General features: G+C 69.2%; 56 protein-coding genes and 2 tRNA genes (1 of these 58 cut by a window edge). 30 read left to right on the top strand and 28 right to left on the bottom strand.

Annotation, left to right across the window (positions count from 1 at the left end; genetic code table 11):
- Window positions 1-139: 139 nt before the first annotated feature.
- Window positions 140-553, bottom strand: a complete 414-nt coding sequence (locus B2742_RS04370; protein ID WP_292063410.1) for a hypothetical protein — start codon at window positions 551-553, stop codon at window positions 140-142.
- A gap of 257 nt (window positions 554-810) precedes the next feature.
- Here B2742_RS04370 and rpoN point away from each other — a divergent pair, with 257 nt between their 5' ends.
- The 3 genes from rpoN to B2742_RS04385 all read left to right on the top strand — a co-directional run bounded on the left by rpoN (window position 811) and on the right by B2742_RS04385 (window position 3,698).
- Window positions 811-2,328 carry an RNA polymerase factor sigma-54 gene (rpoN, locus tag B2742_RS04375; RefSeq protein ID WP_292063412.1) on the top strand — a complete coding sequence of 506 codons (1,518 nt, stop codon included), beginning with the start codon at window positions 811-813 and terminating at the stop codon, window positions 2,326-2,328.
- A gap of 165 nt (window positions 2,329-2,493) precedes the next feature.
- Complete coding sequence (hpf, locus tag B2742_RS04380) at window positions 2,494-3,156, top strand: ribosome hibernation-promoting factor, HPF/YfiA family (protein WP_292063415.1); 663 nt, start codon at window positions 2,494-2,496, stop codon at window positions 3,154-3,156.
- Window positions 3,157-3,230: 74 nt separating this feature from the next.
- Window positions 3,231-3,698, top strand: coding sequence for a PTS sugar transporter subunit IIA (locus B2742_RS04385; RefSeq protein WP_292063417.1), 468 nt, complete (start codon window positions 3,231-3,233; stop codon window positions 3,696-3,698).
- A gap of 47 nt (window positions 3,699-3,745) precedes the next feature.
- On the opposite strand, the gene B2742_RS04390 is transcribed toward B2742_RS04385, so the two are convergent.
- The 4 genes from B2742_RS04390 to B2742_RS04405 all read right to left on the bottom strand — a co-directional run bounded on the left by B2742_RS04390 (window position 3,746) and on the right by B2742_RS04405 (window position 5,368).
- Complete coding sequence (locus B2742_RS04390) at window positions 3,746-4,003, bottom strand: DUF1150 family protein (RefSeq protein WP_292063419.1); 258 nt, start codon at window positions 4,001-4,003, stop codon at window positions 3,746-3,748.
- An 85-nt stretch (window positions 4,004-4,088) separates the two neighbouring features.
- Window positions 4,089-4,511 carry an Hsp20 family protein gene (locus B2742_RS04395; protein WP_292063421.1) on the bottom strand — a complete coding sequence of 141 codons (423 nt, stop codon included), beginning with the start codon at window positions 4,509-4,511 and terminating at the stop codon, window positions 4,089-4,091.
- Between the two features lie 150 nt (window positions 4,512-4,661).
- Window positions 4,662-4,737: transfer RNA gene (locus tag B2742_RS04400), tRNA-Ala, on the bottom strand.
- Window positions 4,738-4,906: 169 nt separating this feature from the next.
- Entirely contained in the window at window positions 4,907-5,368 is a 462-nt protein-coding gene (locus B2742_RS04405; RefSeq protein ID WP_292063423.1) for a TIGR02300 family protein, read from the bottom strand.
- Window positions 5,369-5,504: 136 nt separating this feature from the next.
- Between B2742_RS04405 and aroA the strand changes: the two genes are divergently transcribed.
- From aroA to mscL, 5 genes are all read left to right on the top strand, one after another.
- Window positions 5,505-6,821: a 3-phosphoshikimate 1-carboxyvinyltransferase gene (gene aroA / locus B2742_RS04410; protein ID WP_292063531.1), complete on the top strand. Its 1,317-nt coding sequence runs from the start codon at window positions 5,505-5,507 to the stop codon at window positions 6,819-6,821.
- Window positions 6,818-7,468 (top strand): (d)CMP kinase, encoded by a 651-nt coding sequence (gene cmk / locus B2742_RS04415; RefSeq protein ID WP_292063425.1) that lies wholly within the window; start codon window positions 6,818-6,820, stop codon window positions 7,466-7,468. Before aroA ends, cmk begins: the two co-directional genes overlap by 4 nt.
- Before the next feature lie 153 nt (window positions 7,469-7,621).
- Entirely contained in the window at window positions 7,622-9,331 is a 1,710-nt protein-coding gene (rpsA, locus tag B2742_RS04420) for a 30S ribosomal protein S1 (protein ID WP_292063427.1), read from the top strand.
- A gap of 247 nt (window positions 9,332-9,578) precedes the next feature.
- Complete coding sequence (locus B2742_RS04425; RefSeq protein ID WP_292063430.1) at window positions 9,579-9,866, top strand: integration host factor subunit beta; 288 nt, start codon at window positions 9,579-9,581, stop codon at window positions 9,864-9,866.
- Between the two features lie 8 nt (window positions 9,867-9,874).
- Window positions 9,875-10,297, top strand: a complete 423-nt coding sequence (gene mscL, locus B2742_RS04430; RefSeq protein WP_292063432.1) for a large-conductance mechanosensitive channel protein MscL — start codon at window positions 9,875-9,877, stop codon at window positions 10,295-10,297.
- A gap of 3 nt (window positions 10,298-10,300) precedes the next feature.
- Here the strand turns inward: mscL and B2742_RS04435 are convergent, their stop codons facing one another.
- Window positions 10,301-11,446, bottom strand: coding sequence for an N-acetyltransferase (locus B2742_RS04435; RefSeq protein ID WP_292063434.1), 1,146 nt, complete (start codon window positions 11,444-11,446; stop codon window positions 10,301-10,303).
- Between the two features lie 265 nt (window positions 11,447-11,711).
- On the opposite strand from B2742_RS04435, the gene B2742_RS04440 reads away from it, so the two are divergent.
- Genes B2742_RS04440 through B2742_RS04450 form a run of 3 tightly spaced genes read left to right on the top strand, consistent with a single transcriptional unit; the run spans window position 11,712 to window position 17,171 of the window.
- Window positions 11,712-12,278: a hypothetical protein gene (locus tag B2742_RS04440; protein WP_292063436.1), complete on the top strand. Its 567-nt coding sequence runs from the start codon at window positions 11,712-11,714 to the stop codon at window positions 12,276-12,278.
- The gene (locus B2742_RS04445; protein ID WP_292063438.1) at window positions 12,184-13,794 is read left to right on the top strand and encodes a Y-family DNA polymerase; all 1,611 of its coding nucleotides are present in this window, start codon (window positions 12,184-12,186) and stop codon (window positions 13,792-13,794) included. The genes B2742_RS04440 and B2742_RS04445 overlap by 95 nt, the downstream gene beginning before the upstream one ends.
- A complete protein-coding gene (locus tag B2742_RS04450; RefSeq protein ID WP_292063440.1) occupies window positions 13,791-17,171 on the top strand; it encodes an error-prone DNA polymerase in 3,381 nt (1,126 codons plus the stop codon). The genes B2742_RS04445 and B2742_RS04450 overlap by 4 nt, the downstream gene beginning before the upstream one ends.
- A 7-nt stretch (window positions 17,172-17,178) precedes the next feature.
- Here the strand turns inward: B2742_RS04450 and B2742_RS04455 are convergent, their stop codons facing one another.
- From B2742_RS04455 to arsH, 5 genes are all read right to left on the bottom strand, one after another.
- Window positions 17,179-17,364: a hypothetical protein gene (locus tag B2742_RS04455; protein WP_292063442.1), complete on the bottom strand. Its 186-nt coding sequence runs from the start codon at window positions 17,362-17,364 to the stop codon at window positions 17,179-17,181.
- The gene (gene hppD, locus B2742_RS04460; RefSeq protein ID WP_292063444.1) at window positions 17,357-18,460 is read right to left on the bottom strand and encodes a 4-hydroxyphenylpyruvate dioxygenase; all 1,104 of its coding nucleotides are present in this window, start codon (window positions 18,458-18,460) and stop codon (window positions 17,357-17,359) included. Before hppD ends, B2742_RS04455 begins: the two co-directional genes overlap by 8 nt.
- Before the next feature lie 110 nt (window positions 18,461-18,570).
- On the bottom strand, window positions 18,571-20,523 hold the full coding sequence (locus B2742_RS04465) for a M1 family metallopeptidase (protein WP_292063446.1): 1,953 nt from the start codon (window positions 20,521-20,523) through the stop codon (window positions 18,571-18,573).
- A gap of 94 nt (window positions 20,524-20,617) precedes the next feature.
- On the bottom strand, window positions 20,618-21,877 hold the full coding sequence (locus B2742_RS04470; protein ID WP_292063448.1) for a multidrug effflux MFS transporter: 1,260 nt from the start codon (window positions 21,875-21,877) through the stop codon (window positions 20,618-20,620).
- A gap of 78 nt (window positions 21,878-21,955) precedes the next feature.
- Window positions 21,956-22,681, bottom strand: a complete 726-nt coding sequence (gene arsH / locus B2742_RS04475; protein ID WP_292063450.1) for an arsenical resistance protein ArsH — start codon at window positions 22,679-22,681, stop codon at window positions 21,956-21,958.
- A 22-nt stretch (window positions 22,682-22,703) separates the two neighbouring features.
- Here arsH and B2742_RS04480 point away from each other — a divergent pair, with 22 nt between their 5' ends.
- The 3 genes from B2742_RS04480 to arsC are packed head-to-tail and all read left to right on the top strand — an operon-like array spanning window position 22,704 to window position 24,549.
- Window positions 22,704-23,054: an ArsR/SmtB family transcription factor gene (locus B2742_RS04480; RefSeq protein WP_292063453.1), complete on the top strand. Its 351-nt coding sequence runs from the start codon at window positions 22,704-22,706 to the stop codon at window positions 23,052-23,054.
- Window positions 23,055-23,057: 3 nt separating this feature from the next.
- Entirely contained in the window at window positions 23,058-24,113 is a 1,056-nt protein-coding gene (gene arsB, locus B2742_RS04485) for an ACR3 family arsenite efflux transporter (RefSeq protein WP_292063456.1), read from the top strand.
- Window position 24,114: 1 nt separating this feature from the next.
- Window positions 24,115-24,549, top strand: a complete 435-nt coding sequence (gene arsC / locus B2742_RS04490) for an arsenate reductase (glutaredoxin) (protein WP_292063458.1) — start codon at window positions 24,115-24,117, stop codon at window positions 24,547-24,549.
- Between the two features lie 11 nt (window positions 24,550-24,560).
- Here the strand turns inward: arsC and B2742_RS04495 are convergent.
- From B2742_RS04495 to B2742_RS04525, 7 genes are all read right to left on the bottom strand, one after another.
- Window positions 24,561-24,645: transfer RNA gene (locus tag B2742_RS04495), tRNA-Leu, on the bottom strand.
- A gap of 111 nt (window positions 24,646-24,756) precedes the next feature.
- Window positions 24,757-25,275 (bottom strand): CcdC protein domain-containing protein, encoded by a 519-nt coding sequence (locus tag B2742_RS04500; protein WP_292063461.1) that lies wholly within the window; start codon window positions 25,273-25,275, stop codon window positions 24,757-24,759.
- Window positions 25,276-25,487: 212 nt separating this feature from the next.
- On the bottom strand, window positions 25,488-26,495 hold the full coding sequence (locus tag B2742_RS04505; RefSeq protein ID WP_292063462.1) for a fumarylacetoacetate hydrolase family protein: 1,008 nt from the start codon (window positions 26,493-26,495) through the stop codon (window positions 25,488-25,490).
- Window positions 26,496-26,539: 44 nt separating this feature from the next.
- Window positions 26,540-27,283, bottom strand: coding sequence for a hypothetical protein (locus B2742_RS04510; RefSeq protein ID WP_292063464.1), 744 nt, complete (start codon window positions 27,281-27,283; stop codon window positions 26,540-26,542).
- Between the two features lie 112 nt (window positions 27,284-27,395).
- The gene (locus B2742_RS04515) at window positions 27,396-27,662 is read right to left on the bottom strand and encodes a hypothetical protein (RefSeq protein ID WP_292063466.1); all 267 of its coding nucleotides are present in this window, start codon (window positions 27,660-27,662) and stop codon (window positions 27,396-27,398) included.
- Window positions 27,653-28,159: a methyltransferase family protein gene (locus B2742_RS04520; RefSeq protein WP_292063468.1), complete on the bottom strand. Its 507-nt coding sequence runs from the start codon at window positions 28,157-28,159 to the stop codon at window positions 27,653-27,655. The genes B2742_RS04515 and B2742_RS04520 overlap by 10 nt, the downstream gene beginning before the upstream one ends.
- Window positions 28,156-29,214 (bottom strand): isoaspartyl peptidase/L-asparaginase family protein, encoded by a 1,059-nt coding sequence (locus B2742_RS04525; protein WP_292063469.1) that lies wholly within the window; start codon window positions 29,212-29,214, stop codon window positions 28,156-28,158. Before B2742_RS04525 ends, B2742_RS04520 begins: the two co-directional genes overlap by 4 nt.
- A 43-nt stretch (window positions 29,215-29,257) precedes the next feature.
- Between B2742_RS04525 and B2742_RS04530 the strand changes: the two genes are divergently transcribed.
- Window positions 29,258-29,470 (top strand): hypothetical protein, encoded by a 213-nt coding sequence (locus B2742_RS04530; RefSeq protein WP_292063471.1) that lies wholly within the window; start codon window positions 29,258-29,260, stop codon window positions 29,468-29,470.
- Between the two features lie 16 nt (window positions 29,471-29,486).
- On the opposite strand, the gene B2742_RS04535 is transcribed toward B2742_RS04530, so the two are convergent.
- The 3 genes from B2742_RS04535 to B2742_RS04545 are packed head-to-tail and all read right to left on the bottom strand — an operon-like array spanning window position 29,487 to window position 32,130.
- Window positions 29,487-30,206: an ABC transporter ATP-binding protein gene (locus tag B2742_RS04535; protein WP_292063473.1), complete on the bottom strand. Its 720-nt coding sequence runs from the start codon at window positions 30,204-30,206 to the stop codon at window positions 29,487-29,489.
- Entirely contained in the window at window positions 30,203-31,192 is a 990-nt protein-coding gene (locus tag B2742_RS04540; protein WP_292063475.1) for a FecCD family ABC transporter permease, read from the bottom strand. The genes B2742_RS04535 and B2742_RS04540 overlap by 4 nt, the downstream gene beginning before the upstream one ends.
- Window positions 31,189-32,130, bottom strand: coding sequence for a hypothetical protein (locus B2742_RS04545; RefSeq protein ID WP_292063477.1), 942 nt, complete (start codon window positions 32,128-32,130; stop codon window positions 31,189-31,191). The genes B2742_RS04540 and B2742_RS04545 overlap by 4 nt, the downstream gene beginning before the upstream one ends.
- Before the next feature lie 236 nt (window positions 32,131-32,366).
- Between B2742_RS04545 and B2742_RS04550 the strand changes: the two genes are divergently transcribed.
- Window positions 32,367-34,307, top strand: a complete 1,941-nt coding sequence (locus tag B2742_RS04550; RefSeq protein ID WP_292063479.1) for a peptide MFS transporter — start codon at window positions 32,367-32,369, stop codon at window positions 34,305-34,307.
- A gap of 108 nt (window positions 34,308-34,415) precedes the next feature.
- Here the strand turns inward: B2742_RS04550 and B2742_RS04555 are convergent, their stop codons facing one another.
- Window positions 34,416-36,482 (bottom strand): TonB-dependent receptor plug domain-containing protein, encoded by a 2,067-nt coding sequence (locus tag B2742_RS04555; protein WP_292063481.1) that lies wholly within the window; start codon window positions 36,480-36,482, stop codon window positions 34,416-34,418.
- Window positions 36,483-36,596: 114 nt separating this feature from the next.
- Window positions 36,597-38,636 carry a TonB-dependent receptor plug domain-containing protein gene (locus tag B2742_RS04560; RefSeq protein ID WP_292063483.1) on the bottom strand — a complete coding sequence of 680 codons (2,040 nt, stop codon included), beginning with the start codon at window positions 38,634-38,636 and terminating at the stop codon, window positions 36,597-36,599.
- Between the two features lie 171 nt (window positions 38,637-38,807).
- On the opposite strand from B2742_RS04560, the gene B2742_RS04565 reads away from it, so the two are divergent.
- The gene (locus tag B2742_RS04565; RefSeq protein WP_292063485.1) at window positions 38,808-39,767 is read left to right on the top strand and encodes a TraB/GumN family protein; all 960 of its coding nucleotides are present in this window, start codon (window positions 38,808-38,810) and stop codon (window positions 39,765-39,767) included.
- A 126-nt stretch (window positions 39,768-39,893) separates the two neighbouring features.
- Here B2742_RS04565 and tldD read toward each other — a convergent pair whose 3' ends face one another.
- The 4 genes from tldD to B2742_RS04585 are packed head-to-tail and all read right to left on the bottom strand — an operon-like array spanning window position 39,894 to window position 43,111.
- Window positions 39,894-41,324, bottom strand: a complete 1,431-nt coding sequence (tldD, locus tag B2742_RS04570; protein ID WP_292063487.1) for a metalloprotease TldD — start codon at window positions 41,322-41,324, stop codon at window positions 39,894-39,896.
- 39 nt (window positions 41,325-41,363) lie between these two features.
- On the bottom strand, window positions 41,364-42,140 hold the full coding sequence (locus tag B2742_RS04575; protein WP_292063488.1) for a GIN domain-containing protein: 777 nt from the start codon (window positions 42,138-42,140) through the stop codon (window positions 41,364-41,366).
- A gap of 9 nt (window positions 42,141-42,149) precedes the next feature.
- The gene (locus B2742_RS04580) at window positions 42,150-42,728 is read right to left on the bottom strand and encodes a DUF1700 domain-containing protein (protein ID WP_292063490.1); all 579 of its coding nucleotides are present in this window, start codon (window positions 42,726-42,728) and stop codon (window positions 42,150-42,152) included.
- On the bottom strand, window positions 42,725-43,111 hold the full coding sequence (locus tag B2742_RS04585; protein ID WP_292063491.1) for a PadR family transcriptional regulator: 387 nt from the start codon (window positions 43,109-43,111) through the stop codon (window positions 42,725-42,727). Before B2742_RS04585 ends, B2742_RS04580 begins: the two co-directional genes overlap by 4 nt.
- Before the next feature lie 255 nt (window positions 43,112-43,366).
- Here B2742_RS04585 and coxB point away from each other — a divergent pair, with 255 nt between their 5' ends.
- From coxB to B2742_RS04640, 11 genes are all read left to right on the top strand, one after another.
- Window positions 43,367-44,353 carry a cytochrome c oxidase subunit II gene (gene coxB, locus B2742_RS04590; RefSeq protein ID WP_292063493.1) on the top strand — a complete coding sequence of 329 codons (987 nt, stop codon included), beginning with the start codon at window positions 43,367-43,369 and terminating at the stop codon, window positions 44,351-44,353.
- A gap of 23 nt (window positions 44,354-44,376) precedes the next feature.
- Window positions 44,377-46,047: a cytochrome c oxidase subunit I gene (gene ctaD / locus B2742_RS04595; protein ID WP_292063495.1), complete on the top strand. Its 1,671-nt coding sequence runs from the start codon at window positions 44,377-44,379 to the stop codon at window positions 46,045-46,047.
- A gap of 76 nt (window positions 46,048-46,123) precedes the next feature.
- Window positions 46,124-47,092, top strand: a complete 969-nt coding sequence (gene cyoE, locus B2742_RS04600; RefSeq protein ID WP_292063497.1) for a heme o synthase — start codon at window positions 46,124-46,126, stop codon at window positions 47,090-47,092.
- 4 nt (window positions 47,093-47,096) lie between these two features.
- Window positions 47,097-47,276 carry a hypothetical protein gene (locus B2742_RS04605; RefSeq protein ID WP_292063499.1) on the top strand — a complete coding sequence of 60 codons (180 nt, stop codon included), beginning with the start codon at window positions 47,097-47,099 and terminating at the stop codon, window positions 47,274-47,276.
- Window positions 47,273-47,845, top strand: a complete 573-nt coding sequence (locus B2742_RS04610; RefSeq protein WP_292063501.1) for a cytochrome c oxidase assembly protein — start codon at window positions 47,273-47,275, stop codon at window positions 47,843-47,845. The genes B2742_RS04605 and B2742_RS04610 overlap by 4 nt, the downstream gene beginning before the upstream one ends.
- A 51-nt stretch (window positions 47,846-47,896) precedes the next feature.
- Window positions 47,897-48,805: a cytochrome c oxidase subunit 3 gene (locus tag B2742_RS04615; RefSeq protein WP_292063503.1), complete on the top strand. Its 909-nt coding sequence runs from the start codon at window positions 47,897-47,899 to the stop codon at window positions 48,803-48,805.
- The gene (locus tag B2742_RS04620) at window positions 48,802-49,194 is read left to right on the top strand and encodes a DUF983 domain-containing protein (protein ID WP_292063505.1); all 393 of its coding nucleotides are present in this window, start codon (window positions 48,802-48,804) and stop codon (window positions 49,192-49,194) included. Before B2742_RS04615 ends, B2742_RS04620 begins: the two co-directional genes overlap by 4 nt.
- On the top strand, window positions 49,184-49,891 hold the full coding sequence (locus tag B2742_RS04625; protein WP_292063507.1) for an SURF1 family protein: 708 nt from the start codon (window positions 49,184-49,186) through the stop codon (window positions 49,889-49,891). Before B2742_RS04620 ends, B2742_RS04625 begins: the two co-directional genes overlap by 11 nt.
- A 50-nt stretch (window positions 49,892-49,941) precedes the next feature.
- Complete coding sequence (locus B2742_RS04630; RefSeq protein WP_292063511.1) at window positions 49,942-51,153, top strand: M16 family metallopeptidase; 1,212 nt, start codon at window positions 49,942-49,944, stop codon at window positions 51,151-51,153.
- Window positions 51,154-51,177: 24 nt separating this feature from the next.
- On the top strand, window positions 51,178-51,768 hold the full coding sequence (locus B2742_RS04635; RefSeq protein ID WP_292063513.1) for a GNAT family N-acetyltransferase: 591 nt from the start codon (window positions 51,178-51,180) through the stop codon (window positions 51,766-51,768).
- A gap of 31 nt (window positions 51,769-51,799) precedes the next feature.
- Complete coding sequence (locus B2742_RS04640; protein ID WP_292063516.1) at window positions 51,800-53,467, top strand: putative bifunctional diguanylate cyclase/phosphodiesterase; 1,668 nt, start codon at window positions 51,800-51,802, stop codon at window positions 53,465-53,467.
- Here B2742_RS04640 and B2742_RS04645 read toward each other — a convergent pair.
- Window positions 53,464-54,033, bottom strand: a complete 570-nt coding sequence (locus B2742_RS04645; RefSeq protein ID WP_292063520.1) for a YqgE/AlgH family protein — start codon at window positions 54,031-54,033, stop codon at window positions 53,464-53,466. The genes B2742_RS04640 and B2742_RS04645 overlap by 4 nt on opposite strands.
- A 129-nt stretch (window positions 54,034-54,162) precedes the next feature.
- Here B2742_RS04645 and B2742_RS04650 point away from each other — a divergent pair, with 129 nt between their 5' ends.
- Window positions 54,163-54,648, top strand: coding sequence for a peroxiredoxin (locus B2742_RS04650; RefSeq protein ID WP_292063524.1), 486 nt, complete (start codon window positions 54,163-54,165; stop codon window positions 54,646-54,648).
- Window positions 54,649-54,792: 144 nt separating this feature from the next.
- Window positions 54,793-54,973 carry the beginning of a very short patch repair endonuclease gene (locus B2742_RS04655; protein ID WP_292063526.1) on the top strand. It continues 266 nt past the right edge of the window, so the window shows 181 of its 447 coding nt (coding positions 1-181); the start codon lies at window positions 54,793-54,795; the stop codon falls past the right edge of the window.

Consider the following 54,973-nt stretch of genomic DNA (forward strand, 5'->3'; position numbering starts at 1 on the left):
CAAAGCGTAGCTCACTTTCGTGTCCACCGCTCTCGGTGAAGGGCGTGCCCGCGGGACCAGCGCGTTGCGCTTTGGTTGCGCCGAGAAGGTCCGCTTTCCACCCTCAGGCGAGGGTCCGCTCCCGACCCGTTGCGGACGTTCAACGTTGAACGATCTGGCAAGCCTTTACCGTGGTCTCTGCCTCATCGCTGGCGTCGTGATCCCAAACAGCGGCCAAGATGCACAGTTCATCACCCGGAGCCATTGTCGGGTAGATGACGCTTAAATCGAAGGTCTCAAGCTTGCTCTCTCCCGCCCCCAACACCGCGCAGCGCGGACCGGGTCCCATATGCGGAACTCCAGTGGGGAACGGTGCCTCGACACCATTCTGGGTGAGATAGAATGAGCGAGCGTCGCCTAGAAAGTAGCAAAGTCGGTGATCGCCCACGTTCGCCACTTCCACAGTGATGTCGGCTGCGTCTCGCGCGTTGAGGGTGACCTCTGCCTCAGGCGTGACGCACTGAACGATGACGGCCAATAGCGAACTGGCGACTGTCAGTGCTGGCAGGAGCATGGCGTGCGATCCTCACGACTATGACTTTATGACTGACCAGAGTGCGGTCAAGCAGTGCGGTCATAATGTCCACTCACCCCCCTCAGCAGACCTTCCACGCGTCCGCTTTGCGACAAGACGGCGGCGTGGCCGCCGGGGCGCGACAAGTCAGCGTTCCGATCCATCCGCCGCGCGGCTTAGACCCCCGTTAACCGTTCCGGCCACAAGGTGGCCGCAGCAAGTTTCGGGCCACGCCCGGGGGCAGGGGAAAAAGAACGGTGCTCGGACAGAGGCTGGAGATACGGCAGGGCCAGGGGCTGGTCATCACGCCCCAGCTGCAGCAGGCGATCAAGCTGCTGCAACTGTCCAACCTCGAGCTCGAGGCCTTCGTCGAGGCGGAGCTCGAGAAGAATCCGCTGCTCCAACGCGAGGACGCCGAGCCCGGCGGCGAGGTGGACGCGCCGGCCGCGGCTGAAAGCCATGACGCCGCCGAGATGAGTTTCGACGAGGGGCGGGTTCAGGACGCGGACCGCACGCTCGACGCCCGCTCCGACGATGTCTACGGCGACGCCAGCCCCGGCGAGCGCACTTCGGACCGGATGGAGGATGTCGGCGTGGGGGAGGCCCAGGTCGGCCTCAACGACTGGTCCCGCGCGGGCGCCGGAGGCGGTGTGCTGGACGGCGAGGGCCGCGAACAGCCCGACAGCCGCGAGGCCACCCTGTGGGAGCATCTGCAGGCCCAGGCCTCGCAGGCGGCCTTCTCGCCCTCCGACCACGCCATCGCCCTGACCCTGATCGATAGCGTCGACGAGGGCGGCTATCTGCGCGGCGAACTGGCCGAGATCGCCGACCGGCTGGGCATCGCCCTGGAACGGGTCGAGGGCGTGCTGGCGGTGTGCCACGGGTTCGAACCGACCGGCGTCATGGCCCGGTCGGTGCCCGAGTGTCTGAAACTGCAACTGATCGAGCGTAACCGGTTCGACCCGGCGATGGATTGTCTGCTGGCCAACCTGGACCTGCTGGCGAAACGCGACCTGTCCGGCCTGCGCAAGGCCTGCGGCGTCGACGCCGAGGACATGGCCGAGATGATCGCCGAGCTGAAGGCGCTGACGCCCCGGCCCGGCGCGGGCTTCGGCGGGGAACCGGCCCAGACGGTGATTCCCGACGTCCATGTGCGGTCCGATCCGGCCGGCGGCTGGAAGGTCGAGCTGAACGCCGACACCTTGCCGCGCCTGATCATGGACAAGCGCTATCACGGCGTGGTCGCGGCCGGTTCGCGCTCGGACGTGGAGAAGACCTTCGTCGCCGAATGCGCCGCCCAGGCCAGCTGGCTGGTCAAATCGCTGGACCAGCGGGCCAAGACCATCCTCAAGGTGTCGTCCGAGATCGTGCGCCAGCAGGACGCCTTCCTCGCCTTCGGGGTCGAGTTCCTGCGCCCGCTGAACCTGAAGACCGTCGCCGACGCCATCGGCATGCATGAGTCGACGGTCAGCCGGGTGACCTCGAACAAATACGTCTCGACCCCGCGCGGCGTGTTCGAGCTGAAATTCTTCTTCACGGCGGCGATCCAGTCGTCCGACGGCGGGGCGACCCATTCGGCAGAGGCCGTGCGCCACCGGATCAAGGCGATGATCGACGGCGAGGGCCGCGACGGCGACGTGCTGAGCGACGACCGGATCGTGGAGATCCTGAAAGAGGCGGGCATCGACATCGCCCGCCGCACCGTGGCGAAATACCGCGAGGCCCTGCGCATCCCCTCGTCGGTCGAGCGCAAACGGATGCTTCGAACCGGCTGAGAACCCCGTTTTCCCCGCCTGTATTCGCTGTATCTCCTGTCCCACCCGCCCGTCGTCGAATTCTCCCGATTTCCGTCGTCCAATTCCTCCCGACAATTTGCGTCAAGACACCACATTTCGGTGATCACCGTTGACACCATTCCCGTTCGGTCGCGTTCTATCACCATGCAAATCCAGGTCAGCGGCAAGCACGTAGATGTTGGCGACGCGTTAGGCTCGCGCATCACCCAGGAACTCGAAGACGGGATCGGCAAATATTTCGAACGCGGGGCGCAGGACGCCGAGGTCGTGGTGTCCAAGGACGGCCACGGCTTCAAGGTCGACTGCTGGGTCCGCCTCGCCTCGGGACAGAGCCTGGTCACCACCGGCCAGGGGGCCGACGCCCACGGCGCCTTCTCGGACAGCCTTGAAAAGCTTGAGAAGCGGGTCCGGCGTTACAAGCGGCGCCTCAAGGACCACCACATCGGTCCCAAGGGCCTGTCGCCCGAAAAGACCGAGAACGCCGCCCGCGAGGTCGCCCGCAGCATGGTCTTCCATGACCCCGAGCACGTGGAGGACGACACCTTCGGCGACGCGGGCCCTGACGGACCGCCGCCCGTCGGCATGGTCATCGCCGAGACCGAGCATGAAATCCGTACCCTGACGGTGGGGCGGGCCGTGCTTGAGCTCGACATGACCGGCTATCCCGTCGTGCTCTTCCGCAACGCCGCCCATGGCGGCCTCTCGGTCGTCTACCGCCGTCCCGACGGCAATGTGGGCTGGATCGATCCCGAGCGAACGGGGAAGTCGATCAATGGACACGGTTCGGTAAACGGTAGCGGCGTATAGTCTTCCCCAATCGAGGCGGGTGGTCTAAACGGCCCCCGCCCATTCGGGATGTGTGGCAGAGTCGGGAACTTCTCATGGACATCGGTGAATTGCTGGCGGACGGCGGCGTCGTCCTGCGCAGCGGCGCCTCGTCAAAGCGTCAGGCCCTGCATACGGTGGCCGAGGCCGCCGCGCATGCCCTGGGCATGCCGGAAAACCGGATCATGGAGGCCCTGCTCGAGCGCGAGGCCCTGGGGTCGACCGGCCTGGGTTCGGGCGTCGCGGTTCCGCACGCGCGGCTGGAAGGCATCGACCGGGTGACGGCCGTCTTCGTCCGGCTGGAGACGCCGGTCGCCTATGGGGCGGTCGACGACCGTCCGGTGGACCTGCTGTTCGCCCTGTTCGCCCCGCCGCGCGACGGCGCCGAACATCTGCGCGCCCTGGCGGCGATCTCGCGGGCCCTGCGCTCGTCCGAGATGCGCGAACACCTGCGACAGGCCCGGACCGTGGACGCGATCCGCGCCCTGTTCGTCCGCGACAGCCTTCCGGCGACGGCGGCCTGACGCGCTCAAGCAGCCCCGCGCCGCGCGCGGGGCGGTAGCGCCTTCCATCAATGAACCGAGACCGGCTCCAGCTCGTGGGCCACGGCGGCGGCGAAGGCGGACTCACGATCCATCATCACGGCCAGCCGCTCGCCGTCGGCGCCATGGACGGCGAACAGGGTGGCTTCGGGATCGACCGACAGCCCCTTGGCGGCGGAGAGGGCCACATCGGCCATCACGTCAGACGCGCGGATCTCGCGCACATAGACGAGGTCGGGCGCGCCCAGCCCCCTGAAATCTTCCTTGGTCATGATCGCCGGCGTCATCGAGACCGCCTCCTTGTACTGAACTAACGCCCCGACAGGGCTTTGGGGTCCGGCCCCGAATGCGGCGGCTGGAAAAACGGTGGCCTCAGCCCCGGGTGATGGGGATGCGCCGGACCGCGGGCAGGTCTGCCGGCCGGCTCATATCGACGTGGAGCAGGCCGTGTTCGAGGCTGGCCGCGTCGACGTCCAGTCCGTCGGCGAGGACGAAGCTGCGGACGAAGCCGCGCCCGGCGATGCCGCGGTGCAGGAAGGCCTGGTCGGACTGGTCCGGCGCAGGTTCGCGCTTGCCGGCGATGGTCAGCTGGCGGCCCTCGAGGGTGATCACCAGGTCGTCGGGACCGAACCCGGCGACGGCCAGCGAGATGCGCACCGAAAGCTCGCCGCGCTGTTCGACATTGTAGGGTGGATAGCTGTCCGCCGCGGCGCGGGCGGCCCGGTCGATCAGGGCCCGGGTGTGGTCGAAGCCGAGCAGGAAGGGGCTGTCGAACAATATGGTGCGTGTCGTCATCGTCTCTCGCCCCCGAAGCAGGCCTTGCGCCGTCTGCGCCCCCCGTCATCGGCGAGGCGTCGGCCAGCTCCCTAGATGGGGCGGGATTGCGGACAGATCAACGGGAGCCGGATGGGACGAAGGCCCCGCGGTTTCCCGCGGGGCCTTCGATGGTGGAGCTTAGCGGAGTCGAACCGCTGACCTCTTGCATGCCATGCAAGCGCTCTACCAGCTGAGCTAAAGCCCCGAACCTCGGGCGCTGGGCCTTTCGGTCGGATCGCGTGGGGGCCGGGAGGCCCTGCTGCGAGGCGGCGGAACCTATGTCAGGGTCTGATCACGATCAAGCCCGGTTCAGCCATTTATTTTCGACCTCCCCGAACCGCCCGAAAGCCGTCCGGGGAGGGGGCGAAAATCGTCTATTCGTCGTCCTTGGGCGCCTTGATCTCGTCCTCGAAATTGTCGTCGTCCTCGTCCTCGATGAACGGCACGGAGTCGTCATCGTCGTCGTCGGCCAGGACATCGTCGTCCTCGCTCGCCTCGCCCATGCCGGACTCTTCGGTGGGATCGACGGGAGTCTCGTCATCGTCGTCCGGCGTCAGGATCGGCTCGTGGCCTTCCTGATCAATCTCGGGCGTTGCGACGGCTTCTTCTTCCTCGTCCTCGTCGCCGTCGGCCTTCTTGTCCTTGACCTGATCTTCATCAGCGTCGTCGGCCGGGTAGCCGGCCGGACGGCCGCGGCGGTTGCGCAGCTTCAGCGCCTCCTCGGGATCGAATTCGGTCGCGCATTTCGGGCAATGGGCAGGGCGACGGCCCAGGTCGTAGAATTTGGCCTGGCAGTTCGGGCAGACCTGCTTCTGGCCCAGTTCGGGTTTGGCCACGGTTGAAGACCTTTGGCGGGAGTGGGGAAATGGGGCGGCTCCCTTGCCACCCCCTGAGGCCGCTGTCAAAAGCCATCTCCGCGCGGCGTCCCCGGACTCTGGGCCCGCTGAGCCTTCCGGAGACCGCCGGGTGTCGATTCCCGCCCAACTGACCGCCCGTCGCAGCCTTGCGCTGACGGGTCGGGTGCGCGCGCCGGGTGATAAATCGATCTCCCACCGCGCCCTGATCCTGGGGGCCATGGCGACGGGCGTCACCGACATCGAGGGCCTGCTGGAAGGCGACGACATCCTGGCCACGGCGCGGGCGGTCGAGGCGTTCGGCGCGACCGTCGAGCGACTGGGCGAAGGGCGCTGGCGGGTGACCGGGCAGGGCGAGTTCAAGCAGCCGGCCGGTGTCATCGACTGCGGCAACGCCGGTACGGGCGTGCGGCTGCTCATGGGGGCGGCGGCGGGGTATCGGCTCACCGCGACGTTCGACGGTGACGCCAGCCTGCGGAAACGGCCGATGCGGCGAGTGACGGAGCCGCTGGCCGATATGGGCGCGCGGTTCGACTGGCAGGACGCCGAGGACCGGTTGCCGGTCGCGGTCGCCGGCGGGGGGCTGTCGGCGATCGACTATGTCCAGACCGTCGCCTCGGCCCAGATCAAGTCAGCGATCCTGCTGGCCGGGGTCAAGGCTGACGGCGTCACCACGGTGACCGAGGCCGAGCCGAGCCGGGATCATACTGAGCGGATGCTGAAGGCCTTTGGCGTCGAGGTCGGCGTCCTGCCGGTGGGCGAGGGCTGGCGGGTCAGCCTGCAGGGCGGCCAGGCGCTGTCCGGAACCACCGTCGCCGTGCCCGGCGATCCATCTTCCGCCGCCTTCCCGCTGGCGGCCGGACTGGTCGTCCCCGGATCGGACGTCACGGTCGAAGGCGTGATGCTCAACCCGCTGCGCACCGGTCTGTTCGAGACCTGGCGCGAGATGGGGGCCGATCTGACCGTCTCGAACCGCCGCATGGCCGGCGGCGAGGAGGTCGGCGACGTCACCGCCCGGCATTCGAAGCTGCGTGGGGTGGTTGTGCCGCCGGAACGCGCCGCCTCGATGATCGACGAATACCCGATCCTCGCCGCCACAGCCGCCTTCGCCGAGGGGGCGACGGTGATGCGGGGCATCGGCGAGATGCGGGTCAAGGAGAGCGACCGCATCGCCCTGATGGCGGCGGGCCTGACCGCCTGCGGCGTCCGGGTCGAGGAGGAGCCGGAAGGATTCACCGTCTTCGGCGGGTCCGTTCGCGGCGGCGCGACCGTGACCACCCACGGCGATCACCGCATCGCCATGAGCCATCTGGTGCTGGGTTTGGCGGCGGACGAACCGGTGACCGTGGACGAGCCGGGCATGATCGCCACCAGCTTTCCGGGGTTTGTCGAGTTGATGCGCGGCCTCGGGGCCGATATCGCAGCGTCTGAATGACCGCACCCCTGATCATCGCCGTCGACGGCCCCGCCGCCTCGGGCAAGGGCACCATCGCCGCCCGGCTGGCCGCAGCCTATGGTCTGCCGCATCTCGACACCGGCCTGCTGTACCGGGCCGTCGGGCTCGCCGTGCTCGACGCGCGCGGATCCTTGGACGACCAGGCCGCCGCCGAGGCCGTGGCGCGGGCGCTGGACGCCGGTCACCTGGTCGATACCGAACGGCTGACCGACGGAGGCGCCGGCGAGGCCGCCAGCCGCGTGGCCGGCTATCCGGGGGTGCGCGCGGCCCTGCTGGCCTTCCAGAAGACCTTCGCGGCCCAGCCGGGCGGGGCGGTGCTCGACGGGCGGGATATCGGGACCGTCATCGCCCCCGAGGCCCAGGCCAAGCTCTATGTCACCGCCACGCCCGGGGTGCGGGCCATGCGCCGCTGGAAACAGCTGACAGGCCGCGGCGACGTCATCGCCTATGAGGAGATGCTGGCCGACATCATGCGCCGGGATGAGCGCGACGCGGGCCGGGGCGCGGCCCCCATGGTGCAGGCGCAAGACGCCGTCTTGCTGGATACGACCGATATGGATATAGAGACCGCCTTCGATGCGGCCCGCCGTATCGTCGAGGCGGCGCGCAGCCGGCACGGTCTCTAGGGACCGCCGGCAAATCCAACGCTCCATACCTCGGCTTCCGCGGGCGTTCTGGCTCATTCGCCTCGTGTCCTGACGACCTGATTATCCTTTCACTCTCACCTCGCGCGGGGCCATCCGGTCGCGCGCCATAACCGTTAGAAACCCAACCACCGCATGACTGACACCCAAAGCTTCTCCCCCTCGCGCGATGATTTCGCCGCGCTGCTCGACGAAACCCTTCAGGGCCGTGACCTCGGCGAAGGCCAGGTCGTTCACGGCCGCGTCGTCGGCATCGAAAAGGACATCCTGATCATCGACGTCGGTCTGAAGACCGAAGGCCGCATCCCGGCCCGCGAGTTCGGCATCGGCGAAGGCGCCGTCATTCCGAAGCTCGGCGACAATGTCGAAGTCTACCTCGAGCGCGTCGAGAACGCCCTGGGTGAAGCCGTCATCAGCCGCGACAAGGCCCGTCGCGAGGAAGCCTGGACCCGTCTGGAAGTCGTGTTCGCCGAAGGCCAGCCGGTCAACGGCGCCATCGTCGGCCGCGTCAAGGGCGGCTTCACCGTCGACCTCGGCGGCGCCTCGGCCTTCCTGCCCGGCTCGCAGGTCGACATCCGCCCGGTGCGCGACGTCGGCCCGCTGATGGGCAAGGAACAGCCCTTCGCCATCCTGAAAATGGACCGTCCGCGCGGCAACATCGTCGTCTCGCGTCGCGCCATCCTGGAAGAAGCCCGCGCCGAACAGCGCACCGAACTGGTCGGCCAGCTGCTGGAAGGCGAAGTCCGCGAAGGCGTGGTCAAGAACATCACCGACTACGGCGCGTTCGTGGACCTGGGCGGCATCGACGGCCTGCTGCACGTCACCGACATGTCGTGGAAGCGCGTCTCGCACCCCTCGCAGGTCCTCGCCGTCGGCGACACCGTCAAGGTCCAGATCGTCAAGATCAACCCGGACACCCAGCGCATCAGCCTCGGCATGAAGCAGCTGCAGACCGATCCGTGGGACGGCGTCGAAGCCAAATACCCGGTCGGCGCCAAGATGACCGGCCGCATCACCAACATCACCGACTACGGCGCGTTTGTTGAGCTGGAAGCCGGCGTCGAAGGCCTGGTGCACGTCTCGGAAATGTCCTGGACCAAGAAGAACGTCCACCCGGGCAAGATCGTCTCGACCTCGCAGGAAGTCGACGTGGTCGTGCTGGATGTCGACGCCTCCAAGCGCCGCATCTCGCTGGGCCTCAAGCAGGCCCAGGACAATCCGTGGGATGCGTTCGTGGCCGCCAACCCGATCGGTTCGACCGTCGAGGGCGAGGTCAAGAACGCCACCGAGTTCGGCCTGTTCATCGGCCTGGACAACGACATCGACGGCATGGTGCACCTGTCCGACCTGGACTGGAACGTCTCGGGCGAGGAAGCCATCCAGCGCTACCGCAAGGGCGAAACCGTCAAGGCCAAGGTGCTGGACGTCGACGTCGAGAAGGAACGCGTCTCGCTGGGCATCAAACAGCTGGGCGGCGATCCGATGGAAGGCGACACCTTCAAGAAGGGCCAGCAGGTCACCGTCACCGTGACGTCGATCGAAACCGGCGGCATCGAGGTCAAGTTCGGTGAAGAGGACGCCCCGGCGACCGCCTTCATCCGCAAGTCCGATCTGTCCCGCGACCGCGCCGATCAGCGCACCGAGCGCTATTCGGTCGGCGACCGCGTCGACGCCATGGTCACCGGCATCGACAAGGCCTCGCGCCGCGTCTCGGTGTCGATCAAGGCCCTGGAAATGAAGGACGAGACCGCGGCGATCGAACAGTTCGGTTCGTCCGATTCGGGCGCTTCGCTGGGCGACATCCTCGGCGCCGCCCTGCGCGAGAAGGCCAGCACGAAGGAATAGTCTTCTTCCTGCCGGTGAAACGGATCAGGCGGCCGGAGCGATCCGGCCGCCTTTTTCTTGGTCGGCGACCGTACCGAATCTGCGGTATCGCCCTCGCGTCCTGTCCGTTAACCGACATTTCCGCGGCAAATCCGTCACGGGGCCTTTTTCCCCCGACAGGTGAGGGCTAGGGTGGGGTTGCATCCTGCGCTTGGATGCACCCGTATGCGTCCTGGGGAAGCGCGCAACAGGACGGGGGGCCTGCAGAATGATAAAGTCCGAGCTGATCGAGAAGCTCGCTGCGGAGAACACCCACCTGACCCACGCTGAGGTCGAGCGGGTGGTCAATATCGTATTGGGACGGATGGTGGATTCGCTCGGCGACGGCGGCCGCGTGGAGCTGCGCGGCTTCGGCGCCTTTTCGGTGCGGGGCCGCCCGGCGCGGGCCGGCCGCAATCCCCGGACGGGTGAAACCGTCGACGTGCCGGCCAAGGCCGTGCCCTTCTTCAAGAGCGGCAAAGAGCTGCGCGAGCGGCTGAACGCCGGCGACACCTGAGGTCAGCCATGGGAATGATTTCAGAGTTCAGGGACTTCATCTCGCGCGGCAACGTCATCGACCTGGCGGTCGGCGTCATCATCGGCGCGTCCTTCGGCAAGATCGTCACCAGCCTGGTCGAACAGGTGGTGATGCCGCCGATCGGTCTGTTGCTGGGCGGCGTGGACTTCTCGAACCTGAAATGGGTGCTGGCGCCGGAAGACCCGGCGACCGAAGCTCTCGAGGAGGTCGCCATCCAGTACGGCGCCTTCATAAACACCCTGATTCAGTTCCTGATCGTGGCCTTCGTCATCTTCCTGATGGTGAAGTTCATCAATCGCCTTCGCCGCCAGAGGGCGGCCGAGCCGGACCCGGTTCCCGCCGCGCCGACGGCGACCGAGGCCCTGCTGGCCGAGATCCGCGACGAACTGAAGGCCCGGCCCCGGGGTTAGGCCTCAGGCTTTCGAGGCCGTCGCGCGGACCCTGACCGGAACTCGTCCGCGCGCTCGCGTGGGAAGTGGAATGGGCCGCAGACAGATGGCGTAGTCGGCGTCCCAGGGCGTGGGCGACCACAGGGACGGATCCGGGGCGTCGGGGGCGAACCGGACATGGCAATGCCCCCAGCCCCCCTCCCGGCGCGCCGCCGATGTATGGGACCCCAGCCGCGACAGGCCGTTTCGGCTTGTCGTCTGCAGCCGGACCTTGGCCGCGCCCATCGGGCGGGCCAGGACGAGCAGGGCGTCCATCAAGGCCGGAATGGCCGCGCCGTCGTCCGCCAGCGCCTCCAGATCGATGATTTCGAGGACAGGGGCCTCGATGATGTTGCCCTTGGCCATCATCGCCATGGCGTAGCCGGTGATCCGGCCCTCGCGGCTGAAGGCGAGGGCCAGCGGCGGCGTGGTCAGGTCGGGGTCCGATAACCGCCATCGGAGCGAGGCCGGACTGCGGTCGCCGAGCAGGCGTCCCTCTGCGTTCAGGGCCTGCCAGAAGGCCGCATAGGCGGACTGGTCCCGGAAATCCGTCAACTGCGTGACGCCGGCTGGCAGGGGCAGCTGCGGCGTGCGGCCCAACCTGTCGTTCATCAGCCACTCGCCCAGATGCGGCGCGACGCCCGGCGCGGCGTTCACCAAGCCGCGAAGCAGGCGTCCGACCGCGAGGGCGGGGCGATCGACGGGCCAGCTCAGCTTCAGGTCGTGCGTCTCTTCGGGCCAGGCCCTCATGCCGTGGCGGGCATACAGGGGGCTGGACCGGGCGTTGGCGTTGAAGGTCCAGGCGGCGAAGACGTTGGACTGATCGTTGAAGGCCTTGATCAGCGACCGGCTGGCGCCCCGCGCGGCCGGCGTGACGATGATCGAAAAGCCGGTCGCGCCGTGAAGCACCCGGTCGCCCAAGCGGAAGCGCTGGATCAAATTGCCCGTATGGGCCGTCAGCTGGCCGTCCGGGCCGGTGCAGACCCAGCCGGCGGGCGCGCCGATCTCGAGCCGGGCGGGATTGGCGTGCAGCCATCTCCAGCCGGCCAGGGACCGCTCAGGCCAGCCGACCCCGCGGTGCAGGGCCTGGACCCCGGGGTAGTCGGCGTCGGTCAGTTCGCGGATGGCCATGGCCAGGGTTTCGTACCGTTTGGGCCTGTCGGCCTGGAAAGACTGTTTCGGTGCAAAGACCGCACCATGGTTTGCAATCAAAAACGGAGGAACAACAACCTTTGCGTGTGTAAGGCATTCCGCATTTGACTCTTGAGGCGGCCGGAACAAATAGTGAACAATCCTGTTCCGGACTCCGATGACGCCCGCAGCCTTTCCTTCGATCGACGCCTTTCCCGAGCGGCCCGCGCCGCTTGAGGAAGCCTGTGCCGCGGGGCCCCGGGACATGGCCGCGGTCCTGCGGTTCGCCCTGTCGCGGCGGATCGAGGGGGATGCGAGACCGATTCTGATCACCGCGACCCGGGCCTGGCTCAGCGAATATGGCCGCCCCTATGGTCCCGGCCTGCCAGGGCTTTCCCTGATCCTCGCCCCCGTCAACACGGCGGTCGAGGCCCTGTGGGCGCTGGAGCAGGCGCTGCGGTCGGGGGCGGTGTCCCTGGCCCTGGGGGCGGTGGATGCGGCGACCCTGACCCAGACGCGGCGGCTGGATTTCGCCGCCAAACAGGGCGGGTGCGTGGGACTGGTGCTGCCGCGCGGACTGGACGGACTCAGCGCGGCGCGGCGGCGGTGGCGGATATCGACCCTCGCCAGCGCGGTCGATCCCGACGACGCCCGGGCGCCGGGCGCGTTGCGGCTGACCGCCGAACTGGTGCGCGGCCGGGGCGAACGGCCCGGGGCATGGATGCTGGAGCAGGATGATGAGACGCATCGTCTCCGTCTGGCTGATCGACTGGCCGGTGACGGTCTGGCGGCGATCAGCCACGCGGGCGCGCCGTCCGGCCTCGCCGCCTGACCCCGCCCTCGATCCACAGAACCCGTTCGCCCTGATCCTGAAGAACAGCCGGGGCGCGGCGATCCTGCACGCCCTCAATCCGGCCGCGCGCCGGGCCGGCCTGCGCCGGGGCCAGACCCAGGCCGACGCCCGGGCCATGATCCCCCAGCTGATCTGCAAACCCGCCGACCCCGAGGCCGACGCCCGCGCCCTGACGGCGCTGGCGGTCTGGGCCGAGCGCTGGTCGCCGTCGGTCAGCCTCGATCCGGCAGGCGAGGGGCTGGAGGGCCTGTTCCTGGACGTCACCGGCGCGACCCATCTGTTCGGCGGCGAGGCGGCGCTGCTGGAGCAGATCCGGGGCCGGCTGGCGGAGGCCGGCGGGCGGGCGCGCGTGGCCGTGGCCCCGACGCCGGGCGCCGCCTGGGCGCTGGCGCGCTGGGGCGAGGTGGGGGGTGAGGGGGCGATCGCGGACGAGGACACCGTCCGGGACCGGCTGGCGCCCCTGCCGGTCGAGGCCCTGCGTCTCGACGACCGGACCCTGACCCAGGCGCGGCGCTTCGGCCTGAAGCGGATCGGCGACCTCTATCCCATGCCGCGGGCGGGTCTGGCGCGCCGGTTCCGCGACGGGGCCGGGGTGGGGCTGGTCCAGCGGCTGGATCAGGCGCTGGGGTTTGCCGGCGAGGCCCTGACGCCGGTCAGGCCGCCGCCGAAATACCGGGCGTGGCGGACATGGATGCAGCCGGTCGAGGATATCGAGGGGGTGGCGGCGCGGCTGGCGGAACTGGCCGCCGACCTGTCCGCGCCGCTGGTGCGCGACGGGCAGGGGGCGAAGGCCCTGACCCTGACCGGCTTCCGCTCGGACGGCGGGACCACCGGTCTGTCGGTGCGCATGGGCCGGCCAGGGCGGGACGCGACGATCTGGCTGCGGCTGTTCCGCGAAGCGGGGCTGGGGCGGCTGGAGCTCGGCTTCGGCCTCGACGCCCTGATGCTGACCGCCGACGCGGTCGAGGCGATGACGGCGCGGCAGGGGGCGCTGGAGACCGAGGCGGAGGCGAAACAGGCCGAGAGCCTGGCCGCCCTGATCGACCGGCTGACGGCGCGGCTGGGCGAGGACCGGGTGCTGACGCCCGAGCCGGTGGACAGCTGGATCCCGGAGCGGGCCGAGCGCTGGCGGCCGGCGCTGGGGCGATCGCCGGCGGCGGCGGAGGGCGATGCGGGGCGCCGGCCCCTCCTCCTGCTCGACCCGCCCGAGCCGGTGGAGGCCATCGCCGAACTGCCCGACGGCGCCCCGGCCCGTTTCACCTGGCGCAGGCTGTCGCGGCGGGTGACGCGCGCCGACGGGCCCGAGCGGCTGTCGCCCGAATGGTGGCGGCCCCGCCCCGACGACCGGCAGGTGCGCACCCGCGACTACTATCGCGTCGAGGATGATGCGGGCGGCCGCTACTGGCTGTTCCGCGAGGGGCTGTATGGCCGCGAGTTTTCCGGCGACCCGGAGGAGCGGGCGCCCTCGTGGTGGATGCACGGGGTGCTGCCGTGAACGGCTGGGACGGCGCGTATGCCGAGCTCGGGGCCATGACCAATTTCAGCTTTCTGGAGGGGGCGTCGCATCCGGGCGAGCTGATGATGCAGGCCAAGGCCCTCGGGCTGGCCGCCGTCGGGGTGGCGGACCGCAATACGCTGGCGGGGATGGTCCGGGCGCTGATGGGGGCCGAGGATGTCGACATCCCGCTGGTGGTCGGGTCGCGGCTGGGGCTCACCGACGGGACGGAGCTGATCGTCTTCCCGCGCGACCGCGCCGCTTACGGCCGGCTGTGCCGCCTGCTGTCGCTGGGCAAGAGCGAGGCCTTCTCCTCCCCCTGGGGGGAGGGGGACCATCCGGAGCCGCAGGCGAAGGATGGTGGAGGGGCTGAGGGCGACCCCTCCGTCACGGCGCGTATCCGCGCCGTGCCACCTCCCCCCCAGGAGGGGGAGGACCGGATCGCAAAGGCCGAGACGCGGCTGACGTTCGAACAGGCGGTGGCCATGGGCGAGGGGATGATCGCCCTGGCCCCCGCGCCGGAACGCCCCGACGCGGCCTTCGAGGCCCGGCTGGCAATATGGCGAAGGCGCTGGCCGGACGACCTGTATCTGGCGGCGGCGCCGCTGTGGCGGGGGGATGACCGCAAGCGGCTGAACCGGCTGGCGGCGATGGCGCATCGCACCGGCGCGCCGATGATCGCGACCAATGCCGTGCTGTATCACCACCCCGAGCGGCGGACGCTGCAGGACGTCCTGACCTGCATCCGCGAGGGGACGACCATCGACAGGGCCGGACGGCGGCTGCAGGCCAATGCCGAACGCCATCTGAAGCCGCCGGCCCAGATGGCGCGACTGTTCCGGGGCCATGAGGCGGCGCTGGCGCGGACCATGGCGGTGGCGCGGGCCTGCACCTTTTCCCTGCGGGAGCTGAGCTATCAGTATCCGGACGAGCCGGTCCCGCCGGGCTATTCCGCCCAGGGCTGGCTGGCCCGGCTGACGCTGAATGGGGCCCGGTCGCGCTGGCCCGGCGGCGTCCCCAAGGCGATCCGGGCGATCATCCTGAAGGAGCTCCGGCTGGTCCGCGAGCTGAAATACGCGCCCTATTTCCTGACCGTCCACGACATCGTCGCCTGGGCCCGCGCCCGGCCCGATCCGATCCTGTGCCAGGGGCGGGGCTCGGCGGCCAATTCGGTGATCTGCTTCTGTCTGGGGATCACCAATGTCGATCCCACCCGGCAGGAGGTGCTGATCGAGCGGTTCATTTCCTCGAACCGGTCCGAGCCGCCCGACATCGACGTCGATTTCGAGCACGAGCGGCGCGAACAGGTGATGCAGTATGTCTATCAGCGCTACGGCCGCGACCGGGCGGGGATCGTGGCGACCATCATCCACTACCGGCCGCGCTCGGCGATCCGCGATGTGGGCAAGGCGCTGGGCCTGACCGAGGACGTCACCGCCCGCATGGCCGACACCGTCTGGGGGTCATGGGGCTCGGAGGTGAAGGACGAGCATGTCGACCGGGCCGGGCTGAGCCGCGACGACGTGCGCATGAAGCTGGCGCTCGAACTGACCGCCGAGCTGATCCAATTCCCGCGCCATCTGAGCCAGCACGTCGGTGGCTTTGTGCTGAGCCAGGCCCCGCTGATCGAGATCGTGCCGATCGGCAATGCGGCCATGGCCGACCGGACCTTCATCGAATGGGACAAGGACGACATCGACTTCCTCAAGCTGATGAAGGTCGATGTTCTGGCGCTGGGCATGCTGACGGCGATGAAGCGGGCCTTCCGCATGATCGGCGAGACCTATGGCCGGCCCCTGCCCGACACCGCCGCCGTGCCGGTAGAGCGGCGCGGGGTCTATCGCATGCTGTGCCGGGCGGATTCGGTGGGCGTCTTCCAGGTCGAGAGCCGGGCGCAGATGTCCATGCTGCCGCGCCTGCGGCCGGTGGAATTCTACGATCTGGTGGTGCAGGTCGCCATCGTCCGGCCCGGCCCGATCCAGGGCAAGATGGTGCACCCCTATCTGCAGCGGCGGCTGGAGCGGCGGACCCATGAGGCGCGGCATGGCCCGGGCAGCTACCGCTTCTCCATGCCGGGTTCGGCCGCCGATCCGGACGAACTGGCCAATGTGCTGCGCAAGACCCTGGGCGTGCCCCTGTTCCAGGAACAGGCGATGAAGATCGCCATGGTCGCGGCCGAGTTCACCGGCGAGGAGGCCAACGGCCTGCGCCGGGCCATGGCCACCTTCCGGCACAACGGCACCATCGGCAATTTCGAGGAGAAGATGGTCGGGCGGATGATCGCGCGCGGCTATGACGCCGAGTTCGCCCAGAACTGTTTCAACCAGATCAAGGGGTTCGGCGAATACGGCTTCCCCGAGAGCCACGCCTGCTCCTTCGCCCATCTGGTTTACGTCTCGGCCTGGGTGAAGTGGCTGTATCCCGATGTGTTCGCCTCCTGCCTGCTGAACAGCCAGCCGATGGGCTTCTACGCCCCGGCCCAGATCGTCCGCGATGCGCGGGAGCACGGGGTCGAGGTGCGGCACCCCGATGTGAACGCCAGCGACTGGGACGCCACCCTGGAGCCGCGCCCGCGCCGCCGACGGCGGGCGCTGCGGCTGGGGATGCGGTCGATCGACGGGTTCAAGAGCGTCTGGGCCGAGGCGATCATGGCGGCGCGGGCGGCCGGTCCGTTCGCCGACCTCGACGATCTGCGCCGCCGCGCCGCCCTGCCGCCGTCGGCGCTGGACCGGCTGGCCGAGGCGGACGCCTATGGGTCGCTGGACCTGACCCGGCGGCAGGGGGTGTGGGCGGCGAAGGGGGCGGCGCCGGCGTCATCCGCGCCCCTGTTCGAGGCCATGGGGCTGAACGAGGCCGACGGCCGTCCGCCCGAGGCCCTGCCGCTGCTGGCCCCGTCGGAGGAGGTTGTCGGCGACTACCAGACCATCCGCCTGTCGCTGAAGGGCCATCCGGTCAGCTTCCTGCGCGAGCGGTTGGCGCGGGCCGGGGCGCTGACGGCGAAAGCCTATCCGGCGCGGCCCAATGGCAGGACGGTAGCGGTCGGCGGGGTGGTGCTGGTGCGCCAGCGGCCCGGCACGGCCAAGGGCGTCTGTTTCATGACCATTGAGGACGAGACCGGCGTGGCCAATCTGGTCATCTGGCCCGATGTGTTCGAGACGTTCCGGCCGGTCGCCATGGGCGCGCGCATGGTGCTGGCGCGGGGCAAGGTGCAGACGGCCGAGGGGGTGACCCATCTGGTCGTCGACCATCTGGAGGACTGGACCCCGATGCTGGGCCAGCTGACCCCGGACGCCGCCCCGGGCTCAGGCCATGCGCCGGCGCGGGGACGGCATCCGCGGGACGTGCAGGTGCTTCCGGGGTCGCGGGATTTTCACTGAGGAGGCGTCAGCCCCGCCGCTGAAATCGCCACTTCCACACGCGGTACCCCACGATCGGCGCGAAACCGCCCACCAGCGCCGCGACCAGCACCGTCCAGAAGCCGCCGCCCAAGCCGTATTCGCCGACCGCCGCCCCGACCCCGGCCGCCAGCAGCGGACCGAGCCAGGGCAGCCAGGACGGGGGCTTAGGCATCCACCTTGATGACGCCGCGCCGGATCTGGTCCAGCTCGATGGAGTCGAACAGGGCCTGGAAATTGCCCTCGCCGAACGCCTGGTTGCCCTTGCGCTGGATGATCTCGAAGAAGATCGGCCCAAAGGTGTCCTGGGTGAAGATCTGCAGCAGCAGGCCGTCCTCGTCCGAACCGTCGATCAGGATGCGGTTCAGCCGCATCCGGGCCACGTCCTCGCCGTGGTTGGGCAGGCGTTTGTCGATCAGGTCGAAATAGGTCTCGATCGTATCCTGGAAGGGGATGCCGCGCCGCTTCATCTCCTCGACGGTCTCGAAGATATTGTCGGTGGCCAGGGCGATGTGCTGGATGCCCTCGCCGTTGTAGCGGCGCAGGAACTCCTCGATCTGGGAGCTGTCGTCCTGGCTCTCGTTCAGGGGGATGCGGATGGCGCGGTCGGGCGCGATCATCGCCTGGGACAGCAGGCCGGTCGCCTTGCCCTTGATGTTGAAATATTTTTGCTCCTCGAAGGCGAAGACGTCGCCGTAGAAGCCGGACCAGGTGCGCATCTGGCCGCGCCGGACGTTGTGGGTCAGGTGGTCGAGGCTGAACAGTCCGACCGAGTTCTTGCGCTCGGACTCTTCCCAGCCCTCGATCTCGTCCCAGCCGTCGTAGAGCGAGCCGGCCTCGCCGTATTGGTCGACGATATAGAGCAGCGAGCCGCCGATGCCCTGCAGCACATAGGGATAGCCGCCGGCCAGGGCGCCGCCGTCGTGGTCTTCGGCCGGTTTGGCGCCGCGCGACACCGCGCCCTCGAAGGCCGATTTCGCGTCACGGACGCGGAAGGCCATGCCGTTGGCCGAGGGGCCGTGCTCGCCGGCGAACGCGGCGGCCTGACCCTTGGGCGAGCGGTGGACCAGCAGGGTGATGTCGCCCTGCTTCAGGCGCACGACGTCATTGGCCGGGTTCACATGCGTGGGGGTGAAGCCCATCAGCTCCAGCCGGGCGACCATTGCGGCCGGATCGGGGCCGGTGAATTCGACGAATTCGAAGCCGTCGACGCCGAGCGGGTTTTCCTTGTCGAGCCGGGCGGCCGCGTCGGATTGGGGCGCGTCGTGCATGGGGGCGTCTCCTGAAAGCGCGTGTCGGCGTTGACCACCGTTTGTGGGGCGGAACCTAGTGGCAGGCGACGGTCAAGCCAAGGCGAGGCCGGTCACATGTCGGTGGGTCGCTATGGGCGACCCACCACTGCATCGACCGAATTGGTCGTCACGGGGTGATAGCCGGGCCGCGCCCGAGCGTAGAGCGGCGTCGCGATGGCCCGGCCCCAGTCGCCCTCGGCCCACAGGCTGGTGAACAGCGGCAGGACGAATTTGCGCCGGCCCATGGTGGTCAGGAAGCGCTCGAGGGTCGGCACGGCGGGCTGGTAACGGTGCTGGACCGCGATATCCAGCCAGGCGAAGACCAGCTCGGCATTGCCTTCCTCGCGCAGCTTCAGCGTCGCTTCCAGATCAGCCAGCTGGGCCGGGGTCAGCCAGTCGGCGCCCGCCGCGCCGCCCTCGGGGCGCCAGGCCAGGAAGCGCTGCCGCTCCTGGGTCGACCAGCCCGCCCACGGAATGGCCGAGGCGGGGCCCCTGTCGGCGAAGAAGGCGCGGGCGGCGACGTCGACCGGCGCGAAGGCGCCCGACACCGGCGGGACCCAATTCGACGGCATGCCGGGCTGGTAGATCCAGGCGTCCATCATCAGCTGGTCCTCGAGCGCCTTCGTCGTGACGAGGTGGGCACGGATGTCCTCGAGGAACATCTCGGTGGTCATCGGCCGGAAGGCGTTGCGTTCGAAATAGCCCTTCAGCCAGGCGTCGAACCGTTCGCGGCCGACGGTGCGTTCGATGGTGTGCAGGAAGGCGGCGCCCTTCTCATAGGCGACGTCGGTCAGGCCCTCGTCGGGATCGCGGCCGGCCAGGTCGAGCTTCAGCCGGGTGTCGGCGGCGGGCAGGTCGGCCAGGGTCGACTGCAGGTCGCCCCAGCCCAGCGACTGCAGCATCAGGGCGCGGTCGCGGCCGTAGACCGCCTCCATGATCCGGTTCTCGAAATAGACGGTGAACCCCTCGTTGAGCCAGAAGTCGGCCCAGGTGGCGTTGGTCACCAGATTGCCCGACCAGCTGTGCGCCAGCTCATGCGCCACCAGCGAGACCAGCGACTGGTCGCCGGCGATGATGGTCGGGGTGGCGAAGGTCAGGCGGGGATTCTCCATGCCGCCGAACGGGAAGCTGGGCGGCAGGATCAGCAGGTCGTAGCGACCCCAGCGGTAAGGGCCGTACAGGGCCTCGGCCGCGTCGACCATCTCGGCCGTCGGGACCATTTCAGCGTGGGACGCGGCCAGCATCGACGGCTCGGTCCAGACCCCGGTGCGCTCGTCGATGGCCTCGAAGGCCACGTCACCCACCGCCACTGCGATCAGATAGGGCGGCACCGGATTGGTCATGCGGAAGCGCCAGGCGGTCTGGCCGTCGCCGGCCGGCTCGCCGCGGGTGTTCAGCCCTTCGGCGCTCATCACCACCTTGAGGTCTGACGGGGCGATGATGCGCGCGTCCCAGGTCTGGCGGATGCCGGGGCTGTCCTGGGTCGGGATCCAGGTGCGGGTCAGGATCGCCTGGCCCTGGCTGAACATGTAGGGCTGCCGGCCGCCCGCCGTCTGGGCCGGGGTCAGCCACTGCAGGGCGGCGGCGTCGGGCCGGGTGGCGTAGCGGATGACGATGCGGCGCTGTTCGCCCGCCGCAAAGGCCGGGAAACGGATGGTCAGCGGCTGGCCGAGGATGGGATCGTTATCGCCGGTCTGGAACTGGAGCGGCGCGCCCGTCGCGTCCCGGATGTCCTGGATGTCGAGATTGCGGACGTCGAGGATGATCTCGGTCGCGCCCGGCTCGGCGGTGATGTCCAGCGCGGCCGTGCCCGACAGGGTGCCGGTGGCGAAGTCGGCGGCCAGGTCCAGGGCGACGTGCTTGACCCGGGCGATCTCGGGCCGGGCGTGGGAGTGGATGTCGCGCACATATTCGACTGGCGCCGTGGCCGAAACCGGGACCGGCGGCATGTCCGGACCCGGGCCCATGCCGGGAATCATGGCGCAACCGCCCAGGGCCGCGGCGAGCGCGAATGTGGAGACCAGACCAAGCTTGCGGATCATTGAACGTCCTTGACCAAAGGCCCCGCCGACCTTGCTCGGTCGGTCGGGCCGGGTGCGTTTCCTGCCGGGACAACGCCCCGGCGGGCCGAAAAGATCAAGAGGCGACCAGAACGGGACGCGGGTTGCGCGCCGTGAACAGCTTCCCGCGCTCGGCGATCAGGACGAAGACGAGGGCCGTCACGCCGAGGCTGACGAAGCCGATCGCCATCGGCGCGGCCGAGCCGTTGAACTGCTGCCCGATCAGGAAGCCCAGCGAGGCCCCGCCCGTGGTCGAGATGAACCCCTGGGCCGACGAAGCCGTGCCGGCGATATGGCCCATCGGCTCCATGGCCATGGCGCCGAAATTGCCGGCGATGAAGCCGAAGCAGAACATGGTCAGGGCCTGCAGCACGGCGAATGTCCAGATCGTCTCATGGCCGGACAGGGCGACCGCCGTATGGAGGGCCGACATGGCGATGAAGCCGAGCAGGGCAGTGTGCGAGATCAGTCGCGACCCCAGCCGCTCCACCAGCCGGGCGTTCAGCAGCGACGCCACGGCGATGCCGCCGGCGACCGCGCCGAACACGACGGTGAACAGCTGCGGCTCATGGAAGACGTCGAAGAAAATCTGCTGGCTGGAGTTGATGAAGCCGAACAGGGCGCCCGATATGGCGGTGATGGCGAGGGTGTAGCCGATCGACTGGCGGTTGGTCAGCGCCTGCTGAAAGGCCGAGGCGATGCGCCCGACCTGGATCGGCATCCGGTCCGCGGGATGCAGGGTCTCGGGCAGGCGGATGGCGGCCCAGAGCGCGAAGGCCGCGCCGCCGACGGCGAGCACGCCGAACACCCACGGCCAGGGGGCCACGGTCAGGATCAACTGACCCAGCGCCGGCGCCAGGATGGGCACGCCGAGGAAGACCAGGAAGCTGAGCGACATGACCCGCGCCATGGTCCGCCCCGCATAGCGGTCGCGCACGATCGACACGGCCAGCACACGCAGCGCCGCCGCGCCGACACCCGTCCCGACCCGCGCGGCGATCAGCAGTTCGAACGTCGGCGAAAAGGCGGCCAGCACGCTGAACACGACATAGAGCGACAGGCCGATCATCAGGATCGGTTTGCGCCCGAACCGGTCGGCGAGCGGGCCGTAGATGATCTGGGTCACCCCGAAGCCGAGCAGATAGGCGGTGATGACCCACTGCCGGCTGTTCTCCGAGACCACGCCCAGCGCGTCGCCGATGGCCGGCAGGGCGGGCAGCATGGAGTCGATGGCGAGGGCGTTCAGCGCCATCATCATGGCGATCAGGGCCACGAACTCCGGAAAGCCGGGTCCCTTGAAGGCGGGCGGCGCGGGCTCGGCGGCGGGGAAAGTCATCGGGGGCAGATGGGGCCGGGGCATACGGGTGCAACCGCGCGCGACCGAAATAGCCGGGCCGGCGCGCGATTTCGGCTTTCAGTCGACGGTTTTGAGCACGGCGGTGGCGATACGGTCACCCTCGACGATCCTGCCCGCGGCGCGCCGTTCGCTGTAGCGGTCGACCAGATAGTCGGAGCGGTCGCGGGTTAGCAGGGTGAATTTCACCAGCTCCTCCATCACATCGACGATGCGGTCGTAGTAGGCCGAGAGTTTCATCCGCCCCGCCTCGTCGAACTCCTGCCAGGCCTTGGCCACAGAGGACTGGTTGGGGATGGTGATCATCCGCATCCACCGACCGAGCAGACGCAGGCCGTTGACGGCGTTGAACGACTGCGACCCGCCCGAGACCTGCATCACCGCCAGCGTTCGTCCCTGGGTCGGGCGCACGCCGCCGCTGCTCAGCGGCAGCCAGTCGATCTGGCTCTTCATCACCCCCGTGACCGCGCCGTGGCGTTCAGGGCTGCACCACACCTGGCCTTCGGACCAGAGCGACAGCGCCCGGAGTTCCTGGACCTTCGGATGGTCGGCGCTCTCGGCGTCCGGCAGGGGCAGTCCGCGTGGATGAAAGATGCGGGTCTCGCAGCCGAGGCGCTCAAGAATGCGGGCCGCCTCTTCGGTCGCAAACCGGCTGTAGGACCGCTCACGCAACGACCCGTACAACAGCAGGATCCGCGGCGGATGGCCGGCGCGCCCGAGCGGTTCCAGCCGGGCGAGGTCGGGCGCGTCAAGGAAGCGTTCGTCGAAGCCGGGTTGCTCGGTCATTCATTTCTGATATTCTCGAAATATGGAAATGACAACCGCCATCGAAAGCCTGTCCGCCCTCGCCCATGAGGGCCGGCTGAAGGCCTTCCGTCTGCTGGTGACAGCGGGGCCGGCCGGTCTGGCCGCCGGGGAGATCGCGCGCCGCCTCGGAACGCCGCCCAACACCCTGTCGGCGAACCTCTCCCTGCTGGCCCACGCGGGTCTGGCACAGTCCCGGCGCGATGGCCGGTCGATCATCTATTCGGCCCGGTTCGACCGGATGGGCGCGTTGATGGCGTTCCTCGCCGAAGACTGCTGCGGTGGCGCGGCCGAAGTCTGCGCTCCGGTCGCCGCGGCGGCCAGCCGCTCGCGCTGCCTGCCCGCGGGGGCTTGAGCCATGTCGGTCTTCGAACGCTGGCTCAGCCTCTGGGTCTTCCTCTGCATCGTCGTGGGCATCGGCCTCGGCTGGCTGTTCCCCGACGTCTTCGCCCTGATCGCCCGGGCCGAGATCGCCCAGGTCAATCTTCCGGTCGCCGGCCTGATCTGGCTGATGATCACCCCCATGCTGCTGCGCGTCGACTTCGCCGCCCTCGGTCAGGTCGGAAAATACTGGCGCGGCATCGGGGTGACCCTATTCGTCAACTGGGCGGTCAAGCCCTTCTCCATGGCGCTGCTGGCGTGGCTGTTCATCGCCATCCTGTTCCGGCCGTGGCTGCCGGGTGACCAGATCGACAGCTATATCGCCGGCCTGATCATCCTCGCCGCCGCGCCCTGCACCGCCATGGTCTTCGTCTGGAGCCGGCTGACCAACGGCGAGCCGAATTTCACCCTCAGCCAGGTGGCGCTAAACGACACCATCATGATCGTGGCCTTCGCCCCGATCGTCGGCCTCCTGCTCGGGCTAGCCGCCATCACGGTGCCGTGGGCGACGCTGCTGATCTCGGTCGGCCTCTACATCATCCTGCCGGTCATCGTGGCCCAGGTCGTGCGCCGGATGGTGCTGGCGCGATCGGGCGACGCAGGGCTTGAGCGGCTGCTGACCCGGCTCGGCCCGGTCTCGATCACGGCCCTGCTGGCCACCCTGATCCTGCTGTTCGGCTTCCAGGGCGAGCAGATCCTGGCCCAGCCGCTGGTCATCGGCATCCTCGCCATCCCGATCCTGATCCAGGTCTATTTCAACGCCGGCCTCGCCTACGGGCTGAACCGGGCGACCGGAGAGGCCCACTGCGTGGCCGGCCCGTCGGCCCTGATCGGCGCGTCCAACTTCTTCGAGCTGGCGGTCGCGGCGGCGATCAGCCTGTTCGGCATCAACTCCGGCGCGGCGCTGGCGACCGTCGTCGGTGTGCTGATCGAGGTGCCGGTGATGCTGTCGGTTGTCTGGATCGTCAACCGCTCGAAGGGCTGGTACGAGGCCGGGCCCGCCGTCCGCCGCAACGCCGAACAGGAGCGCTGACATGTCCGACGCCTTCCCCGTCACCGTTTTTCACAACCCCGGCTGCGGCACCTCGCGCAATGTTCTGGCCATGGTCGAGGCGGCCGGATATCGGCCCGAGGTGGTCGAATATCTGCAGGTCGGCTGGACGGTGGACCATCTGGCGGCCCTGTTCGCGGAGGCCGGGCTGACGCCGCGCGAGGCGCTGCGGGACAAGGAGGCGGTGGCGTCTGAGCTGGGCCTTCTGGATCCCGCCGCCCCCGACGCCGCGATCCTGATCGCCATGGTCGAGCATCCGGTGCTGGTGAACCGCCCGATCGTGCGCACCCCGAAGGGCGCCGCCCTGTGTCGGCCGTCGGAGAGGGTGTTCGATCTTCTGGAGCGGACGCCGGACCGGTTCGTCAAGGAAGACGGGGAAGTGGTCACCCCGGCCTCATGCAGCGCGACCGCGCGATAGGCCCAAAGAGGTGGTGCGGGCGGTCGGGCTCGAACCGACACTCCTTTCGGAACCGGATTTTGAGTCCGGCGCGTCTACCAGTTCCACCACGCCCGCACAGGCCGGTTGCTCGCTTCGGCAGGCGCGCTTGGTAGCTTGCGAGGTCTGATCAGGTCAATGCGGATCGGCGGCGGCGGCCGGTCCCACGGGACGGCGAACCCTGAGCCCTTACGCCGCCGCCTCCACATGGCTGTCCGCGCCGCCCGCCAGTATCGCGCGCGCCCGGATGAAGACCTCGAGCCGCTGGGCGACGACCAGGCCGACGGCAAACAGCATGAAGGCGTCAGTGATGACGGCCGCATCGACGTGCCAGGACGCGGCCTGACTTTCCATCACAGAACGGATCGCCGTCCGTCCGAGCAGCAGACCGACGATGAGGATCAGGCCGAACGGCGAGGCCTGGGCCATCAGGGTTCCGTCCGCGGCCTTCTGGATGGTGATGGTCTTGCCGCGCCACCAACCGGCCAGGGCGCCGATCGCCAGGGCCGCCGCGAAGGCTGCCCAGGCCGCCGGTCCGAACGGCTCATGGGGCGTGAAATACAGGCCCGCGCTTATCCCCAGCAGGATCAGCAGCGGCATGACCCACATCCACCGCGGTCGCAGCACGCGGGGTCGCCGGTTGCGCAGCAGGACGAGGACCAGCACCACCGGGATGACGGCGAGCGGGATGATCTGTTCGGGCGTCATGGATGGATCGTCCGGGCGCCGCCCCCCTCGGGCCGCACAGCTTGCCAAAGCTTAATCCGTCAACCGCATCCGTAAAGCGGCGTCGGCGCCTCTGGTCCGTGAAAAGGAAGGAGGCCTGCGATGAGACGATGGCTCACGATCGCCCTGGCCGGGCTGGTCCTGTCCTGTCAGGGACCGGCGGCGGTGCTGGCGCGGGAGAGGGAGGTGGACGGTCAGACCGCCTCGACCACCTGCTCGATGGCGCCGAAGATGGAGTGGTGCTGGTCGTCCAGCATCTCGATGCGGACCGTGTCGCCGGCCTTGAGGAAGGGCGTCTCGGCCTTGCCGCGCAGGATGGTCTCGACGGTGCGGACCTCGGCGATGCAGGAGTAGCCGAGGCCGCCCTCGCTGACCGGCTTGCCCGGGCCGCCGTCGGCGTCGCGGTTCGAAACCGTGCCCGAGCCGATGATGGTCCCGGCGCACAGGCTGCGGGTCCTGGCGAGGTGGGCGATCAGGGTGCCGAAGTCGAAGGTCATGTCGGTCCCGGCGTCGGCCTTGCCGAAATCGGCGCCGTTCAGCTGGACGTTCAGCTCGCCCTTCAGCTTGCCGTCGACCCAGCGGTCGCCCAGCGCGCGCGGGGTGACGAAGACCGGCGACAGGGCCGAGGCGGGCTTGGACTGGACGAAGCCGAAGCCCTTGGCCAGTTCGGCCGGGATCAGGTTGCGCAGGGAGACATCGTTGACCAGGCCGACCAGTCGGATGCAGTCCAGCGCCTCCTCGCGGGTCACGCCCTGGGGCACGTCGCCGGTGACCACCACGACCTCGGCCTCGAGGTCGCAGCCCCAGCTTTCATCGGCCAGCGGGATGGGGTCGCGCGGGGCCAGGAAGCCGTCGGAGCCGCCCTGGTACATCAGCGGGTCGGTCCAGAAGCTGTCGGGCATTTCGGCGCCGCGCGCCTGACGCACGAGGGCGACGTGGTTCACATAGGCCGAGCCGTCGGCCCACTGATAGGCGCGGGGCAGGGGCGCCGCGGCCTCGCGTTCGTGGAAGCGGCCGCGCGGCACGCCGCCGTGCTCAAGGCTTTCGGCCAGGGCGCGCAGGTCGGGCTCGAGCCGGTCCCAGTCGTCGAGCGCCGCCTGCAGCGTCGGGGCGATCAGGAAGGCGTCGGTGAACCAGGCGAGGTCGCTGGAGACGAGAACGAGGCGACCGTCACGGCCGTGCTTGAGCGAGGCGAGTTTCATGGCTCAAGGCTTAGGCGGTTTCTCCGGGGGACGAAACCGGGTTTTCAGTGTTTGGCGCGGGTTCCGCTGACGCGCCCCGCGGCGGAATGACCGGGGTTGGAGAGTTCGGCGTGGGCGGCGCGCAGCTCGGCGACCCGGGCGGACTCGTCGCGCCAGTGCTGGTTGAAGGCGGCGACGGCCAGCCGCAGGGCATTGGTCTGTTCGCGAACGGTCAGACCCCTGGGTTCGTGCACATGGGTCTCTTCCGGCGGATGTCCGCCTGCGCCCCCGGCGTGGACGTTGATGGTGACCGCCGGGGTGGCGGCCGGGTGGGCCTCGTGGCCGGCGGCAGCGTCGTGCGCCGGTCCATGGGCCGCCGCGCCGTGCCCGGCGTCATGTCCGTGGTCATGCCCGCCGCCATGGCCGTGCCCGTGACCCTCCGATGGCCGCCGGCCATGGACCGCGTCCCGCATCTCGCCGATGGACTCTGACAGGCCGCCGACCAGGGTCAGGGTCTTGCCCAGCCGGCCGTCGACCACCTTCAGCAACGCTTCCGCCCGCCCTTTCAGGGCGTTGTCGTCGGCCCCCATGGCGGAGCGGGCCGCGTCATGGATATCCTTCCAGATGGCGTGGGCGGCGTCGGTGCGACGGGTGTTCGACCGCGCGCCCATGTACCAGCCCAACAGCAGGGCCGCCGCGAGTCCCAGCAGGATCGCGCCCCACACGAAGGGGTCAGCCCCGATGTACAGCGGTGCGTCCAGCGGGGCGTTGCCCGGGTCGGCGGTGGCGAAGTCGGCGCCGTAGGACATGCTGCTCCCCCTCCAGAGGCCGTGAACCGGTCGGGGCGCATCTTGCCCCGACGGCTCCGCTTGGCAACGACAAAGGTTAACGGCGCGACCGATTCCCGCTTCGGGCGAGTGGTCAGCGCGGCGGGGTGATCAGGGCCCGGGCCTCGGCCCCGGTGCGGGCGCCGATGTCGCGCACCTCGATCTCGACGGCCACGGCGCCCTCGGGTTCGTGGGCCCAGAGGTAGCGGCGCTCGACCTCGACCTCGCGGCCGGAGGGGGCGATGCCGACGAAGCTGTCGCCCCAGGGGGTGATCTTGATCAGCTCGGGCCAGATCAGGCTGCAGGCCTGGTCCAGCTCCTCGATGGCCATGGCCGAGAGTTCGTCATCGCTCACAGCCATCGCCGGACCTTCTGGCGATAGGCCTCATAGGGCGCGCCGAATTTGGCGGCGAGGTAGCGTTCCTCGCGCGCGATGACGAAGCGGTCGATCACCGCCAGGCAGGGCAGCAGCAGGAGCAGTGCGACCCAGCTGTCCATGGCCACGGTCAGGCCGACATAGGTGACGGCGAAGCCGACGTAGATCGGGTTGCGGCTGAAACGGTACGGGCCCTCGTTGATCAGGACGGTCGACGGCTTCCAAGGCTCGACCGCCGTCCCCCGGCGACGGAACAGGCCCGCCGCCATCCCGTCCAGCAACAGGCCGCCGACGATCAGGGTCAGGGCGACGCCGCGCCGGACCGGCAGCTCCAGCCCGAAGCCCGCCGCCAGCCAGCCAAGGCCGGCCTCGACCGCCTCGGGTCGGGCACCGAGCTCGGCCAGACCCCAGCCGAGCAGCAGGAAGCCGAGATAGATGACCGGCGGCGGGGCGATGACGCCGGGAATGTCGGATTTGGTCACGGTTGCAGGTCCTCATCGCCATAGATGGCCACGGCGGCGGGCGCATCGCTGGAGACGGCGCCGCGATACATGCCAGAGGTCGTCATGGCGAAGCTCGATTGACCCCCCGTGTCCATCACGATGACGCCGCCCGACCCGCCGAGCGCGAGGGCGTCGTCCACCTCGGCCTGGGCGGCGACCTGCGTCGTCGCCCCGCCGGCGATGCGACCGCAGATGTCCCGCGCCACGCTGGCGCGAATATAGAACTCACCATCCCCCGTCGCCGACACCGCGCAGCCGTCGCGGTTCGAGGCATAGGTCCCGGCCCCGATCACCGGCACATCTCCGACCCGGCCCCAGCGTTTGGCGGTCATGCCGCCGGTCGAGGTGCCGGCCGCCAGCCGTCCCTCGCTGTCCAGCGCCACCGCCCCGACGGTGCCGAACTTGCGCTCGTTCAGCGGCGGTGCGGGCAGGGTGCTCTCCGCCATCGGTCCCGGTGCGCCGGCGGGCCGTTCCGGGATCGGCAGGTTCTGCGCCCGCAAGGCCGTCTCCAGCCCGCGCCAGCGCCGCTCCGTGAAGAAGAAGGCCGGGTCGACCTGCTCCAGCCCGACCGAGGCGGCGAACGTATCCGCCCCCTCGCCGATCAGCATGACGTGCGGCGACTGCTCCATCACCGCCCGCGCGGCGGCGATCGGATGGCGGGTGGTGGTCAGCCCGGCAACGGCCCCGGCGGTCAGGTCCGAGCCGTTCATCACGGCGGCGTCCAGCTCGTTGCGGCCGGCGGCGGTGAAGACCGCGCCGCGCCCGGCGTTGAACAGAGGATCGTCCTCCATCAGCTCGATCGCCGCCTGCACCGCGTCCAGCGAAGAGCCGCCGGCGGCCAGCACCGCCGACCCGGCCTCCAGCGCGCGGTGCAAAGCGGCGCGATAGGCCGCGTCCTGTTCCGGCGTCAGGCTGGCGCGCTCAATGACCCCGGCCCCGCCGTGGATGGCGAACGACCAGCGGGGCGCGTACTGCGCGGCGGCGGGAGAGGCGAACAAGGCCAGAAGGGCGAGGGCCGCGAACCAGCGGGTCATTGGCGGGTCTCCGTTTTCACGCTATGTTCGCACCATGTCAGAGGTGACCGACATCGTCGTTCCGGTGCTTCAGAAAATCCAGGCGCAGCTTGGACGCGTCGAGACTGACATCGCCAACATCAAGGAAGACATGCACCACATCAAGGTGCGCATGACCTCGATCGAAGAGAACTTCGTGTCGGTGAATCGCCGGATGGATCACTTCGGCCTGCGCCTGGACCGGATCGAACGTCGACTGGATCTGGTCGAGGTCTGATCTCCCGCCGCCACCCTCAACTCAAGGCCTGACCGCAGCACGGACAGCCCGAAACCTCGACCCCGAACAGGGCGCGGACCCGGTCCGGCGCGAGGGCGCGGGCGGGCGTGGCGGCCTCCATCCCGTCGGGGCCGATGGCCAGCACCCGGTCGGCGCGGGCGGCGAAGGGCAGGTGATGGGTCGAGGCGATCACCACGCGCCTCTCGGCGGCCAGGGCCCGGATCGCCGCCTCGACCGCCTGTGCATGCGCCGGGTCGAGCAGGGCGAGGGGTTCGTCCAGCAGACAGAGCGGCGCGTCCTGCACGAACAGGCGGGCGATCAGCACCAGCTGCTGCTGGCCGCTGGACAGCCGGTCGAAGGGGCGGTCGGCGAGGTCGAGCACGTCCAGTCGATCCAGGGCGCTTCGCGCCGCCGCGAGGTCGTCCGCCGTCAGCCCCGGCGACCAGCGGCGCCTCCCGGCGCGGCCCAGGGCCGTCAGGTGGAGGGCGGAGAAGCCGGCGGACACCGCCCCCGGCGGCGGCAGAAAGGCGGCGGCGGGCCGGGCGACCGACCCCGCCAGCGGTGGCAGCAGGCCCGCCAGGGTCTTCAGCAGGGTGGTCTTGCCGGCGCCGTTGGGCCCGATCAGGACCACCAACTCGCCGGGGATGATGGCCAGATCCAGCGGCGGCAGGCGGAAGCCCCCGCCCCCGCGCGACGACCGGCCCGCGACCAGGCCCTCGAGCAGGACGCCGCTCACGACCGCCTCGATGTGACGACGAACAGGATCAGGAAGGCCGGCGCGCCGACGGCGGCGGAGAGCAGGCCGACCGGAATTTCCGCGGGGCCGAAGGCGGTGGCCAGCCGGTCGATGACGAGGGCGAACAGGGCGCCCAGGGCCATGGAGGCCGGGATCAGCCGCCCCGCCCGCTCGCCGACGATCAGGCGGGCGGCGTGGGGCGCCAGCAGGCCGATCCAGCCGACCACGCCGGCCACCGCGACGGCCGAGGAGGTCATCAGGGCGGCGGCGGCGAGGGCCAGCAGCCGCAGGGGCCGGGCGGGCAGGCCCAGCGACCGCGCCTGCTCATCCCCCAGCGACAGGATGTCGAGCCGGAAGCCCAGCCAGATCAGCACGGCGGCGCCGAAGGCCACCGGGACCAGGGCGATGACCGCCTCGCTCAGCGTCGCCCGGGTGAAAGAGCCGAGCAGCCAGTAGGTGATCGAGGGCAGCTGCGACCAGGGGTCGGCGATGACGACGACCAAACCCACGCCCGCCGAGGCCAGGGCCCCGGCCACGACGCCGCACAGGATCAGGGCGAGGCGGCCGTCGCCGCTGCGGGTCAGGGCGGCGCAGGCCAGGGCCAGGGCTCCGGCGGCCAGGCCGCCGGCGAAGGCGGCCCCCTGCACAAGGGCCGCGCCGGCGCCCAGCAGCAGGGCCAGGGCCGCGCCGAGACCGGCCCCGGACGAGACCCCCAGCAGATCGGGCGCCGCCAGCGGATTGCGGAACAGGATCTGGAATCCCGCCCCCGCGCCGGCCAGGGCGGCGCCGCAGGTCAGGGCGGACAGCAGACGGGGCCCGCGCAGGGCCAGGGCCAGTTCCGCCTCGGCCGACCCTTGCCCGGTCAGGGCCGCCAGCAAGGCGTCGGGCGCCACGCCCAGCGGCCCCGTCGCCATCACCGCCAGGGCGCCGGCCAGCGCCAGCAGGACGAGGGTCGCCGGCAGCAGGGCGGCCCTCAACCGGCTCACGGTATCCACTGCGGCATGGCCACCGCGACCGGCGACATGCCGTACAGGCGGCGGGTCAGGGCCGCGACCTCCATCGGCGCCCCGGCCGGGTCCGCCAGCCAGGCGCAGGCAAGCAGGCGATTGACCGACGGCGGTCGGTCGATCCAGCCGAACGGTTGATCCGGCAACAGCAACACCCGCCGTCGGCTTCCGTCCCGCCGGGTGCGCCAGACGGGATCGCGACGGACGGCTGCGGCGAAGGCGGCGCTCAGGGTGACCAGCGCCTCGGGGTCCCAGGCGGCGACCTGTTCACGGGAGACCCGGCCGATGTCGCGCGAGCCCACGGCGACATTGGTCCAGCCCGCGCCCTCCAGCACCTCGGTGGCCAGGGCGCCACGGAAGCCGGTCTCCAGCCCGTCGGGTCCGCGCGCATAGTAGAAGGCCGGCCCGGCGGGCGCGCGGCGCCAGCGTTCGAGCACCCCGGCGGCCTTGTCGGCCAGGCCGGCGGCGGTCCTTTCAGCGTCCAGCAGGGCAGCGGCCTCGCGAATCGCCTCGGGGATTCGCGTCAGGGCGCCGTCGATCAGGCGCCAGTCGACGCCGAGGCGCGCCTTCATCCGGTCGCCGAGGCTCTGGTTCTCCGGATCGGTGTCGCCATAGTCGATCACCAGTCGGGGCTTCAGCGCCGCGAGCGCCTCCGGATTCGCCGGTCGCCCGCCGCCGCCCAACGCCCCCAGTTCGGGCAGGCCGGCGGCCAGAGCGGGCAGGGCCGCCAGGCCGTCGGTCGAGGGCTTGAGCGGCCAGCCGGCCAGCCGCTCGCGCGCCACCGCCCAGATCAGCAGGGCGGCGGGCTGACCCACTGCGACCACATCGCCGGTCCGGGCCGGGGAGGGGGACCCGCAGGCCGCGAGCGCCGTGGCCCCGCCCAATCCGATCAGCGCCGTTCGCCGCGTCGTCGTCATCAAGAGCCCGTTCTCGCCGAATCCGGCCATCCTGCCGCGCCGCCCGGCGATGCGCCACCTCACAGCCAATTTACCCTTAACCCTTGTCCGGTCTTCCGCCCCGTGCTGCTTATGCGGCCTCGCGCGTCAGGTGGGGCGCAGCAATATGGGAGTGAGCCGTTGAGTAGAACGGACATTGGGGGGACGTTTTCGGCGTCCTGCGGGTTCAGAATCCGACGTCTGCGGGGAGATCTCGCATGAACATCGTCATCATCGCCGGTCTGATCATCACCCTGCTGACGGGCGTGCCCGTTTTGATGCAGATTCTGAAACACCATCCGCGCGGACTGATCATCCTGTTCTTCGCCGAGATGTGGGAGCGCTTCTCCTACTACGGCATGCGCGGCATCCTGATCTTCTTCCTGACCCAGCATTTCCTGTTCGATGACGCCCTGGCCGGGTCGACCTATGGCTCCTACACCTCGCTCGTCTATCTGCTTCCCCTGCTCGGCGGCATCATGGCCGACCGCTATATCGGCACCCGCAAGGCGATCGCCTTCGGCGCCCTGCTGCTGGTCGCCGGTCACGGCATGATGGCCCTCGAGGGCCGTCCGGCCACCGAGACCCTGACCTATGCCGGCGCGGCCTACGATATCTCGGCCGAAGGCCGGGGCGCGAGCCGCGACGTCGCCATCGTCGTCGACGGCCAGAAATATGAGTTCGGCCCGGCCGAAGGCGGCGGCATCGCCGTCGAGGGCCTGCCCGCGGGCTCGGTCCTTCCGGCGACCCTGGCGCCGGGAACCTATGAGATGAAGCAGGATCGCGACACCGGCGGCGTCAACATCTTCTATCTCGCCCTGTCGCTGATCATCATGGGTGTCGGCTTCCTCAAGCCGAACATCTCGACCATCGTCGGCCAGCTCTATCCGCAAGGCGATCCGCGGCGGGATTCCGGCTTCACCCTCTACTATTACGGCATCAACCTCGGCGCCTTCTGGGCGGCGGTCCTGTGCGGCTATCTCGGCCAGACCGTGGGCTGGTGGGCCGGCTTCGGTCTCGCCGGCCTCGGCATGGCGCTGGGCTGGGTCGTGTTCGTGCTCGGCAAGCCGCTGCTGCAAGGCAAGGGCGAACCGCCCAACCCCGAACTGCTGAAACGCCCGCTGTTCGGCCCGCTCAACCGTGAATGGCTGATCTACATCCTCGCCGTCCTCGGCGTCGGCGTGGTCTGGTTCATGGTCCAGCGCAACGCCCTCGTCGGCACGGTGCTCACGTTGGCGACCGTGGCATCGCTGGGGGCCATCCTTCTGGTCATCCTGTTCGTCTGCAAGACCTGGGCGCAGCGTCAGCGCATGATGCTGGCCCTGGTGCTGATCTTCGGCGCCGTGGTCTTCTTCACCCTGTTCGAACAGGCCGGCACCTCACTCAATCTGTTCGCCGACCGCAACGTGGACCTGACCATCACCCCCGTGGCGATGCAGTTCCTCGGCATCACCATCGGCACCCCGGCCCAGCTGGCCGCGGCGGGGATCACGCCTTCGGGCTTCTGGATCGACGCCACCATCACGGCGGCGCAGGTGCAGTCGTTCAACGCCGGCTTCATCCTCATCTTCGCCCCGATCTTCGCGGCGATGTGGGCCTGGCTGGCCAGCAAGAAGATGGACCCCAACCCGACCATGAAGTTCGGTCTCGGCCTGATCCAGGTCGGTCTCGGCTTCCTGGTGGTGGTCTGGGCCGCCAGCTCCGGCATGGTCAGTCCGACCTTCCAGATGCCGCTGATGATCCTCGCCCTGCTCTACATGCTGCACACGACGGGTGAGCTGTTCCTGTCGCCGGTGGGGCTGTCGGAGATCACCAAACTGTCCATGCCTTCGGTCGTCAGCTTCATGATGGCCGTCTGGTTCCTGGCCAGCTCCATCGCCCAGTTCGTCGGCGGCAGGATCGCCGGCCTGATGGGCACCGAGACGGTCGGCGGCCAGGTTCTGGACCCGCAGGGCGCCCTGGCGACCTCGCTGGACGGCTTCAACAAGCTGGGCCAGTGGGGCGTCGGCATCGGCGTGGGCTTCATCCTGATCAGCTTCCTGATCAAGGGCTGGTCCCACGGGGCCAATGACGCCGAGAACCATCCCGGACCCACCCTGACCGATCGTGGTCAGGAAGACGGCAATGTCGCCAAGCCGGACGCCAGCACCGCGGGCTGACCCGGAACCGGGACTGAAAACAGGAAGGGCGGAACCGCGAGGTTCCGCCCTTTTTGGCGCGTCGAGGGCGCGCGCGCCGCAGTTTGGGCTTGGGGCGTGTCGCCTTCTTCAGAAGGTCCTTCTTATCTGGACGAACAGCCAGGGGCTCATCTGCGTGCGTCGCACCTCGCGGAAGGCCAGGGGAGCGCTGTCGCGGGGCCCGGTGTAGATGTCGCGGTCATAGCCGGAGGACCGGTCGGTGGCGTTGCCGAGGTCGACCCGGACGGTCAGGTCCGCGCGCGGTTTCCACTGGCCGTACAGGGTGACGAAGGGCTCGTTGTAGAAGGCCCGGACCTCGCGGACCCGCAAGGCGCGCCCCTTGTCGAGGTTGCAGCCGTGGTCGAAACCGTAGGACCAGCGGCCGCCCATCAGATCGTGATTGAAGTTGACCCCGCAGCCGAACGCCTGGTTGCCCCGGAAGCGGCGGATCTCGCCGGTCAGGGGATCGGTCACCTCGGTATGAACCCAGCTGGCGCGGGCCTGGAGGCGGGCGTTGGGGATGCCCAGCTTGTCCATCGGCAGGGTCAGGCGGGTTTCGAACAGATCGAACGAGCCGTCGCCGATGTTGCCGACGCCGTCGAAGCCGCCGGCCAGGGGGATGAAGTCGATCACATCCTCGACCTCGCCGTGCTGGGCCGTCATGGTCAGCACGCCCTCGCCCCAGAAGCGGCGCTCATAGACGGCTTCCAGAATGGTGGTCTTGTCGGGCTCAAGGTCCGGGTTGCCGCCCTCGACCTGGCCGATGTCGATGTCGGCGGAGGCGACGAAGTCGCCGAAGTCCAGCTGCCCCACCTCGCGCTCGGCGCGGAAGCGGAACTGGTGGCCGTCCCAAGGGGTCCAGGTCAGCTGGACCCGCGGCTTGGGATAGACGAAGGATTTGGTCAGGTCGCTGTCGCCGGACTGGCTGATTTCCGAAACCTCGACCCGCAGGCCGGCCTCGATCGTCAGTTTCGGGCTCGGTCGCCAGGTCGTCTGGCCGAAGATCTCGCCGCGCAGCTCCTCGACCTTGACCGAGGCCGAGGGCAGCGGGATCGCCACGCCGTTCTCCTCATAGGCGGTCGCGCTGTCGAGGAAGTTGTAGGCCACCTCGCCGCCGGTCTCGAACGCCCAGCGATCGTTGGGCCGGAATCGCACCACGCCGCGACCGATGGACTCGCCCGAGGTGGAGTCCGCGGTGAAGATCGAATTGTCGCCCGCGCTCTCGGAGACGCCGGTGTAGTCCTCGGTCGAATACCGCTGCAGTCCGGTCAGCTCGAGGCCGAGCCGCGGGCTGAGATCGCGCGTCCAGTTGATCCCCAGCTCGCCGTTGATCGAGTCGGATTCCTCGTCATTGAAGCTGTCCACGCCGGCGCCTGAACGGATCAGGACGTCCTGGGCGCGCTCGCTCCCGAACCAGCCCAGCAGGCCGTTGACGCGCAACAGACCGTCGCCCACCCGGCGCTGGACGGCGCCGGTGGCGCGCACATTGCGGAAGCGGTCCCACAGGATCAGGTCAGCATCCTGGATCAGGGTCCCGGCGGCGTCATAGCGGCGCCGGAAGCCGTCGCCGGTGCCGTCGGTGCGGTCGGTCGTGGCGGTGATCGACGCCTCGATCAGATTGTCCCCTTCCCGCCGCGAATAGCGGCCGGCGAGGATCGGGCCGATGTAGCCGTCCGGGTAGAAATAGGAGTTGGCCTCCATCACCCGCTCGGTCGTCACGGTCCGGATCAGCACGACATTGGCGACGACCGACTGGCCCTGCATGTCGATGCCGGGCGCGCCGCCGCGGATCAGTTCGACGCGGGCGACGCTGGCGGCCGAGATGCGGCGCAGGATCTGGTCCAGGCTGTCGCTCTTGGTCGACGGCCGCGCGCCGTCGACCAGAACGTTGCCGGCGGAGCCCGCCAGGCCCCGCGTGCCGCTGTCGCCCATCATCAGGCCGAAGCCCGGCAGGCGGTTGATCATGTCGAAGGCGGTGTCCGGCCGGGCGTCGGCGAAGAAGGCGGGCTCGAAGACCAGCACGCCCCGCTGGGCGGCGTCGACGGCAGGGGCGCTCGAGGTCGGCCCGGCGGCGACCTCGGGCATGGCGCCCTGGGCCAAGGCCGGTCCGGCGAACGCGCACACGGCCGCTCCGGCCAGCCAGATCGCTTTGGTCATCTATCCCTCTCCCTGTTGCAGGAACGGTGCCCGGCGACCGGCGGCGCCTCCAGTTACAAGCCGGACAGGTGGATTAATTCGCCGACAGGCTTGGGGCGGGGACGTGGCCGCCCCTTAGAACGTCTTCTTCAGCCGCAGCGAAACGAAGGTGCGGGGATCGATGTAGCGGTTCTCGACATAGGCGATCGGCCGGGCCGGGGTACGGTCCGCATAGACGGTGCGCTCGACCTCGAAATCGTCCCAGATATTGAGCTGGGCCCGCAGCGACAGGGTCGGCGTCGGCTTATACTCGGCCCAGACCTCGAAATAGTCGGCGCCGCGGAAACCGGAAGTCTGGTCGGGGCCGTAGCCGACCTGTTGCAGGCTCGCGAGATAGGCCCCGCCCCACTGGAGTTTCCACGAGGTGATGTCCTGGGCGATGGTGAAGGCCGGTTGGGAGGGGCGGATCTGCGAAATGGGGCGGATCTCGCCCGTGGTCGGGTCGGTGACCTCGGTGTGGTTCCAGGTGTTGCGGAAGCCCAGACGGCCGCCGGTGAAGCCGACCCGGTCCATCGGCACGAGGATGTTCACCACCAGCTGATCCAGCGTGCCGTCGCCGATATTGCCCACCGCCGACAGGCCCATGTCGAGCGGGATCACATCGATGGCGTCGACGATCTCGTCGTGACGCACGCCGATGCTGATGATGCCGTCCTCCCAGAAGCGGCGTTCATAGGTCAGTTCGGTGATCCAGCGCTGTTCCGGCTCCAGGTCGGCGTTGCCGCCCAGCACATTCTCGTCGGTCAGATCGGACGAGGCGGCGAAGTCGCCGAAGTCCAGCTGGCCCAGCTCGCGCTCGAAGCGGAAGCGCAGCTGGTTGTTCGGCCGCGGGGTCCAGGTCGCCTGCAACCGGGGCTTGGCGAAGAAGAAGCTCTTCTCCTGTTCGGCGTCGCCCGACTGGGTGATGGTCGAGCCCTCCAGCCGCAGCCCGGCCTCAAGCGTCAGGTCGGGCCGCACGCGCCATGTACTCTTGCCGAACACCTCGCCGCGCAGCTCCTCGACCATGACCGAGGCCGACGGCAGGGGCACGGCCACGCCGCCGACGGTGAACGCCTGGCGGGTGTCGAGCATATTGTAGGCCATCTCGCCGCCGCTCTCGAAGGTCAGGGCGGTCGAGCGTTCGAATCGCAGCGTGCCACGCAGGATCGTCTCCGAAGCGTCGCCCTCGCCGACGAACCGCTGCTCGGGGCTGTCGATCCCGCCGATCCGGGTGCGCGAGGTCGAAACGCCCTCGAAGGACTCAAACTGATGGATGAACCGCGTCTCCAGGTTCAGGCGCGCGCTCAGAGGCCGGGTGTAGACCGCCCCGAACTCTCCGCTCGAGCCGTCGTTGTCGTACAGGTTCTCGCGCCGCACCGTCGGCGCCGTCTGAAGATCGATCGAGTGGTAGTCGTTGACGCCATAGCGCGCCGTCAGGTCGATCTTCCCGCCCAGTAAAGGCGTGGCGTAGTTGCCGCGGATTCCGCTGCCGCCGCCGTACTGATCGTTGTAATAGTCCTCCTGCCGGATGATGACGCCGTTGGCGTCACGGCGGATCACCGGCCCGACGCCGTTGGCGTCGCTCATGGACCGGCCGTCGCTCAGCGTGACGCCCCAGGTGGTGTCGCCGTCCTTGGCGGTGAACTGGTACGAGCCGCCGTACAGATCCTGTCCGCCGTCGAACAGGGCGGCCTCAAGGGTCAGGATCGACTGGCGGCTGGATTCGGTGCGGGTGATCACGTTCACGACGACGGCGAAGCCCTGCATGTCGATGCCGGGCGCCCCGCCGCGGATCAGCTCGATCCGCTCGACCTGACCGGCGAGGGTGCGCGACAGCACGGCCGAACCGGTGTCGTTCTTGGAGGCCGGCCGGGCGCCGTTGACCAGCACATTGCCGACCGAGCCTTCAAAGCCGCGGCTGCCGTCGCCATCGACGACGCTGAAGCCGGGCACGCGGCTGACCATGTCCAGGGCCGTGTTCGGGCGCTGGTCGGCGAAGAAGTCGGGGGTGAAGACCAGGATCCCCTGTCCGGCGGAGTCGGCGGTGGGCCCGGGGGCGGGCGGGGGTGTCTGGGCCAAGCCCGCGCCGGCGCTCAGCAGGATGGCCGTCGTCGCCATCAGGATGGTCTTGGTCATTGCAGGATTCCCCTCGTCGTGTGACGAAGGTGTGGCGTCCTGTCGCGGCACTCTCCAGTTACAAGACGGACAGGTGGATTAAATCTCCGACAGATTACGGACCTGTCATCAATGTGTTCTGAAATGGGTCTGCGGTTACTTGATCCCGCCAAGGTGAAGAAGGGTATAGCCGTGAGATCATTCGCCACCGTTCTTTCTGTCCTCATCCTGTTGTGCGCCGCCGGCCTTTCGGCGGGCGCTGTCAGCGCCCAGACGACGGATCCCGGGACGGCCCGTCTGGACGACGTGATCATCCAGGCGCGACGGTCGGGCGCGCCGATGTGGACCGTGACGCGGGGCGACAGCACCCTGGTGCTGGTGGGGGCGATCACCGGCATTCCGCGCGACCTGGCCTGGCGTCCCGACGAGCTCGAGGCGGCCGCGGCCCGCGCCGACCAGATCCTGCTGCCGCAGGAGGGCCGCGCCTCGGTGGCCGACCTGTTCCGCATCATCTGGCGCGCCCGGACCATCGGCCAGCTGCCCCAGGGTATGACCAGCGCCGACTATCTGACGACGGAGGATCAGGCCCGGCTGGAGGCCGTGATGGCCGGCGAGCGCAATCAGGACTGGCGGCGCAAGAGCCTGCTGTTCCTCAGCTTCGACCTGATGCGGGACAAGGCCGGCTACACCGGAGAGCGGGGCGGGGACGACGCGACGGACGTGATCCGGCGCGCCGCGCGGCGGGCGCGGGTCTCGTTCCGTCCGGTGGGAACGGTGCGCGGTGACGAGATCGTCCAGAGCCTGATCGCGGCGCCGCAATCGGCTCACCTGCCCTGCGTCAGGGCGGCCCTCGCCGCCGCCGAGGTCGGCGTGGACGCCGCGCGGGACCGGGCTGAGGACTGGCGGGCGCTGCGGGTCGCGGACGTCATCGCCTCGCCGCTGGACCGGGCGCTGAACCAGTGCTGGCCGTGGGGCGACCCCGAGATCGCGCCGCAGCTTCGCCAGCAGTGGGCGGCGGCTATCGAGACCTCGCTGATCTCGCCCGGCGTGATCATGGGCGTCGCCCCGCTGCGGCTGCTGGCCGAGGAGGGCGGCGTGCTGGATGGCCTCCAGGCGCGGGGGTTCGAGGTGGTCGGGCCGGCGTGGAAGTGAGTGGCGAGTGGCTAGTGACTAGTGGTTAGTGGTTGGCCGCCGCCGGTGCGAAAGCGCGGTCCGCGCCGCCCTGCCGCAGCCAGTGAAGCGGCGATCACTGGCCACTAGTCACTAGCCACTAACCACTCAGACCGCCGTTCCCCCGACCGTCAGCCCGGCAATCTTCAACGACGGCTGGCCGATTCCCACCGGCACGCCCTGGCCGCCCTTGCCGCAGACGCCGACGCCGGGGTCGAAGGCGAAGTCGTCGCCGATCATCTGAACCTGTTGGAGAGCCGTGGCGCCGTCGCCGATCAGGGTCGCGCCGCGCACCGGCGCGGTGATCTTCCCGTCCTCGATGAGGTAGGCCTCGGTGCACTGGAAGACGAATTTCCCGTTGGTGATATCGACCTGGCCGCCGCCGAAATTGGCCGCGTAGAGGCCGCGTTTGGTCGAGGCGATCATGTCGGCCCGCGAATCCTTGCCGCCCTCCATGAAGGTGTTGGTCATGCGCGGCATCGGCATGTGGGCGAAGGACTGGCGGCGGCCGTTGCCGGTGGCCCGGGCGCCCAGCTGACGCGCCGACAGCCGGTCATGCATCAGCCCGACCATGATCCCGTCCTCGATCAGCACGGTGCGCGACGTCGGCGTGCCCTCGTCATCGACCGACAGCGAGCCGCGGCGGCCGCTGATGGAGCCGTCGTCGACCACGGTCACGCCGGGCGCGGCGACGCGTTTGCCCATCATGCCGGTGAAGACCGAACTGCCCTTGCGGTGGAAATCGCCCTCGAAGCCGTGACCGATGGCCTCGTGCAGCAGCACGCCAGGCCAGCCGGCGCCCAGCACCACATCCATCTCGCCGGCGGGGCAGTCGACGGCCTCCAGATTGACCAGCGCCTGGCGCAGGGCCTCGTCGACCTGTCCTTGCCAGCGATCGGGCGCGATCCAGGTCTCGAACCCGGCCCGGCCGCCGGCGCCGGACGAGGCGCTCTCGCGCCGGCCGTCCTTCTCGACGGTGATGGAGACGTTCAGCCGGACCAGCGGCCGGATGTCGGTGACGCGCCGGCCGTCGCCGCGCAGGATCTCGATATGGCGCCGCTCGCCCACCATGGAGGCGGACACCTGCACCACACGCGGATCGCGCGCCCGGGCCCAGGCGTCGATCTCGCTCAACAGGGCGATCTTGTCGGAGAAGGCGGGCGAGGCGAGAGGATCGACGGCGGCGTAGAGTTGCTGATTGGTCGCCCGCGGCGCCTCGGCGGTGACGCCGGCATGACCGGATCGGGCCAGGCCCGCGCTGTGGGCGGCGCGGCGAATGGCGGGACCGCTGATCTCATTGGCGTGGGCGTAGCCGGCCGTCTCGCCGGCCACCACCCGCAGGCCGAAACCCTCGGAGGCGTCATAGGCGGCGGATTTCAGCCGCCCGTCGTCGAAGACGAGTGATTCGAGCTCGGACCGTTCGAGGAACAGTTCGCCGTCATCCGCCCCGGTCAGGGCCTGCTGGAGGATGGACAGGGCTTCATCGGAGCCGACGTCGGCGGAATCGAGAATCGCGGGGAGGGAAACGGGGACGGTCATCCAGCCTAAGTAGGGGCTGACCGTCCCCGCGTCACCGGGTCAGCTCTCGTCGATGTCGCCGGAGCCGGAAAGCGTGCGCCGGACCTCGGTCGCGCGGCGGGTCAGATCGACGTCGCCGGAGCCGGAGACATCCACTGTCGCCTTGCCGGTCGGACCGACCCGGACATCGCCCGAGCCCGACACCCGGACATCGGCATCGACTGTGGCCATGGCGGCCAGGTCAGCGTCGCCCGAGCCCGAGACATCGATCTGGACCGTCCGCGCCAAACCGCTGGCCGTGACGTCGCCCGAGCCTGACAGGATCAGGTTCAGCGCCGGCTGGTCGTAGTCGCGGATGGTCACGTCCGAGGAACCGACCACATCGAAACTGGTGACCGCCGGGGCGGTGACGGTGACCTTCAGCTGCTCGTCGGCGCTCCAGACGCGGAAACCGTTGCCGGTCCAGCGAATATAGCCGTGTTCATTGTGGTCGTCGCCGTCGAGGGTCAGTCGGTCGCCGACGATTCGGATGCGGTCGGCGAGATCCTTCGGCCCGGTGACCACCACGCCCGGGGCGGCGCCCTGGACATAGACGACCTCGCCCGGGACCTCGATCTGCAGGCGGTCGCCGCCGGTCCAGGCCAGGGTGCGGGTGACGTCGGGTTCGCCGCGACCACGCCGCATGCGGAAATTGTCCCCGCCGGCGTCATCCTCGTCCACGGACCAGGTCCAGTCATTGTGCTTGAGGTCGCCGCCGGCGAGGGCCGCGGCCCCGGCGAGGGAGGCGGTCGCCAGCACGACGCCGGCACCCGCGATGATGAAGAGCGTTTTGATCATCTCAGTCTCCTACGCCTGATATTGCGGCTGGGGGTCGAGGGCCGGCTTGAGCAGCCGGTAGTGAAGACGGGCGAACCAGACCACGCCGTTGACCAGCCAGATGGTGGCGATCGCCGTCAGGGCGGCCAGGGCTGTGGCGCCGGCCATGAGGCCGAGTCCGGCCAGGATCGCCGCGGCGACTCCGCCGGGGAAGCCGGCGAAGGGTCCGGCGACCATGATGGCGCCGCCGCCGATGAAGACGCCGATCGCGGCCATGAAGAAGCCGAACAGCGTCATGGCCAGGCTCATCAGGATGGGCAGCAGGAACAGGATATCGATGGCGCCCAGTCCGAGCACGGCGAAGATGGCGCCGGCCGCGGCCGAAGGGTTCTTCTCCTGATGCCAGCGCTGGGCGCCGGCTTCGGCCCTCAGTTCGCGGGCAAGGCGGTCGGGGTCGCCGAGCGCCGCGGCCACCTCGGCCTCGGAGCGGCCGGCGGCGAGCCCGTCCTCGAAATGGATCTCGTAGTCGGCGGCGATCTCGGCGGCGGCGGCGGCGGGCATGCCGACCAGTCCTCGCCTCAACCGGCCCATGAATTCGGCGCGGGTCATTGTTCAGCTCCCCTTTCAGCGGTCACGTCGTCGGTGGTCCGGGCGGGCGCGGCGTGTTGCGCCGGACCGTCCAGGACAGTTTCGACCGCGCGGGCGAAGGCGCGCCACTCGGTCGTCTGGGCGTCGAGCGCCCGTCGGCCGGCGTCGGTCAGGCGATAATATTTGCGCGAGGGCCCGGACGCCGATTCGACCAGATAGGTCTCGACCTGCCCGTCGGACTGCATCCGCCGCATCAGCGGGTAGATGGTCCCTTCGCCCATGTCGATCGCGTCCGACAGGGTCGAGGCGATCTCATAGGCATAGCTGTCACGCCGGTTCAGCAGGGCCAGAACGCAAAGCGTCAGCACCCCCTTCTTCAGCTGTATCTCGATGGTTTCAGGCACCGTCGGCCCTCCTTGTGATGGCCAAGACGTATCGCAAGGTATCTGGTGACGCAAGGTAGCTGTCATAACATGACGGAGATTTAATCCAGCGACGGAGTGTCCTGCGGCGTTCAATCCGGCGGCAATCGCTTGGCAATCGCGGGAGGGGGCGATATGGACCGCCCGAAGTACCGCCGCGGACCGCCGGGTCCCGGCGCATATTTGCGATTTGCTCGCAAATAATTGCGGCGAAACGGTTTTATGAGGATATCTCGCATGGGGATGGGCACGCGGGCCCGGGCGATCGTCGGCGGTGGAATCACCGCCCTGAGCCTGGCCGTTTTCTCCGCCACGCCAACGTGGGCGGCTCCGCTGGTCGGTCAACCGACTGACCGGGGTATCGGGCTGCAGCCGTCGGCCTCGCCGCTGAAGGTCGAGGCGACCTTCTTCCACGACGTCATCCTGATGCCGGTCATCACCTTCATCACCTTGCTGGTGCTGGGGCTGATCGTCTGGATCTGCGTCCGCTACAACAAGAAGGCCAACCCGGTTCCGGCCAAGTGGAGCCACAACACCCTGGTCGAGGTGATCTGGACTGTCCTGCCGGTGCTGATCCTGGTGGGCATCTCGCTGTTCTCGTTCCGACTGCTGTTCGCCTATCACGACATGCCGACGCCGGACCTGACCGTGAAGGCCACGGGCAACCAGTGGAACTGGGCCTATGAGTACCCGGACCAGGGCATCGGCGAATACATCTCCAACATGCTTCCGGAAGACGAGATCGCCGCCCGCGGCATGCCGCACAGCCTGTACCGTCTCGCGGCCGACGAGCCGATCGTGGTGCCGGTCGGCAAGACGGTGCGGGTTCTGGTCACGGCCACCGACGTCATCCACGCCTTCGCCCTGCCGGCGTTCGGCCTGAAGACCGACGCTGTCCCCGGTCGCGTCAACGAGACCTGGTTCCGCGCCGACCGCGTCGGCACCTTCTACGGCCAGTGCTCGGAACTGTGCGGCGTCGACCACGCCTTCATGCCGATCCAGATCAATGTCGTCACCCAGGCCGAGTTCGAGACCTGGGTCGCCTCCAAGGGCGGTTCGATGACGCCCCGCACGCCGGAACAGGCGCCGGGCGGCACCGCCGCCCAGATCGCCGCCGGAACCACCGGCGCCCCGACCGCCGCCGATGCGGCTGTCCCGGTCGCCGCCCCCGCCCAACCCGCTGCGCCCGCTACGGCTCCCGCCGTCGCTCCGGCCGCCCAGTAACGAACCGCGAGAGCCCCACAGCTATGGCCACCGCAGCCGAAAACCTCGCCCACGACCACGACGGGCATCATGACCACAAGCCGGGTTTCTTCACCCGCTGGTTCCTGTCGACCAATCACAAGGACATCGGCACCCTCTACCTGCTGTTCGCCATCATGGCGGGCCTGGTCGGCGGCGCCCTGTCCGGCCTGATTCGCTGGGAACTGGCCCAGCCGGGCATCCAGGTCTTCATGGAAGGCTCGCTGCTCGACCAGCTGGGTCTGATCGAGGCCACCAAACACGGCTATAACGTCGTGGTCACCGGCCACGCCCTGATCATGATCTTCTTCATGGTCATGCCGGCGATGATCGGCGGCTTCGGCAACTGGTTCGTGCCGATCATGATCGGCGCGCCGGACATGGCCTTCCCGCGCATGAACAACATCTCGTTCTGGCTGCTGGTCGCGGCCTGGGTGCTGTTGATCCTGTCGATGTTCGTCCCGGGCGAGCCCGGCGGCGGCCTCGGCTTCGGCGGCGGCTGGACCATCTATCCGCCCCTGTCGACGATGGGCCATCCGGGACCGGCCATGGACCTGGCCATCTTCTCGCTGCACGTCGCGGGCGCCAGCTCGATCCTCGGCGCGATCAACTTCATCACCACCATCTTCAACATGCGCGCCCCGGGGATGACCATCCACCGCATGCCGCTGTTCGCATGGTCGGTGCTGATCACCGCCTTCCTGCTGCTGCTGTCGCTGCCCGTCCTGGCCGGCGCCATCACCATGCTGCTGGCCGACCGCAACTTCGGCACCAGCTTCTTCGACCCGGCCGGCGGCGGCGACCCCGTCATGTTCCAGCACCTGTTCTGGTTCTTCGGCCACCCCGAGGTCTACATCCTGATCCTGCCGGGCTTCGGCATCATCAGCCACATCGTCTCGACCTTCTCGAAGAAGCCGATCTTCGGCTATCTCGCCATGGCCTACGCCATGGTCGCCATCGGCTTCGTCGGCTTCATCGTCTGGGCGCACCACATGTACACGGTGGGCATGGGCGTGAACCTGCGCGCCTATTTCATCGCCGCGACCATGATCATCGCCGTGCCCACGGGCGTGAAGATCTTCAGCTGGCTCGCCACCATGTGGGGCGGCTCGATCAGCTTCAAGACGCCCATGCTGTGGGCGATCGGCTTCATCTTCCTGTTCACCGTCGGCGGCGTGACCGGCGTGGTCCTCGCCAACGCCGGCATCGATTACAGCCTGCACGACACCTATTACGTCGTGGCCCACTTCCACTATGTGCTGTCGCTGGGCGCCGTCTTCGCCATCTTCGCGGGCTTCTACTACTGGTTCGAGAAGATGTTCGGCGTGAAGTACAACGAGTTCCTCGGCTGCATGCATTTCTGGATCATGTTCATCGGGGTGAACCTGGTGTTCTTCCCGCAGCATTTCCTGGGCCTGCAGGGCATGCCGCGCCGCTACGTCGACTATTCGGATGGCTATGCCTACTGGAACTACGTCTCGTCGGTCGGTTATGTCATCACCGCCGTCGGCGTGCTGGTCTTCCTGATCATGCTGGCCGAGGCCGCCATCCGCCGTCGTCCGGGCGTCGCCAATCCGTGGGGCGAAGGCGCCACGACCTTGGAGTGGACCCTGTCCTCGCCGCCGCCGCACCACCAGTTCAACGAACTGCCGGTGGTCAAGAGCGACGACCACTAGGGCCGGCCAGACCGGAACTGACACACGGGGCCGCTCTTTCATCCGAAGGGGCGGCCTCTGGGTTTTTGAAAGCGCGATGACCGAAACCGCCCCCCAGCCCGCGATCTCGACGGCCCAGCCGGACGACTTCTTCCAGCTGCTGAAGCCGCGCGTCATGTCGCTGGTCATCTTCACCGCCGTGACCGGTCTGGTCGTGGCGGGGGGCGACCTCGACTGGCTGTCGGCGGCCATCGCCGTCCTGTGCATCGCCGTCGGCGCCGGGGCGGCGGGGGCCCTGAATATGGCCCTCGAGGGCGAGACGGACGCCCTGATGCGGCGCACGCGCGGCCGGCCGGTGGCGGCGGGGCGGGTCAACCGGAACGACGCCCTGACCTTCGGCGTCATCCTGTCGGGGTTCTCGGTCATGCTGCTGGGCATGACGACCAACTGGCTGGCCGGCGGCCTGCTGCTGATGACCATCGTCTACTACGCCGTCCTCTACACCCAGCTGCTCAAGCGGCGGACGCCCCAGAACATCGTCATCGGCGGCGCGGCCGGAGCCTTCCCGCCGGTGATCGGCTGGGCCGCGGCGACGGGTGACGCCCCGTGGCAGGCCTGGCTGCTGTTCCTGATCATCTTCCTGTGGACGCCGCCGCACAGCTGGGCCCTGGCCCTGTATTCGGCCGGCGACTACGCCCGGGCGGGCATTCCGATGATGCCGGTGGCGCGCGGGGCGAAGAGCACCCGCCTGCAGATCCTGATCTACAGCCTGGTCTTCGTGCCGGTGGCCATCGCTCCCGGCCTGGTCGGTCTCGGGGGCCTGATCTATCTGGCGGTGTCGATCACGGGCGGCCTCGGCTTCCTGTTCCTCGCCGTGCGACTGTGGCGCAGCCGCGCCGGCGATCAGCCCGACAAGGCGGAAGCCGTGGGACGAGAGGCCGCATTGTATGATGTCCGCGCCGAGGCCAAACCGGCGCGCAATCTGTTCGCCTTCTCGATCCTGTATCTGATGGCATTGTTCGCGGCCCTGCTGGTCGAGAGCATCACCGCCCTTTCCGGACTGTAAGACCATGCGCCGCCTGACCGCCGAAGAGCTGCAAGCCCGCAACAAGCGCAACTTGGCGATTGCCGGGGCGCTGGTCGCCTTCATCGTGCTGGTGTTCACCGTCACGGTGCTGAATCTCAAGCGCAACATCGACGCCCGCAAGGACGCCATCGCGGCCGGCCAGCCGGTCGAATACACCCGATGAAAAAGCCCACCGCCAACGCCGTGGCAGCCATCGCCTGCGTCCTCGGCGTGATGTTCATGACCGGCGCGGCCTTCGCCGCCGTGCCCCTGTACCGCATGTTCTGCCAGGTCACCGGTTTCAACGGCACGGTCATGAAGGCCGACGCGGCGCCGGATGTTCAGCTGGACCAGACGGTGCTGATCCGCTTCGACACCAATGTGCGCGGCCTGCCCATGACCTTCCGGGCCGAACAGGTGACCCAGCGCGTGCGAATCGGCGAGACGGGCATCGCCTATTTCGACGTGACAAACACCTCCGACGCCCCGATCCAGGCGACCGCGTCCTACAATGTCGTGCCGGAGCGGGCCGGACCCTATTTTCAGAAGCTGCAGTGTTTCTGCTTCGAGGGTCAGACCATCCAGCCCGGCCAGACTATGAAATTCCCGGTCCAGTATTTCGTGGCGCCCGAAATGGCGACCGATCGCGAGAGCCGCGGCGTCGAGGAAATCACCCTCAGCTACACCTTCTACCCGACCAAGGGGTTCGATCAGGCCGCAAACGCCGGTTCGCCCACTGGCGCGGCGGGATAGCCGACGCTATAGCCTGCCTCACACGACTCTCGACTGTTGCAAGAGACCCAGATGGCCGACGCCCACGCCACTCCGCATCACGACTATCACTTGGTGAACCCCAGCCCCTGGCCGCTGATCGCCTCGATCGCGACCACGATCATGATGATCGGCGCGGTGGTGTGGATGAAGGGCATCGCGCCCGCCGATGGCGATCCGATCGCCGCGGCCCTGCTTTCCGAGGGAAAGGCGGCCCTGTTCTTCGCCGGTCTCGCCGGTGTGCTGGTCTCGGCGTTCGGCTGGTGGGCTGATGTGATCAAGGAAAGCCACGGCGGCGACCACACGCCGGTCGTCTCGGTCGGCCTGCGCTACGGCATGATCCTGTTCATCGCCTCGGAGGTGATGTTCTTCGCCGCCTTCTTCTGGATGTTCTTCGAGATGGCGGTCTTCAACGAGGCCCGCGCCCATATTCCCGAGATCAGCAACTGGGCGGATACGGCCGGCGCCTGGTCCACCTGGCCGCCCAAGGGCATCGAGACCCTCGACGCCTGGCAGCTGCCGCTGCTGAACACCGTCATCCTGCTGCTCAGCGGCACGACGGTGACCTGGGCCCACCATGCGCTGCAGGTCGGCGACCGCAAGGCGGCCCGGACCGGCCTGATCATCACCGTCCTGCTCGGCGCCCTGTTCACCGCGGTGCAGGTCTATGAGTACCAGCACATTCTCCACGAGAACCTGTTCTTCAACGAAGAGGCGGCGAACTCGGGGCTCTATGGCTCGATCTTCTTCATGGCGACCGGCTTCCACGGTTTCCACGTCCTGCTCGGCACCATCTTCCTGCTCGTCTGCCTGCTGCGCCTGATGGCCGGCCAGATGACCCCGCAGAAGCATTTCGGCTTCGAGGCGGCCGCCTGGTACTGGCATTTCGTGGACGTGGTCTGGCTGTTCCTCTTCGCCTTCGTCTACGTCACCTTCGGGTGACGGACGGCCCCACAGGGCTTGATCTTCAACCGGCGCGGATCGACCCGATCCGCGCCGGACTTCTTTGTCGCTGTCCCAACTGCGGCAAGGGCCCGCTGTTCGCGGGCTTCCTCAAGGTGGTCGACCGCTGCGCCGCCTGCGGCTTTGACTTCACCCGGCTGAACACCGGCGACGGCGCCGCCATCTTCATCATGCAGATCGCCGGCGGCATCGTCGTCTTCAGCGCCCTGTTCGTGCAGGTCGCGTACAATCCGCCGATCTGGGCCATGCTGGTGGTCGCCCTGCCTCTGGTGGCCGCGTTGTCCATTGGACTGATGAGGCCAGGCAAGGGGGTGATGATCGCCCTGCAGATGCGCAACAAGTCGGGTCAGTCGCGCCATGACAGCTGAGGCCACACGCGCCCGCTTTCCCTTCGGCCTGACCCTCGCCGCCCTTCTGGCCCTTGCCCTGCTGTGCGGCCTCGGCGTCTGGCAGGCCCAGAGGATGCAGTGGAAGAACGGCCTGATCGACCAGGCCGAGGCGGCCGCCGACCTCCCGCCAGCGCACCTCGCCTCGGTGATGGCCCTCCACGACCCCGCCTTCCGCAAGGTCGCCGTCGACTGTCCGGGCCTGGCCACGGCCCCTTACGTCGAGCTCCAGACCATCCATGACGGCCAGCCCGGCGTCCGGCTGATCTCCGCCTGCCGCCCGACCGACTTTCCGGCGGTCTTCCTGATCGACCGTGGCTTTGTCGCCGAGACCATTTCGGCGCGCCCGCCGGTCGCGGCCTCGACGGCGTCCTTCCCCGTGGTGGCCGAGGTGCGCGAGACGCCGCTGCCGGGTCCGATGGCCCTGCCCGTCGACAAGGGCCGGTTCTTCGCCCGCGACATGGCGGGCATGGCCGAGGCCCTCGGCGTGGCCGACCCTGATCCGAACACCCTGTTCGCCCTGACCTCGTCCAATCCGGAATGGCAGGCGCTGCAGCCGTCCGCCCCGCCCGCCGCCTTTTCGAACAACCATCTCGGCTATGCGTTGACCTGGTTCGGGCTGGCGCTGGCGCTGGTCGGTTTCTACATCGTTCTGCTCCGTCGAAGGCTCACCTCCTGACCGCAACCCTCCACACCCTGTCCAACGGCGTTCGCGTCGTCTGTGATCCCATGCCCGGCCTGCGAACCCTGGCCCTGACGGTCGCCGTGCGCGGCGGGGCGAAATGGGAGAGCGAAGCGACTTCGGGCTGGTCCCACTGCCTCGAACATCTGGTGTTCAAGGGCGCGGGCGACATGGGCGCGCGCGAGATCGTCGAGCGCATCGAGGCCGAGGGCGGCTCGCTGAACGCCTCGACTGGCTATGAGCGCACCAGTTTCGAGGTCCGCGCCCTGCATGGCTCCCTGCCACTGGCCATGCAGGTGGTGTCCGACCTCGTCTTCCGTCCCACGCTCGACCCCGCCGAGATCGAGCGCGAGAAGGACGTCGTGGCCCAGGAGATCGCCGAGGCCTTCGACACCCCCGACGACCACGTCTTCGAAATGGCCCAGACGCGCGCCTTCGAGGGCCAGCCGCTGGGCCGGCCGATCCTCGGCTGCGTGGCCAGCCTCAAGCCGATCAGCCGCGCCACGATCGGCGACTGGCGCGCGCGTCTGTATTCGCCGGACCGGATGGTCGTGGCCGTTGCGGGCGCGGTGGACGAGACCGAACTGCTGGCCCTGGCCGAGCGCTGGTTCGGCGACGAGGTCGCGACCCCGGCCGAGGCGCCCGACGCGCCCCGGTTCACCGGCGGCGAGGCGGCCCTGACCCGGCGGATCGAACAGGCCAATATCGTCTTCCAGCTGCCGGCGCCGTCGGCGGCGGATCCGGCCTATGCCGCGACCCGGCTGATGACCGAGATCCTCGGCGGCGGCATGGCCTCGCGCCTGTTCCAGAGCGCCCGCGAGGAGCGCGGCCTGGCCTATGCCATCGACGCCTATCACGAGCCCTATGAGGACGCCGGCCTGCTGGGCATCTACGCCGGGGCCGCCGCCGACCGCGCCGTCGAACTGGCGAAGGTCTGCGCGGCCGAGCTGAAAGCCTTGGCCGAAGGCGGTCCGACCGCCGCCGAACTGTCCCGCGCCAAGGCGGTGCTGAACGCCGGCCTGTGGATGTCGGACGAAAGCCCCGCCGCCCGCGCCGGCCGCGCCGCGGCCCAGGTGCTGATCTTCGGGGCCCTGATCCCGTCGCAGACCATGTCCGAACGCACCCTGGCCCAGACGGTCGACACGGTGCGGAGCGCCGCCGCCGCCTCGCTGGCCGCCGGCCGTTGCGCCACGGCGGTGCTGGGGCCCAAGGCCGCGGCCCCGGCGGGCGCGGCGTTCCGGGAAGCCCTTTTCGGCTGATCCCTCGCCCGCTATCGTTCGCCCATGGCCCTGCTGGACTGGATCAACGAAGCGACCGGGCCGGTGGTGAAGGGGCAGGGCGTGACCCTGCGTCCGCCGCGCGCATCGGACCATGAGGCCTGGGCGGCCCTGCGGCAGGCGTCGCACGCCTATCTGCAGCCATGGGAGCCGATCTGGCCCGAGGACGACCTGACCCGTCCGGCGTTCAAGCGCCGCCTGTCGATCTACGGGCGCGAGATGGAGGCGGGCAACGCCTGGCCCTTCTTCATCTTCGCCGATTCGGACCAGTCGCTCGTGGGCGCCATCACCCTGTCCAACGTCCGTCGCGGCGTGGCCGAGACCGGGACCCTCGGCTACTGGATCGGCCAGCGATTCGCCGGACGAGGGCTGGGCACGGCGGCCGTGCGGGCCATGATCGGCTACGCCTTCGAGGACCTGAACCTGCACCGGGTCGAGGCGGCCTGTGTGCCGGACAACACGGCGTCGCGGCGTGTGCTCGAAAAGACCGGCTTTCAGCTCGAGGGACAGGCCCGGGCTTATCTCAAAATTAACGGCGCTTGGGCAGATCATCTCCTGTTCGGCGTCGTTAACGACGGGGCCGGGCGCGGCGGCTGATTCCGGCCGTCCCAGTGGGACTTGCAGGCGTTTGAACACTCGCTCCAGAAGTCTGGCCTGGGACGCGACGACAGCCATCGAGGCGCTGGCCGCCGCCGACACCGCCCTGTGGATCTGGACCCCGTCCGACGACCAGATGCGATTCACCGGCGCGACCCGGGCGCTGGGGCTCGGCCCCCTCGCGCCGGAGTGTTCGGGCGCCGCCTTCACCGCCGTGGCCATTCCCCAGGACCGGTCGCTGGCCGAAAAGATTCTCAAGCCGCAGGAGGAGGGGACCGAGGTCGCCGTCCGCCTGCGCATGCGCGACTCCGAAACCTGCATCTGGCGCGGCGTCTGGCTCGAGGACGGCCTGCGCGCCGCCGGCGTGGTCGCCCTGGAGACCAAATTCGCCGCCTCCCACATTGACCGGCTGACCGGTCTGCTGGACCGGCGCACCTTCCTGGTTCGCGCCGGAGAACAGCTGACCCAGCCCGGCGACTATGAGCTGGTGGTCGCCGACGTCGACCGCCTGCGCCGCCTCAACGAGGCGCTCGGCCATGAGCGCACCGATCTGGTCCTCGCCGCCCTCGGGTCGCGCCTCAACGCCGCCTTCGCCCATGACGCCAACGCCGCCCGCATCGGCGAGGACGAGTTCGCCGTCCTCGCCCCGCGCGGCACCGGCGCCGTCGCCGAACGGGTGCGCGAGGCGCTGGAACAGCCGCTGCGCGTCGCCGGCTTCGACATCTATCCGACCGTCTCGATCGGCTCGGCCCAGGCCGAGGGCGGGCCCGACGCGCCGGACCCCGCCGAGATGCTGCGCCGGGTCGAACTGGCCGTCGAACAGGCCAAGACCGCGGGCCGCGGCGGCGTCGCCGCCTATGGTCGGGCGCTGGAGAGCGACAGCCTGTCCCGGCTGGCGCTGGAGGCCGACCTGCGCAACGCCTTCGTGCGCGGCGAGATCGAGCCGTTCTACCAGCCCATCGTCAACCTGCTGACCGGCGCCGTGGCCGGGTTCGAGGCCCTGGCCCGCTGGCGGCACCCCAAGCGCGGCCTGGTCCCGCCCGACGAATTCCTGGGTCTGGCCGACGAAATGGGCCTGATGAACGACCTCGGCCTGCTGATGATGACCCAGGCCTCGCGCCAGCTGGCCGAATGGCTCAAGCGGCATCCGTCGGCGGGCAAGCTGTTCTGCAGCGTCAACCTGTCGGTCGGCGAGATCGAACGGCCCAATCTGGTCGAGGACGTCACCCGCATCATCGCCGACGCCGGCCTGCCCAAGGGCGCGCTGAAGCTGGAGGTCACCGAGGGCGACATCATGCGCGACACCTCGCGCGCGGCCGAGACCCTGACCCGGCTGCGCGAGGCCGGGGCCTCGCTGGCGCTCGACGACTTCGGCACCGGCTTCAGCTCCCTGACCTGGCTGGCCAAGCTGCCGTTCGATACGCTCAAGATCGACCGCTATTTCGTTCTGACCATGGACAAGGACGAGGGCTCGGCCAAGATCGTCAAATCGGTGGTCAACCTGGGCCGCGACCTGTCGCTGGAAGTTGTCGCCGAGGGCGTCGAGAACGCCGGCCTGGCCGCCCTGCTGCTGGACGCCCAGTGCCACTACGGCCAGGGCTTCGGCTACGCCCAGGCCCTCCCGGCCCAGGAGGCCGAGGTCTATCTCAACGAGTCGCTGGCCGACGGCACGGCGCCGATCAAGGCGCGGTCGGCCTAAGCCCGCCCGCTCTGCCCCGATAGCTGCGCCGGATCGACCCCCAGCCCCGCCAGCGCCTTGGCCCATTTCCCGTCGTAGTCGGCGTCGAAGATCAGCTCCGGATCGGCGTCGGCGGTCAGCCAGACGTTCTCGCCCAGCTCATCCTCCAGCTGGCCCTCGCCCCAGCCGGCGTAGCCCAGCAGCAGCACCGACCGGTTCGGTCCCGACGCCGGGTCCACCATGGCCAGCAGCGCCTCGCGCGTGCCGGTCATCGCCAGACCCTCGGCGAAGGCCACCGAGGCGTCGTCGATCAGCCAGTCGTCGGTGTGCAGGACGAAGCCGCGCTCCCGCTCCACCGGCCCGCCGATCAGCACCAGCCGCTCCGCCGCGGCCTCGGGGGCCTCGGTCGCCAGCTTGGTCAGCACCTTCTTCAGGTTCACCCCCGGCGCGGGCCGGTCCAGCCTCAGGCCCATGGCGTGATCCGGTCGGTGGGCGCAGATCAGGATCACGGCGTGCTCGAACCGGCTGTCGCTGATGCCCGGCATGGCCACCAGCAGCCGCCCGACGAGGGATTGGAAATCGTCCATGATCCTATCATCGGCACGCCCGCCCACCGACGCAAGGCGGCGTCCGGACACGATGTGGTTGGCGTCCCGCGCGGCAACGCCTATCTGGTCGGCAGCGTTACGTCTTCACACCCCCCCGGAGCCTGCCCCATGACCGTCCAGATCGGCGACCGCATCCCCTCGACCAACCTGACCCGCGCCACCGACGACGGCCCCAAGCCCGTCACCACCGACGACATCTTCGCCGGCAAGACCGTGGCCCTGTTCGCCGTCCCCGGCGCCTTCACCCCGACCTGCTCGGCCAAACACCTGCCCGGCTTCAAGGACCACCGCGAGGAACTGGCGGCCAAGGGCGTCGACACCATCGCCTGCCTCTCGGTCAACGACGCCTTCGTCATGGGTGCCTGGGCCGACAGCCAGGGCATCGGCAAGGACGAGATCGTCATGCTGGGCGACGGCAACGGCGACCTCACCCGCCAGCTGGGCCTGTCCATGGACGCCAAGGGCTTCGGCATGGGCGAGCGCTCGCAGCGCTATTCCATGATCGTCAAGGACGGCGTGGTCAGCCAGCTGAACGTCGAACAGCCCGGCGAATTCCGCGTCTCCTCGGCCGAGCACCTGCTGGCGCAGCTCTAGGATGAGCTCCTCCCCCATAGGGGGAGGGGGACCGCCCGGAGCCGAAGGCGAAGGGGGGTGGAGGGGCGCCGGCGGCGGCTTTACGGCCCCTCCGTCACGGCGCGAAGCCACGCCGCGCCACCTCCCCCGTCGGGGGAGGACCGGATGAGCGACCCCTTCACCCCCGAACAGCGCAGCGCCGTCATGCGCGCCGTGAAGGGTCGCGACACCACGCCCGAGCTCGCCGTGCGCCGCATCCTGCGCGCGGCGGGAATCGGCTACCGGCTGGGCGGGCGCGGCCTGCCGGGGCGGCCCGATCTGGTGATGCCGGGCCGGCGCGTCGCGG

The sequence above is a fragment of the Brevundimonas sp. UBA7664 genome, from assembly GCF_002483305.1.
Lineage (GTDB): Bacteria > Pseudomonadota > Alphaproteobacteria > Caulobacterales > Caulobacteraceae > Brevundimonas.

What these genes read in the sequence shown, in the direction of transcription:
- B2742_RS04635 (WP_292063513.1), top strand. Translation starts at nt 51,178, where the DNA reads ATGGCCCTGCTGGACTGGATCAACGAAGCGACCGGGCCGGTGGTGAAG.
- B2742_RS04625 (WP_292063507.1), top strand. Translation starts at nt 49,184, where the DNA reads ATGACAGCTGAGGCCACACGCGCCCGCTTTCCCTTCGGCCTGACCCTC.
- B2742_RS04575 (WP_292063488.1), bottom strand. Translation starts at nt 42,140, where the DNA reads ATGATCAAAACGCTCTTCATCATCGCGGGTGCCGGCGTCGTGCTGGCG.
- B2742_RS04515 (WP_292063466.1), bottom strand. Translation starts at nt 27,662, where the DNA reads ATGGCTGTGAGCGATGACGAACTCTCGGCCATGGCCATCGAGGAGCTG.
- B2742_RS04550 (WP_292063479.1), top strand. Translation starts at nt 32,367, where the DNA reads ATGAACATCGTCATCATCGCCGGTCTGATCATCACCCTGCTGACGGGC.
- mscL (WP_292063432.1), top strand. Translation starts at nt 9,875, where the DNA reads ATGGGAATGATTTCAGAGTTCAGGGACTTCATCTCGCGCGGCAACGTC.
- hpf (WP_292063415.1), top strand. Translation starts at nt 2,494, where the DNA reads ATGCAAATCCAGGTCAGCGGCAAGCACGTAGATGTTGGCGACGCGTTA.
- B2742_RS04470 (WP_292063448.1), bottom strand. Translation starts at nt 21,877, where the DNA reads ATGACTTTCCCCGCCGCCGAGCCCGCGCCGCCCGCCTTCAAGGGACCC.
- rpsA (WP_292063427.1), top strand. Translation starts at nt 7,622, where the DNA reads ATGACTGACACCCAAAGCTTCTCCCCCTCGCGCGATGATTTCGCCGCG.
- hppD (WP_292063444.1), bottom strand. Translation starts at nt 18,460, where the DNA reads ATGCACGACGCGCCCCAATCCGACGCGGCCGCCCGGCTCGACAAGGAA.
- tldD (WP_292063487.1), bottom strand. Translation starts at nt 41,324, where the DNA reads ATGACCGTCCCCGTTTCCCTCCCCGCGATTCTCGATTCCGCCGACGTC.
- B2742_RS04605 (WP_292063499.1), top strand. Translation starts at nt 47,097, where the DNA reads ATGCGCCGCCTGACCGCCGAAGAGCTGCAAGCCCGCAACAAGCGCAAC.
- B2742_RS04510 (WP_292063464.1), bottom strand. Translation starts at nt 27,283, where the DNA reads ATGTCCTACGGCGCCGACTTCGCCACCGCCGACCCGGGCAACGCCCCG.
- arsC (WP_292063458.1), top strand. Translation starts at nt 24,115, where the DNA reads ATGTCCGACGCCTTCCCCGTCACCGTTTTTCACAACCCCGGCTGCGGC.
- B2742_RS04645 (WP_292063520.1), bottom strand. Translation starts at nt 54,033, where the DNA reads ATGGACGATTTCCAATCCCTCGTCGGGCGGCTGCTGGTGGCCATGCCG.
- B2742_RS04425 (WP_292063430.1), top strand. Translation starts at nt 9,579, where the DNA reads ATGATAAAGTCCGAGCTGATCGAGAAGCTCGCTGCGGAGAACACCCAC.
- arsB (WP_292063456.1), top strand. Translation starts at nt 23,058, where the DNA reads ATGTCGGTCTTCGAACGCTGGCTCAGCCTCTGGGTCTTCCTCTGCATC.
- B2742_RS04560 (WP_292063483.1), bottom strand. Translation starts at nt 38,636, where the DNA reads ATGACCAAGACCATCCTGATGGCGACGACGGCCATCCTGCTGAGCGCC.
- ctaD (WP_292063495.1), top strand. Translation starts at nt 44,377, where the DNA reads ATGGCCACCGCAGCCGAAAACCTCGCCCACGACCACGACGGGCATCAT.
- B2742_RS04630 (WP_292063511.1), top strand. Translation starts at nt 49,942, where the DNA reads ATGCCCGGCCTGCGAACCCTGGCCCTGACGGTCGCCGTGCGCGGCGGG.
- B2742_RS04650 (WP_292063524.1), top strand. Translation starts at nt 54,163, where the DNA reads ATGACCGTCCAGATCGGCGACCGCATCCCCTCGACCAACCTGACCCGC.
- coxB (WP_292063493.1), top strand. Translation starts at nt 43,367, where the DNA reads ATGGGGATGGGCACGCGGGCCCGGGCGATCGTCGGCGGTGGAATCACC.
- B2742_RS04500 (WP_292063461.1), bottom strand. Translation starts at nt 25,275, where the DNA reads ATGACGCCCGAACAGATCATCCCGCTCGCCGTCATCCCGGTGGTGCTG.
- B2742_RS04455 (WP_292063442.1), bottom strand. Translation starts at nt 17,364, where the DNA reads ATGCCTAAGCCCCCGTCCTGGCTGCCCTGGCTCGGTCCGCTGCTGGCG.
- B2742_RS04480 (WP_292063453.1), top strand. Translation starts at nt 22,704, where the DNA reads ATGGAAATGACAACCGCCATCGAAAGCCTGTCCGCCCTCGCCCATGAG.
- B2742_RS04615 (WP_292063503.1), top strand. Translation starts at nt 47,897, where the DNA reads ATGGCCGACGCCCACGCCACTCCGCATCACGACTATCACTTGGTGAAC.
- cyoE (WP_292063497.1), top strand. Translation starts at nt 46,124, where the DNA reads ATGACCGAAACCGCCCCCCAGCCCGCGATCTCGACGGCCCAGCCGGAC.
- B2742_RS04370 (WP_292063410.1), bottom strand. Translation starts at nt 553, where the DNA reads ATGCTCCTGCCAGCACTGACAGTCGCCAGTTCGCTATTGGCCGTCATC.
- B2742_RS04545 (WP_292063477.1), bottom strand. Translation starts at nt 32,130, where the DNA reads ATGACGACGACGCGGCGAACGGCGCTGATCGGATTGGGCGGGGCCACG.
- B2742_RS04395 (WP_292063421.1), bottom strand. Translation starts at nt 4,511, where the DNA reads ATGACGACACGCACCATATTGTTCGACAGCCCCTTCCTGCTCGGCTTC.
- B2742_RS04465 (WP_292063446.1), bottom strand. Translation starts at nt 20,523, where the DNA reads ATGATCCGCAAGCTTGGTCTGGTCTCCACATTCGCGCTCGCCGCGGCC.
- arsH (WP_292063450.1), bottom strand. Translation starts at nt 22,681, where the DNA reads ATGACCGAGCAACCCGGCTTCGACGAACGCTTCCTTGACGCGCCCGAC.
- B2742_RS04390 (WP_292063419.1), bottom strand. Translation starts at nt 4,003, where the DNA reads ATGACGCCGGCGATCATGACCAAGGAAGATTTCAGGGGGCTGGGCGCG.
- B2742_RS04435 (WP_292063434.1), bottom strand. Translation starts at nt 11,446, where the DNA reads ATGGCCATCCGCGAACTGACCGACGCCGACTACCCCGGGGTCCAGGCC.
- B2742_RS04525 (WP_292063469.1), bottom strand. Translation starts at nt 29,214, where the DNA reads ATGACCCGCTGGTTCGCGGCCCTCGCCCTTCTGGCCTTGTTCGCCTCT.
- B2742_RS04580 (WP_292063490.1), bottom strand. Translation starts at nt 42,728, where the DNA reads ATGACCCGCGCCGAATTCATGGGCCGGTTGAGGCGAGGACTGGTCGGC.
- B2742_RS04445 (WP_292063438.1), top strand. Translation starts at nt 12,184, where the DNA reads ATGAGACGCATCGTCTCCGTCTGGCTGATCGACTGGCCGGTGACGGTC.
- B2742_RS04610 (WP_292063501.1), top strand. Translation starts at nt 47,273, where the DNA reads ATGAAAAAGCCCACCGCCAACGCCGTGGCAGCCATCGCCTGCGTCCTC.
- B2742_RS04440 (WP_292063436.1), top strand. Translation starts at nt 11,712, where the DNA reads ATGGCCGCGGTCCTGCGGTTCGCCCTGTCGCGGCGGATCGAGGGGGAT.
- B2742_RS04505 (WP_292063462.1), bottom strand. Translation starts at nt 26,495, where the DNA reads ATGAAACTCGCCTCGCTCAAGCACGGCCGTGACGGTCGCCTCGTTCTC.
- cmk (WP_292063425.1), top strand. Translation starts at nt 6,818, where the DNA reads ATGACCGCACCCCTGATCATCGCCGTCGACGGCCCCGCCGCCTCGGGC.
- B2742_RS04555 (WP_292063481.1), bottom strand. Translation starts at nt 36,482, where the DNA reads ATGACCAAAGCGATCTGGCTGGCCGGAGCGGCCGTGTGCGCGTTCGCC.
- B2742_RS04385 (WP_292063417.1), top strand. Translation starts at nt 3,231, where the DNA reads ATGGACATCGGTGAATTGCTGGCGGACGGCGGCGTCGTCCTGCGCAGC.